The sequence below is a fragment of the Psychroflexus gondwanensis ACAM 44 genome (assembly GCF_000355905.1).
Lineage (GTDB): Bacteria > Bacteroidota > Bacteroidia > Flavobacteriales > Flavobacteriaceae > Psychroflexus > Psychroflexus gondwanensis.
Genome location: NZ_APLF01000005.1, coordinates 230,687 through 288,357, shown reverse-complemented (window position 1 = coordinate 288,357; position 57,671 = coordinate 230,687). Strand labels below are relative to the sequence as shown.

Genomic DNA, 57,671 nt, shown 5'->3' with positions numbered 1-57,671 from the left:
AAAAGTAATTGGAGCCTTGAGAAACAATGACATTTACTGCTATAGGTTCTGTTTTTTGACTTGAATTCTGTAGCAAATTCAAATACTCATTGAGGTGAGCCAACGTATACGCCAGCTGTTGGATAATAAGTCCACCAGCGTTTTGATACACTCTCGCATCTATGTGAATAGCATTAGAGAAACTCTTTAATTCCAACGTTTTTATCAGGACTTCAAAATCTTGTTTTTGATTTTTAAACCAATTTCCAGAGGAGGCCAATTGACCTATCGGATCATAACCGACCAAAACGGTCTGACCTTGATCTTGAAGTAAAGTATCTACAGACTGAAAGAAATCAAAATCAGAAAATAAAAATTCTACATAAAGAGGTATGTTATAATCTTTTAAGGCTTTAAAAAACTTCAGTTTTTTTTCATCGGCTTCAGGAATAATAATCCAAAGGCTTTCTGCGCCTCGATCTATCACATCCTTAGCATTTTCAATAGTAATCTCTATATTTTCTAAGTAGAGTTTTTCGGTCACCAACCAATCTTGAGCTGGGTTTATAACATAGGAATCTTCATGATCGTCTGCGTGGTAAAATGGCTTAACATCTATACCTTCTCCTGTTTTTTCGATGAGTGTTTCGTTATAATCTGCACCCTTAAGGTCAACTTGTATTTTTTGTTTCCAGGCTTTAGCCGAAACAGGATCAAAGTCATCAAATAATTTTTTACTCATTGCTTTTAGTTTTTAGGCTATCCTCGTATTCTATAATATAAATTTCTTCGTTAGGGCGTTTCATAAAATAAGTTTCCCGGGCAAAACGCTCAATTTCAATACTGTCGTCCAGTTTTTTTAAAATCTTTTTGTCCTGTTTTATTTCTTGAATATAATAATCTCTATTATCTTCAATCTCTTCAATTTCTGTATTGAGTTCACTATGAATTAACCATGAGTTGCTATCCAGAAATAGCATCCATACCATAAAAACGGTGAGCACCAACACATATTTGTTGCTCATAAATTTAAACCAAGGTTTCCGCTTAAGGTCTTTATACTTCATAGGCTAAATTTACTAAAATTACAGGAGTCTTTCTTTGATAATTGTTTGAACGATATCAATGGCTACCGTATTGAAGCGATTGTTTGGAATAATAATATCGGCATATTCTTTAGTTGGTTCGATAAATTGTTGATGCATTGGCTTTAAGGTCGTTTTATAACGATTCAAAACTTCATCTAAATCTCTACCTCGATCTTTAATATCCCTTTTAAGACGGCGCATTAGGCGTTCGTCGCTATCGGCATGTACAAAAATCTTAATGTCGAACATCTCCCTCACATCGGGATGGGTAAAGATGAGAATTCCTTCTACAATCATCACTTTCCTTGGTTTTGTAATAAGCGTCTCCTCCGTTCTGTTATGTTCTGTAAAAGAATAAACGGGCTGGTGAATAGAAGCGCCTGTCTTTAAAACTTTGAGGTGTTCTACCAAAAGATCAAAATCTATAGATTTGGGATGATCGAAGTTATTTCTCTTTCTCTCTTCCATGGATAGATGAGACAAGTCTTTGTAGTAGGAGTCTTGATAAATCACATCCACTTCATCGTGTTGTAACTCGTTGATGATTTGATTTACCACTGTGGTTTTTCCGCTTCCTGTCCCTCCGGCAATGCCAATTATGAGCATAATGAAATTTTAAATTTTTATTTAGTGTTGCGCTTTCAGCCAGTTTTTCAAACTCTGAAAGTTTTGAGGATTAATTCCGTGCCCTACAGGATATTCCTCATAAACCGTATCTATATTCAGCTTCTCCAATAATGGCTTGTTTTGTCTAGCCCACTCAACAGGAATCACCTGGTCTACACTTCCGTGAGAATTATAAACCTTCAAATGACTAAAATCTTTTGATTCATAGCCAGCTTCAATCATATTGGTGTCTACATAGCCGGATAGGCCTATAACATTTTTAATAACTTCTGGATAGGAAAGCGCTAGGGCAAAGCTCAAAATAGTACCTTGACTAAACCCTAAAAGGCTAACCTTGTTTTTATCGATAGGATAAGCTTCAATCGCTTCTTCCAAAAATGTTTTGACCAGCTCTCTAGATAGAATAGCTTGTTCGATATCGCTAAATTTTCCTTTTTGAGCATCAAAATTAATGGCATACCACGCGTTTCCCGAAGGTTGCATGGCATGAGGAGCCTTTAAAGATATAACGATGTATTCCTCTGGCAATTCGTTCGCAAAGGAAAACAAATCCTTCTCATCACTGCCATAACCGTGCAGCATTAGTATAAGGGGGGCATTTTCCGGTAAGCTAGAGGGTCTTACCAAATGCGTAAGAGATAAATCTTTTGTAGTCATTTAAGTTAGTTTTTTAAAAATACGTTGACATAAATTTCCAATAAGTGGGACCTTGTTTTCTTTTCCAGAAACTGCTCCTACAAAACCATAAATCCACAAAATAAAATAGGAAAGATAAAATGCAGAACCAACTATTATGTTCGATAAATCACTAAAACTATCGTAGAGTCCATTGACGACCACACCAAATAAGATGATCAAAAAATTGATACCCAAAGCTTGTCGTATGTGGAAACTGGCAAATTCTTGCTTATTCTCGTCGGAGTTAAGGAATAAAGCCAGTATACTTCCAAAAATGGTAAAGTAGGCAACTATGGCTGCGGTTTTTCCGCTTCTTTCAGGTTTATTTTTCATAAATAGAGTCGTTATAGATACTTCCGTAGACCTTACCCTTAAGGGTTTCTCCTAAGAACATGCTATTTTTTGATTTAGAATAAATATGTTGTAGGTTAAAAATGTATTCTGAATGGGGTTCGAATAAGCTTAAATCTGCACGTGCTCCAACTTCAATTTTTGATGTAGATAATTTAAACGTCCTTTTAGTTTTAGACAGCAATTCAGCAGCTTTTTCTACCCCAAATAATTTATTTAAGACTGAAAATGAGGATTCCAAACCAATACTCCCGTAACTAGCATTTTCGAATTCTAGGTCTTTATGTTCCACATCCATGGGTTCGTGGTCGCAAGTTACCATATCTATAATGCCATCTTTTACAGCCTGTAATAAGGCTTCTTGATCTTTTAGGGTTCTTAAAGGAGGTAAAACTTTATATTTACTATCAAAACCCTCAAGTTTTTCACTGCTGAAGTAAAGGTGAGCAATAGCTACGCTACAGGAGACGTTCGATCCTTTTGCTTTGGCAATTTCAATCAGTTTTACAGCACCTTGTGTTGAAACATTTGGGATATGGAGTCTACCTCCTGTATAGTCCAAAATATAAAGATCCCTAGCAATCTGCAATTCTTCAGCTAGATTGGGCATTCCTTTTAAACCTATATAAGTGGTGAACTCATCTTCATTCACTTGGGCATTGGCAGCTATAGATTTGTCTTGTGGATATGAAAAAATTAAACCATCAAAACTCTTTACGTATTGAAGAGCAATTTTGAATAAATTGGAATCTGCTACTGGCAATTTGAAATCATAAAAGCCTACAGCACCTCCCATTTGCATGTCGTATAACTCGGCTAGATGCTTTCCATCGAAACCTTTAGTTAATGCTCCTAAGGGTATTATATCTATAAGTTGAGTGTCGATTTGCTGTTGTAAAAATTTTACTGCAGAATGACTATCTGTAATAGGATTCAATTTTGGATTGAGTAAAAAGCTTGTAAATCCAGAATGTCTAGCTGTTTTAACTCCATTGGCCAAGGTTTCACGTTCTTCAAAGCCAGGCTCTCCAAAACTGACAGAGCTATCAAAAAAACCGTTGGATACATGCAAGTTGGGTAGATCAACACACCTACCTTCGTAATCTATTTTATCTTCAATTTGAGTGATAGTCCCCTCTTCAATAAGGATGTCTTTTGTTTGAAGATGAAATGGACTTTCAGAATCAATTATTTTTGCAGACTTAAGGAGAAAGGAAGACATAGGCATCAATTTAAAAATCTTAAGATTAATAGTTCTAAAAGAAAAAATCCAAGGGCAAAAATAAGCATCCATTTCCAAAGCTCAAGGATTTTCCTTGCTTCTGTGTAAGAATTAAACGCCTCTTGGATGGTATTGAATTTGACAAGGTTTTGAGTTCCAAAATCAAGGGGTTGTAAATTACTTTCCTCTCTATTATAATTGAAGCTTAAGTTAAGAAGCGTGGAGTCTTTCTGTTTCAATTCATAATGACCAGCGATTTCAGGTTGGTATTGGGTATTGATTTGTACAGTATTTCCAAGCTTAGTTTGTTTTGGAATTACCTGTTGTTCTGAACTGACTAACTGTAAAATCTCATCTTGACTCAGAGTCGTTTTTACGGTAACAGTTTCAGCATCGCCAACGGTAGAATAGAGGAGAGGGTTGGATTTACTTTGTAAAGCAATATTGTAAAACACAGGAACTACCAACGGAGAGTTTATAAAATTGGAAAATCTTGTATCCAGAGATGAAGCAAAAACATAAAGACGATCTCGTTCCGCAAGAAAAGAGGAACCATTGCTATATTTTAAAATAGGGGATAAAGAAGGATTGATTTCTAGGCTTTTAAATGTTGAAGGATAATCGAAATTTTGAATATTTTCTGAAAAGACACTAGCAAATAAAGGATGGTTATAACTGATAGTTGTAATATCACGCTTATTGGAATTTGAATTGACATAGATCGCCTGTCTCATCACAAAATTTGAATAAGTAGTTTTTGAAGCATTTTCACTAGGGATGATAACTAAAGTTCCCCCGTTTCTATAAAATTCCTCCAGATTAGTTTTAAGAATAGGGCTGAAATTTTCAATCTCATTTAAAATAATAAGATCTGTATTTGAGATTTTTGAATAGTCAAAATTAGTAATAGTGCTGACATTCAAGTCAAACCGATCCGACTTATAAATCGAGGAGAGAAAAGAACTTTTTTCTTTTTCTTTAGAACTAAGTGCGATAATTTGAATAGGATCATTTTGATTTAAGCTAAAAAACAAGGTATTATCATAAGACATTCCGTCGGTCTCAAGCACTAGCCGCCCTTTTTTAAAATCTGTATCGCCCAATTCAAAACTTACATTGGAAGTAAGTTTATCCTTAAAAGTAGCTCTTGCTTTGGCAATTAAGTTAAGTCCGTCGTACAGCGACACCGTAATGTCTTTATCTGTGCTTAGACTGGATTTGACTTCGACACGTAGTATAGAGTTAGAATTTCCTTCTTCTAACTTAGCCGAGGAGATATAAAAATTTTCGAGACTCTTAGGTTCTTTAAGTATAAAATTGAGGTCTATAGTTTCGGTGGTTTTAAGATTTGGAGTGTCTTCAAAATTAAGCGCATCGGTGATGATAAATAAACTTTTACTGGTCTCCTGGCTTTTATACATAGACTCTGCCTTAAGCAGAATGGCTTGAAACTCTAAGCTTCCGGGAGCATATTCAATGTTGAAAAAATCATTTTTTATGTCTCTTTTGGTGATGTGCTTCCAACTGTTGGTGTTCGTAAATAATGAGAATTGCTGTTGTTCGCCGAGTTGGTTCCATAAATTTTGCTTGATCTCTTCCAATAAACTGACTTGATTTCCAGGCAACTCCATGGAAAATGAGTTATCCACATAAATAGCGACCTCAGTGTCTTTTAAAGCAGATTCTGTGTTGGGTATATAGGGTTTTGAAAAGGCTAAAATTAAAAAAACCAGACCCATAAGTCTGGTCATTAAGACTAACCATTTCTTGATGGTTGAACTTTTCCTAGATTGTAACTTAATTTTTTCTAGGAGAGCAACATTGCTAAATTTGGTAGTTTTGTATTTTCTTAATTGAAATAAATGAATTAAAATTGGTATGATAAGTAAAAAGAGAAAGTAGAGGACATCTGGCTTTTCAAAAATCATTGGGTATTTTAATTATGGATACGTTCAATAGTAAATTCAAAAGTAGTTCCCTCACCTTCGGTAGATTCTACAGAAATCTTTCCACCTAGATTGTGTATCATTTTTTTAACGGTTGACAAACCAATGCCGTTTCCTTTATTTCCTTTTCTATCGTTATCTGCAACTGTTGAAAACAAATTGAAGATTTCTTTTTGTTTGTCTTTAGGAATACCGATGCCATTGTCTTTTACAAAAAATCTATAGGCGTCTGTTTCCTTTTTGAAATCGATATCAATTTCAATTCTAGGTTTATCATTGTACTTCAGGCTATTGCCAATCAAATTTAGCAGAATTTGCTCTAATGCAACCCTGTTGGTATAAACATCGATGCTTTCTTCTGGAAAACTAAGATCACAATCATCTCCAATATCTAGCATTTCCACAATATCTTCTATGAGGGAGTGAACATCAAATTCTTTTAATGATTCTTCATTATTGGTAATAGAATCACTTTCATAATGGGTTAAGATATTTGAGATATAGTCACTCAGCTGAAAAGAAGACTTCTTGAGGTTGTTAAGATACTCTAGGCCTGTATTGTCTAGAATATCTTTGTATTTTGCCTTGAGCACGTCTATAGTTACAATCATGCTGGCAAGTGGCATTTTCATATCGTGAGATACAACTCCTGCAAAGTTCTTGAGCTGATTATTTTTTTCTTTAAGTTGTTTCTGAGTTTCTTTTAAGCCATCGTTGATAGATTGAAGCTCGAACAACTTGGTCACTTGGTTAGCCAAAAACATGAGAGCTTCTTTTTGTCTAGCAGATAAGGTTCTTGGTTGGTGATCTACCACACATAACGTCCCCAGAGCAAACCCATTCTTGTCTTTTAACGGCACACCTGCATAGAAAATAACCTTTTTATCTCCATAAACCATCGGATTTTCTTTGAATCTAAGATCATCCCTAGCGTCAAAAATTTCCATGATTTCTTCATCAGATTGTATGGCTATATTACAGAAGGAATACTTTCTATCGGTCTCACAATAATCTGCTCCTACTTTAGATTTAAACCACTGTCTATCTTTATCTATTAAGGAAATCATAGCAATAGGGGTATCGCATATAGAAGCTACCAACTTAGTGATTTGGTCGTATTCTTGCTCCGGTAGAGTGTCTAAGATATTTAAAGACCTTAGAGCATGTAGCCGTTGAGATTCTGTTTTTGGATTGGTCTTCATTAAGAATGTTATATACAAATATTCAAAATAATCTGCAATATACAAAAAATAGATTTTGTTAACTGGATTTAAAAACTTTCAAAAGCACCAAGTCCAAAGAGCGCAAAATCATATTTTACGGGATCTTTAGGATCTAATATTCTTAAGTTTTGGTCAAGTTCAAGAACTGCTTTGGCATCGTTTTGAGTTCTTTTTAAAAGCCCTAATTCTCTTGCTATTCTACCAGAATGAACATCTAAAGGACAAGAGAGGTCTGAAGGTAAAATACTCTTCCAAATACCAAAGTCTACCCCAGTTTTATCCTGCCTCACCATCCATCGCAAATACATATTAATGCGTTTCGCAGCTGAATTTTTAAGAGGATCACTCACGTGCTTTTCAGTTCGTGGCTGATGCTCCAACTCAAAGAAAATACGTTTAAACTTATGAATAGAGGTCTGTAAAGTTCCTTCTTGTTTAGAAAAAACGCCCTCCAAACCACCATAATTGTTATAGATGTGTTTTAAAGCTGTCATAAAATACTTTAGGTCATTGGCGTTAAAGGTTCTGTGCACAAAGCCCAGACAAGCATCGAGATCCTTTGGAGAATGATTCATAATAAAATCATAGGGTGCAAACTCCAGTATTTGGCACAATTGCTCTCCATTTTTTAAAATGCTTTTGCGATTTCCCCACGCTATGGTAGCAATAAGAAAGCCTACAATTTCTATATCTTCCTTTTTTTGAAACTTGTGGGGAATGGAAATAGGATCTGTTGCAATAAACTTAAACTGATTGTATAACTCTACTTTCTCGTCTAAAAAAGGCTTAAGCTGAAGTAATTTTGATTTAGACAAATTGGCCATCTTTCATTTCTAGCTTCCGATCGGCCATATTGGCCAATTCTTTGTTGTGTGTTACAATTACAAAAGTTTGATCGAACTCATCTCTTAGTCTAAAAAACAAATGATGCAATTTTTCTGCAGAGGCCGTGTCTAAATTTCCAGAAGGTTCATCTGCAAAAATAACGGAAGGCTTGTTAATAAGTGCTCTTGCTACAGCTACTCTTTGTTGCTCACCTCCGCTCAACTCATTAGGCTTGTGTGAAGCTCTATGCTTTAGCTCTAAGAAGCCAAGGAGTTCCTTAGCTCGTTTTTCTGCTTCTGCTTTAGGGGTTTTGTGGATGAATGCAGGAATGCAAATGTTCTCAAGAGCTGTAAATTCTGGTAACAACTGATGGAATTGAAAGATAAAACCGATATTATCGTTTCGGAATCGGGCTAAACTCTTTTTATTGAGATCATTTATGTTTTTACCGTTAATTTCAATAGAAGAATCCGGTGATTTATCTGGATTTTCTAAAGTACCAAGAATTTGTAACAAAGTAGTTTTACCCACACCTGAAGGTCCAACTATAGATATGATCTCTTTTTTCTGAATGTGTAAATTGATATCGTTTAGGACTTTCAGCTCCCCGTAATGTTTGCTGATATGTTTGGCCTTTATCATGGAATTTATTTGAAATTCAAAAGTCAGAATAAAATCTGAATTAAAAAAGATTTCGTTAGCTACTAATTTTTCCTTAAATGAAAATATGTTGTTTAATATTGATGTAGTTTTGTTCAACAAAATTAAATTTATGTCAGATCAAAATTTACAAAAAGCCACTTTTGCGAATGGGTGCTTCTGGTGTACAGAAGCCGTTTTTCAAAGATTGGAAGGAGTGAAAGATGTAAAATCTGGATTCACTGGAGGTGTTATCAAAAATCCACCCTATCGCGAAGTCGTTATGGGAAGAACAGGTCATGCAGAAGCCATCCAAATTACTTACGATCCAAAAGTTGTTGATTATAAAACTTTGCTGTATGTCTTTTTCTCCACTCACGATCCAACAACGCTAAACAGGCAAGGCTACGATGTAGGTGAGCAGTATAGAAGCGAGATTTTTTTCCATTCTGAAGCACAAAGAGAAGATGCAAAGTTTATTATATCTGAATTAGATTCAGAAGAAATTTTCAAGGATAAGATTGTGACCAAAATTTCTAAGGCATCCGAATTTTATTCGGCTGAAGAAGAACATCAGAATTTCTATAACAACTATACAGAAAACCGATACTGCCAGCTTATCATCGAACCTAAATTGGCCACGTTGAGAAACAAATTCAGTCATCAACTTAAATCCTAATCCATGTCCTACAAAACCTACGAAGAGTATTCTCAACCTTACGTTGATGAAATCAAATCCAGTTATGAGTCTATTTTAAAAAATATTGGAGAGGATACAACTAGAAACGGTATTGTAAAAACACCAGAAAGAGCGGCTAAAGCTATGCAGTTTTTGACACAGGGATATAACATGGATCCAAAAGAAATACTTCTTGGGGCTATGTTTGAAGAACCTTATGACGATATGGTCTTAATCAAAGATATTGAGTTGTATTCCTTGTGTGAACATCATATGTTGCCTTTTTTTGGTAAAGTTCATGTGGGATATATTCCCAATGGGAAAATTGTAGGTTTAAGTAAAATTCCTAGAATTATAGACGTGTTTGCAAGACGGCTACAAGTACAGGAACGTTTAACTCATGATATTTTGGAGTGCATTAACGACACCTTGCAGCCTAAAGGAGTAGGAGTTGTTATCGAAGCTCAGCACATGTGTATGATGATGCGAGGAGTGCAAAAACAGAATTCAGCAACGACAACCTCAGGATTTAGGGGGGAATTTAAAAATCAAGAAACACGAAGTGAATTTTTGAAACTTATAGGATAATTATTTCAGTTTTAACCGCAAATAAAGCTGCCTTATGATTGAGGCAGTTTTTTGTTTAATACCATTTTCTGGTGAAGAGTTTAAAAAGTGTGGATAAATCTAAGGTAACAAGGAATCGAATGCGCTGATCGTAGTTTTCATCTCTAAATTCCCAACCATTGCTAGAATAGACGGGTAAATAAAGCTCGAAATAATCTTCAACAAAATTAAGTCGGATTCCAGAATCGTATACAAAGCGAGGATTGCTAAAACTATTCTTAAAAAAGCCAGCATCTCCGTAGACAAATATCCAGTTCCAAATAGTTGTACTCACATTGGTAGAGACTATCCAATCATCTGCAAAACGCTGATCGAATTGAGACTTGAAACCGCCTTCTGCCATAATAAATTGCTGGCTGAATAGCCCACTTTCTTCACTTCGTCCATAATAATTATAATCAAACAAATAATCTGAAGGTCTGTCTAAAGCAAAGCTAAAGTAGTTGGAGTTTCGTGTATCGTTATATAAAAACAAACCTCCATAAAATCTAAAATTAATTTGTCGGTTATTATTATATAATTTTCTAAAACTTAAGGTTGTAGAGACTTTACTGAATTTTTTAGCAATTTGGTAATCGATAGAAGAGGTCAAAAACCGATCTAAATTTTTGTTTGAAAAGTTATAACGAATATTAAATATGTTGTAGTTGGGTTCTTCGGTTTCTATAAATTCACTTTCATCCTGATCTACATTTACGGTTCTTACAGATAAACTATGTCTACTGTTATCTCTTAAATCCTGAGGTCTATAGGTCATGGTTATAAAACTCGAGTATCGGTTATAAAACAAGTCCTGATCGTAAGAAAATCTAGAACCATTGAGTCCATACCTAACCGCAAATAAATCCTCTCCCTTAAAAAATTGGGTGTAATCTATAGAAGCTCCTCCTACTAGAGCATTGCTGGTTAGGCCATATTTCGGAGTGACTTTGTAGCTCAATTGTTTGGGTAACAGCGATGTATTGTATAGCTTGGGACCAAAGGCTAAACCATCATACAAGTTGTAAGTGAATTCTGGAATCAGAAATAACTGGTTGTATTTTGGATCTTCAATGTCTTCCAATACCCTGAATTGGAATGGCTTATTTAATATTTTACCCCTACTTTTAAAATTATTTCTTTGATCAAATTCAGGAATTATTTCTTCATAATTTACCGCCAATTGGTCACTTCCAAGATCTTTTAAATAAATTATAGTATCGTTATAAAAAGCATTTACCCAATCTTTAGAAATCACCTCCTTATCCTTAAGTTGATAAACGGCCACAGGCATAGGATTTCTGGTCTTATTTAAAAGTCTTACTTTAATAGAATCCGATACTTTAGTAATCTTATCTATTTTAAAATCAATATCCTTATTGCTTCCTAAATAATTGGCAGAGAACCAAGTGATATCTTTATCAGTTAATGAAGAAAGTAAATCGAAGTAATCGTCTGGATCTGAATATTTTAATTTATGTTTTTCATAGTAAAGATTTAAGCTTTCATTTACTGTTTCTTTACCTAAATAATCTTCCAAGTATTTGAAACCTATACCACCTTTATAAGGGTTCGAAAGTTTTTGATTGAACTTGAGTAGACTGTCTTGCGGGAAATCGACGGCTTGACCAAAATTTTGTCTTATGGTAGTTTCATGAATAAATTGATATCGATCATTGAACATGAGGTCGGAAGCGTAAAACCACTTCACTCCAAAGAAATTTGAAAAACTTCCTAATAGTTTTACATCTGGATAATAGGTTTCTACATAATCCATCATGGTTTTTACTAAAATGGCGTCTAGAAACCATTGATTTTCTCTTACATTAATTAAAAAAGACCTTCTTAAGTATTGATCCGTTATAGCCTTCAAGAGCTTAATATCATACTGAAACCCATCCGGAAAAGGCCGGATAAAACTAGGAAGTTGGTTAAGACCATATACAGGAGAAAGATTGTATTCTTCTTCGGTAATGAGCATAGTCTCGAATCCAAATTCACCTAATTTTTCCTCTAAAAAGTACACAATTCTATCGGTTATAAGTGCTTCAATTTCTGGACGCAAGTCACTATCTTTTAAATTGGTGAAGATCTTTACATGGTCTGTTTGTATCACCTTAAAATTATCAATACGTTTTACAAAAAGAGGAGAACCTACCATTTGCTTGGCCTTGAGTTTTATTTTCTGAAAACCAGTTAGATCTCCAGTAGATTGGGTTTGATCAAAATTGGAGCGAATGGTGTATTGATTTGGAATTTGTATGGTAATGTTATAGTCCAGTTTTTGAGAAGGATAATCATTGAGGTCTTTATGACTATACAAGATCCAGTCTTTTTCATAAACAGCAGGAACAATTAGCCAATTTTTGAGTAATAATTCCCTTTGATTCCAGCCAAAGCCTGTAAATTTTTGATCTGGAATGGTCAAGGTATAAATGAAATTGACCTCTACAGAAGCTTTTGAGGCTAGAGCTTGGTCTAAATTTAACTCAATTAAATCGGCTTGCCCTTCAACATAGCTCCATTGGGATTCTCCGAGATTCGTAGATAACGAGTGAATTTGTGTACCACCTCTTTCAAGACTAGAGGCAAAGTGAAATCTACGAACATAATCTTGAGCGTAGCGCTTAGCAAGCGGGCTTTCCTTATCGGAAAACGCATTCAACCAATTGTAAAAGTAAATGGTCTCCATGGCTTTACCGCTTGTATTCTCATACGTGATCGTTTGCTGGATGGTGAAGGTTTTTAAATCCTCAGACGATTGAATATCAGAAACAATTTTATTTTGAGAAAAGCTCAAAAGAGAAGTAAGGCCTAGAAAGAGAAAGGTGTAAGTAGTTTTCAATTTGATATTATAAATTTTTCTGTATGAGGCATTTGTTCAATCTTTAAATAATACAAACTAATAGATAATATAGAAACATCTAATTTATTAAGTATGTCCAAAATCGCTAAAATTATTGACTTCTTGCCCTAAATTATCAAAAATGGATACCTTTTTAGATAGTAGGTGTAGGTAAATTTCAAATTTAAGGCTGATATAGCAAAATTAAATTAAGAATTGTCTAACAAATGGATTTTAACACCACCGTTTAGAAATTTGGACTCAAATCATATTCATTATAAAATTTATCCAAAATATCAACGACTTCATCCTCGGTATCGACAAGATTAATCAAGTCTAAATCCTCCTCACCAACCGTTTTAAATTTTTCAACCAAAGTCGATTTTATCCAGTCCATAAGTCCACTCCAGTAATCTTTACCAACTAATATGATAGGGAATTTATCAATTTTTCCTGTTTGTATCAATGTAATCGCTTCAAAAAGTTCATCAAGAGTTCCAAAGCCTCCAGGCATTACTACGAAGCCTTGAGAGTATTTTACAAACATGACTTTTCTAACGAAAAAATAATCAAAATCTAAACTTTTATTTGCATCGATGTAGGGATTGTCATGCTGTTCAAAAGGTAAATCAATATTTAGCCCTACCGATGTTCCTCCTCCTAGGTTAGCGCCTTTGTTTCCTGCTTCCATTATACCAGGTCCGCCGCCTGTAATAATCCCATAACCCTGCTCTACAATTTTACTTGCTACTTTCACAGTTAGTTCATAATATTTATCCTTAGGTTTTGTCCTTGCGGAACCAAATATAGAGACACATGGACCTATTTGACTCATTCGTTCATATCCATAAACGAATTCACTCATGATTTTAAATAAAGCCCAACTATCGTTAGTCTTTATTGCGTTCCAATTTTTATTTTGCTTATCTACCATTTTAAAGTATTAGTTGAGTTCTTTTCTTAAAAATTCTGCTGTATAGCTTTTTTTGTCTTTAGCAACTTGTTCAGGAGTTCCTTTTGCAACGAGTTGTCCTCCCTTTTTTCCTCCCTCATAACCGATATCAAACATATAATCTGCAAGTTTTATCACATCCATATTATGTTCAATAATCAATACCGAATTTCCTTTATCTACAAGTTTTTGTAAAACCTCCATAAGGACTTTAATATCTTCGAAGTGAAGTCCAGTAGTAGGTTCGTCCAAAATATAAAACGTATTTCCAGTGCTGATTTTGGAAAGTTCCGATGCTAGCTTTATACGTTGTGCCTCTCCTCCAGATAAGGTGGTGCTCTGTTGACCTAATGTGATATAGCCTAAACCGACGTCTTTTATTGTTTTCAGTTTGCGATATATTTTTGGGATAGGCTCAAAGAAATCTGTCGCTTCATCAATTGTCATTTGCAGAATATCACTTATGGATTTACCCTTAAATCGTATTTCCAAAGTTTCTCTGTTAAACCGTTTGCCCATACATGTTTCACATTCCACGTATACATCTGGCAAAAAGTTCATTTCTATAACTTTTAAGCCTGCGCCTCCACAAGTTTCACACCGTCCACCTTTAACATTGAAACTAAATCTCCCAGGCTTATAGCCTCGAATCAAGGCTTCTGGAGTTTTAGCAAATAGATTTCGTATTTCTCCAAAAACACCCGTATAGGTTGCAGGATTGGAGCGTGGTGTTCTTCCAATAGGGGATTGGTTAATATCAATAACTTTATCTAGATGTTTTAAGCCTCGCACTGTTTTATGCGGTAAAGCCTCCATCTTACCATTAAAAAAATGGTTATTCAACACTGGATATAAAGTATCATTGATAAGTGTAGATTTTCCACTTCCAGATACTCCTGTCACTACAATAAGCTTTCCTAAAGGAATTTTAATAGAGATATCCTTAAGATTATTGCCGGTCGCATTCATGAGGTGAAGATGCTTTCCATTGCCTTTTCTTCTCTTTTCCGGAACTTCAATTTTCTTTTTCCCAGAAAGGTAATCTGCTGTAAGTGTGTTGTGAGTGAGAATTGTTTTCGGAGTGCCTTCGCTTATAATCTGTCCGCCATTTTTGCCAGCATGAGGACCAATATCAATGACATGGTCTGCACGCTCTATCATATCTTTATCATGCTCTACGACAATTATAGAATTTCCTACATCTCGAAGCGAGACTAAAGAATTGATGAGTTTTTCGTTATCACGCTGGTGCAAGCCAATGCTAGGTTCGTCCAATATATAAAGAACGCCCACAAGTTGAGAGCCTATTTGCGTGGCAAGTCTTATCCTTTGGGCTTCTCCTCCAGAAAGGGTTTTGGAGCCTCTATTTAAGTTAAGGTAATTTAGTCCAACATCTTCCAAAAACGAAAGTCTAGTTTTTATTTCTTTAATGATCTCTTCAGCTATTTTTTGCTCGCTATTACCGAGTCTAGATAGTAAATCTTTAAAAAAGGCAACCAATTCGTCTATATCCATATTTACAATATCTGCGATATTTTTACCGTCGATTTTGTAGTATAAAGATTCTTTTTGAAGCCTGCTTCCTTCACAGGTTTCACATGGCTTTTTATCCATGTATTTTTTGGACCAACGCTTCAGCGATGCCGAAGATTCTTTTTGATTGAAGGTATCTTCAATAAACTTGGCAACACCTTCAAAATTATAACTGAATGATTTACTGACTTTAGAGGTTTCGCTATATTTTTCGAATCTTGCTTTTCCTCCGTGGAGGATAATATCCAAAGCTTCTTTAGGTATGTTTTCAATTGGATCTTTTAAATCAAAATTGAAGTGTTCTGCTATGGCTTTCAGCTGTTTGAAAACCCAGTTGTTTTTTTTCTCTTTGCCATGAGGCTCAAGACCACCATCTCTAATAGAGAGATTGGTATCTGGAATGATGCGGTCTAGATTAATTTCAAAAACCTCACCTAATCCATTGCATTTAGGACAAGCACCTTTTGGGGAGTTGAACGAAAAATTATTAGGTTCTGGATTGGGGTAAGAAATACCAGAAGTGGGACACATTAAATTACGGCTAAAGAATTTAGGCTTTTCCTTGTCGTGCTCTAGAATCATCATCACATTATTGCCTTGCTTCATCGCTGTCGAAATGCTATCGCTCAAACGTTTGTTGGAGTTAATCTCATCATCGATTTTTAATCGATCCACCACAACTTCAATATCGTGAATTTTATACCGATCCACTTTCATGCCTTTCTCGATGTCTTTTATCTCTCCATCGATTCTTACTTTTAGAAAACCTTGTTTAGCAATCTGCTCAAATAGTTCTCTGTAATGACCTTTACGAGACCGTATAACTGGAGCGAGAATATTTACTCGCTTATTCTTAAAGCCTTCAACTATATTGTTTTGAATTTGTTCATCGGTAAAACTTACCATCTTTTCACCAGTCTTGTAACTGTAGGCCGTACCAACACGTGCATATAAAAGTCTAAGAAAATCGTAAATTTCTGTGATGGTTCCTACGGTACTTCTAGGACTTTTGGACGTCGTTTTTTGTTCAATAGCAATAACAGGCGATAAGCCATCAATTTTATCAACATCTGGACGTTCCATTCCACCCAAGAATTGCCTAGCATAAGCCGAAAAGGTTTCTATATACCGGCGTTGACCTTCTGCATAGATGGTATCGAAAGCCAATGAAGATTTCCCAGAACCAGATAAGCCTGTGATGACCACAAGCTTATTTCTAGGTATTTTGACATCGATGTCTTTTAAATTATGAACTCTAGCCCCAAGGACTTCAATAAACTCTTCTTTTTTTTCCATAGCGATTTCAACGCGCGAATTTAAGTAAACAAAATGATATTTTTGGGTTTAATACCATTAGCTTAGGTATTGTTGAAACCTTAAGTGAATACACCTATTCGACATAAGACAGAACAGTCTAAATAGTGATGCCAGCAGGTAATAAATCTTTGTATTTTAATCTGTTTTTTCTGAAAAACCTCGCGATTTCTGGAGAGGTAGGCATCACCTTAAAGCGTGTATCTTCAAAGCTATCGAGGATTTTTGAAATGAAAAGATCTTGAACTTCGGAATCTTTATAAGTGTCTGGAACAGTTAATTTGGTAAGAAAAATTTTGCGCTCTTGTTCAGAAAATTCAGCTGTTAATATTTCACCTTCAATTTTAGCCTCATACTGCCTTTGGAAATCATTTTTGATAACCTCAAATTCTATTGTTTTCATGCTTGAATGATTTATGAAGGATCGTTAAATCCATAAAACTAAAATTACATAAATCCTGTAAAGATTTATCTAATAATTTATCGATTTACAAAGGTAAACAATAAATTTATAACTTATTTTTGTAATTAACTCTTACCCAAATTAAACAAGTGTGATCAATGTGTACATGATGCCAGGGATGGCTGCTAATCCAACAGTTTTTGAAAGAATTGAGTTGCCAGTTGAGGAGTTTAAAATGTTATGGCTGACTTGGAAAATCCCTAAGAAAGAGGAAAGTTTAAAAGCTTATGCTCATAGAATGGTTGAACCAATTGAAAAAGATAAGCCTGTGGTTTTGATAGGAGTTTCTTTTGGTGGAGTTTTAGTTCAGGAAATGAGCAGGTTTTTGATGGTGAAACGATTGATTATTATTTCTAGCGTAAAGACAAAACAAGAATTACCAGCACGAATGAAGCTCGCAAGATACAGTGGAGTTTATAAAATTTTACCTACTGGTTTATTAAATTACATAACCCAAATTGAAAAATTGCCTGTAGGTAGTACCATCAGAAAGCGTTTAAAACTTTATCAACAATATCTTTCTGTGAATGATAAAAATTATTTGGAATGGGCCATTAAAGAAATGTTATGTTGGGAGCAAGTTCAACCCATTGAAGACATAATTCATATCCATGGAGAGGAAGATTTAGTTTTTCCGATAAAGAATATCAGTGATTGCATTCGTATTCCAAGTGGAACACATATTATGATCTTAAATAAATATAGATGGTTTAATGCCAATCTACCTGGATTAATTTCAGAAGGAATTTTACAACATCAAAAAATAAACTAGAACATGAAATTAGATACCTTTTTTACAAAATCGATTTTTACAGTAGGGGTGGCCACCTTAACCCTTGGAGGTTATTTTGCCATAACCAGTTTTATAGCTAACTACGATGAAGACGTTAAAACTTCTCCAGAAAAAAGTTTTGAAAATGATTACAATGTTTTTGCGATAGACTTGCCGGAACAAATTGATTTTGCAGGAGAAAAAATTCCTTTAGATATTCCAGATATCAAAGAAAGGTTAGATCGTGAGTTGTTAGTCAATACTTACTGGCAGTCCAATGCTCTGCTTTTGATAAAGAGGGCACATAAGTACTTTCCTATTATTGAGCCTATTTTAAAGAAGAATGGAATTCCAGATGACTTTAAATATTTAGCGGTTGCGGAAAGCGGTTTAGAACACGTAGTTTCTCCTGCAGGCGCTACAGGATTTTGGCAAATCATGAAAGGGACTGCACAAGATTACGGTCTTGAAGTCAACAATAATGTTGATGAACGCTACCATATTGAAAAAGCTACTGAAGTAGCTTCTCAATACCTAAACAACTCTAAAGAGCGTTTTGGAACTTGGACATTGGCCGCAGCCTCCTACAATGCTGGTAATGCAGGAATATCTAGAGAATTAAAACGACAAGAGGTAGACGATTATTTCGATCTACTTCTCAATCCAGAAACATCCAGGTATGTTTTTAGAATCGTAGCTTTAAAGCATATTCTATCCAATGCTGAAGATTTTGGCTTTCATTATGAGGATAAGGATCTTTATGAAATGAAGCCTATAAAAAAGGTAGAAGTCGATACCGCTGTAAGTGATTTCGTAAATTTCGCTAAACAGTTTAATATGAATTATAAAACCTTAAAAATTCATAATCCTTGGCTTAGAGATAAACATTTGGATAATTATTCCAAGAAAGTTTACAAAATTGAAGTTCTAAAATAAAAACCTTTAGTATGAGTCTATTGATAATTTTAGCCTTGGTGGTTATTGGCCTAATTGCTGGCTTTTTAAGTGGCATTCTCGGTGTTGGTGGGGGAGTAGTGATGGTTCCACTTATGGTCCTACTTTTAGGATTTTCACAACACCAAGCTCAAGGAACGAGCCTTGCAGTTTTAGCAGTTCCGGTAACGCTAGCAGCAGCCTACAACTATTACCAAGATGGTAGTTTAAATTGGAGATATGCTTTGGTCATGGCACTTATGTTCGTGATTGGCGGATATTTGGGGTCAAAATTAGCCATAAGCTTAGATGAAAAGGTCTTAAAACGAATTTTTGGAGTCGTATTAGTAGTCCTTGGATTTAGAATGATTTTCGTTAAATAAACTATAGATTTTCATAGCTTTTTAAGTCTAAAATATCTTTTTCTATAGCCTCTAGACAAATTTTAGTAGCTATTCTTACGTCTACTGAAGGATGAACCTGTTTATTTTTTCTGATGTTTAAAATGGTCTTATCCCGACCTAAGGTTATAGAGATAGGAATTCCTAATTTGTGCTTCAGCATTTTAATAGTTTTGGTTTCAGTATTATATAATTCGTTGACATATAAGACTTTAATTTTAGGGTGAAACTGTTTAGAAAACTGAATAGCATCGCTTCGCGTATCCCACATTATTAGTACAAAATCCATCCAATCTCCATGGGTGCTTATGAGTTGATTTAAGGCATCAACTTCACCATTACTAGGCACACACCAAGACGAATAACTCATGAGATACGAAGGTTTTTTCAAATCATATAGATGGTTAATTTTATTGTTGATACTGTAAACTCTAAAGTTATCTAGAAGTGTCCCCTTAAGTTTAAGACTGACTAAAGAATCAAAATAATTATCGGTAGAATTGTGATTTCCGTGATTAAAATTAAACTCTGATTTTGTCTGAAACTCATCGTGATGTAATGCTAACATTTGGGAAAATAGAAGACTGTCATTTTCTTCTGTAGGTTGAGAAAAAATTGATAATGAAAATATAAAAAAGAAGGTAAAATTTATCAATATGCTTCATTATTTGTTAATTTTTAAATTTAAGCAAATTAATTACCAACTCCTCAATCAATCTTTCTGTCTATTTAGCAATTATTATTAATAAGTAATTTTTATTATCTTATATTTGTTACAACCAATACATTAAGTTATTCATTCTATGATAAATAACCTACAAGAGCATCCTGAAAAACTTAGAGAAGTTTTAGACAAAACACTTCATCGGTTTAAAAACAATCTCCAAACTCAATTGAGTTTGATGAACATACAGTCGGCTACAAACCGAAACTATTTTGACGATAGAAAAGTAATCGTAGATAGAATCTTTGCCCTTACTTATCTTTATGATTTATTTTATAAGTCCAATAAAGAAGAAGATTTACCAACTGATACTTTTATTTCTCTGCAATCTTATTTATTGCAATTCCTTCAATATTTAAAAAGCTCTACCTCCGAGATAGATTTCGAATTAATAGACACTTCGCTTTCAAAAGTAGAGGTAGATGACCTTTTAATTCTGGCTTATATTCTGGTGGAGATGAATGATTTTAGAATGAGTCTCAACGATCGTTTGTCTTTAGAATTTGGTCACAATACAAAAAACTTGAGCCTTAAGTTTTCCTATTCTAGTATTGAAAATCATGAAAAGTTTTATAACTTATTTGAAAAGGAGTTTAAGATATTTGATTTGTTGGTGAAACAACTTAAAGGAAAATTCGATTATAAAAGGAAATTTGTTAGACTATCATTCCCAATCCTATGAAAACAAAAATACTAATAGTAGAAGACGACAAACTGGTCTCTTTTGAAATCCAGTCTATTCTTAATGAAAACGGCTTTGATGCCAATATTTGTGAGAGCTACAATTGTTGTATTAAAAATTTAGACACTTTTAAACCTGAACTCATTTTGTTAGACATCGATTTGAGTAAAAAATACGAGGGTATACAAATAGGCTCGTATTTAAATTCGAAGTCAAAAATCCCATTTATTTATATCACAGGCTATACAGATTTGGAGACCATTAAACGCATTCAAACGACTAAGCCCGTAGGCTATCTTTCTAAACCCTTTAGGGATGTCGACATCATAAGTAATATTGAATTGGCTTTGTATAACAAAAAAGCCTCTCTTGATGATACTGGTAACCATGAAGTTGAAGAAGATAGTAAATACTCTAAACCTATTAAAAGAGCATTAGAATATATTGATACTAACATCAATCAAGAAATTAAAACGGATGAGCTTATCCGTGTTTCAGGCTGGAGTAAGTTTCATTTTATAAGAGAATTTGCTAAGGAAGTAGGGAAAACGCCTTACCAATACATATTTGATGAGAAAATGAAATTGGCTTCCTCAAAACTAAAGAACACCTATCAGTCTATAAAAGAAATAGCTTTTGATTTAGGTTATACATCCAATTCTAGCTTTACAAATGCCTTTGTAAAACACTCAGGAATTTCGCCATCCAGTTTTAGAAAAAAATATTGTAGGTAAATTAGAAGCGCTTCATTTGCTGCTTCATCATTTGTATTTGCTCATTAAGCATTCCATGCTTGTCGAGTGATTTTGCTTCCTTTAAAAGCAGTTGTGCTTCTCGCTTTCTGCGTTTAGTCATAGCAATACCGGCTAGATTTAATTTGGCCATAGCTAAATCCTGCTGCATGGACAAGCCTAACTTTATTGCTCTTTTGAAGTATTTCTCAGCTTTTGTCATATTAGTTTGAGAAAGTAGTAGACCATGAATATAATTGAAGTAACCTTGCTGTTTTTGAGTTAGAGCTGTCTCAGGATTTTTAATCCTATCCAACCATTTTCGAGTCCCCTCAAAATCCTGTTTCCTCAATCTTAAAAATGCCATCAAAATCATTTCGTTTTTGAAATAAAGAAAGATAAATATTCCTGAAAAAAGAATAAGAGCAATACCATTACCAATAAAACCCTCAACAATTTGGAATATGCCAAAAGCGATAAGAAGGCCTGCAATGATAAGCTTGAAATTTTTATGAAACATGGTTTTATTTTTGATTGCAAATCTAGCAAAAACAATTGAAAAAAACTTTATTATTAGGTTTGCAAAAATAAAAAGGAAACGTATATTTGCACTCAGTTTTCAAAAATAGATAATAGATTTAAAGAGATAAAAAATGAAAAGAACTTTTCAACCTTCCAATAAAAAAAGAAAGAATAAACACGGCTTTAGAGAGAGAATGTCCTCTGTAAACGGTCGTAAAGTCCTTAAAAGAAGAAGAGCAAAAGGAAGAAAAAAATTAAGCGTTTCTTCCGAAATGAGTCTTAGAAAACGATAAGAAATGAATCATTAAATTCACAATATAAGGTGTTGCTTTAAGCAACGCCTTTTTTTATACCCAATAGTCTCACTTTTTATAATCCTTACTATGCCAAAAAACAATTCCATCAAGACCATCTTACTCATAGGCTCAGGCCCTATTGTTATAGGTCAAGCCTGTGAGTTTGATTATGCAGGTTCTCAATCCTTAAGATCTCTTCGTGAAGAAGGTATAAAAACAATTTTAATCAATAGCAATCCTGCTACGATTATGACCGATCCTTCTATGGCAGATCATATCTATTTGAAGCCATTAACGACTAAGTCCATTATAGAGATCCTAAAAGTGCATCCAGATATTGATGCTGTTCTTCCAACTATGGGAGGACAAACGGCCTTAAACTTATGTATTGAAGCTGATGATAAAGGTATATGGGAAGATTTTGGTATTAAAATTATTGGAGTAGATATTGACGCGATCAATATCACAGAGGACAGAGAAAAATTCAGAAAATTAATGCAACATATTGGAATAGGAGTGGCTCCGTCCAAAACGGTTACGTCTTTCCTTCAAGGAAAAGAGGTAGCGCAAGAATTTGGATTTCCTCTTGTAATTCGTGCTTCCTTTACCCTTGGTGGTAGTGGAGCATCTATAGTCTATTCAGAAGATAGTTTTGAAGAGCTTCTTACTCGTGGGCTCGAAGCCTCTCCAATTCATGAAGTCATTATTGATAAGGCCTTGATAGGTTGGAAAGAATACGAGTTAGAACTCCTTAGAGATCGCAATGATAATGTAACTATAATCTGTAGTATTGAAAATATGGATCCCATGGGTATCCATACTGGCGACTCTATAACTGTTGCTCCAGCTATGACTCTTAGTGATAGGACCTATCAAAAAATGAGAGATATGGCCATCAAAATGATGCGGAGCATTGGTGATTTTGCTGGAGGGTGTAATGTACAATTTGCAGTAAGTCCAGATGAAAAAGAAAAGATTATTGCCATAGAGATAAACCCGAGAGTGTCTAGATCCTCAGCCTTAGCCTCTAAAGCAACTGGGTATCCTATTGCAAAGGTGGCTTCAAAACTTGCTATAGGCTACCATTTGAACGAACTTCAGAATCAAATCACTCAAACTACATCTGCATTTTTTGAACCTACATTAGATTATGTTATTGTAAAAATACCACGTTGGAATTTTGATAAATTTGAAGGATCAGATAGAACCCTAGGCTTGCAAATGAAGTCTGTAGGAGAAGTGATGGGGATTGGACGCTCTTTCCAAGAAGCTTTGCATAAAGCCACTCAATCTTTAGAAATAAAAAGAAACGGACTTGGTGCCGATGGGAAAAGCTATACGGATTACAATCAAATTTTAAGCAAACTAGAATATGCGAGTTGGGACAGGGTGTTTGTGATTTATGACGCTATTCAGTTGGGAATCCCACTAAGCCGCATTCATGAGATCACCAAAATTGATATGTGGTTCCTTAAGCAATACGAAGAGCTATATAGTTTAGAAAAAGAAATTTCAAAGTATGATATCAAAAGCATCACTAAGGAATTAATGCTTGAAGCTAAGCAAAAAGGCTTTGCAGACCGACAAATCGCTCACATGTTGAAGTGTTTAGAAAGCGAGGTGTATACCAAGCGGGAGGAGCTCAATGTGAATAGAATTTATAAGTTAGTCGATACTTGTGCAGCAGAGTTTGAAGCCCAAACCCCTTATTACTATTCCACTTTCGAAGCAGATGTTATTGATGCCAATGGAGAAAAAGTTCTAGCCAACGAAAGTGTGGTAACCGATAAAAAGAAAGTTATTGTCTTGGGGTCTGGACCTAATAGAATAGGGCAGGGAATCGAATTCGATTATTGCTGTGTTCATGGAGTAATGGCAGCAGCGGAATGTGGTTATGAAACGATTATGATTAATTGTAATCCTGAAACGGTATCCACTGACTTTGATACAGCAGATAAATTATACTTCGAACCTGTTTTTTGGGAGCACATTTACGACATCATCAAACACGAAAATCCTGAAGGGGTCATAGTTCAACTAGGAGGACAAACAGCTTTAAAACTGGCTGAAAAGTTGAGCAGATACGGTGTCAAGATTTTGGGAACAAGTTTTGAATCCCTAGATCTAGCCGAAGACAGAGGAAGTTTTTCTAAATTACTACAACAAAATAATATTCCATACCCAGAATTTGGGGTAGCAGAAACAGCAGACGAAGCCTTGGCTTTAGCGGAAGAACTCGATTTTCCTATTTTAGTAAGACCTTCCTATGTTCTAGGAGGCCAAGGGATGAAAATTGTGATTAATAAAAGAGAGCTAGAAACTCATGTGGTAGACTTATTAAGGAAAATCCCTAACAACAAACTATTATTAGATCATTATTTGGATGGAGCTATAGAGGCTGAAGCAGATGCGATATGCGACGGAGAAGACGTGTATATCATAGGAATTATGGAGCATATAGAACCTTGTGGAATCCACTCTGGAGATTCTAATGCATTATTACCACCTTTCAATCTTGGAGATCTGGTATTAGAACAAATAAAAGATCATACCAAGAAGATTGCGTTAGCTTTAAATACAGTGGGTCTACTCAACGTGCAGTTTGCAATAAAGGATGATAATGTATATATTATTGAAGCTAACCCGAGAGCATCAAGGACAGTTCCATTTATAGCAAAAGCTTATAAAGAGCCTTATGTGAATTATGCCACTAAAATCATGTTAGGAGAGAAAAAGGTGAAGGATTTTAGTTTTAATCCTCAGCTTGAAGGGTATGCAATCAAGCAGCCAGTTTTCTCGTTTGATAAGTTCCATAATGTCAATAAGCAATTAGGACCAGAGATGAAAAGTACCGGGGAAAGCATACTATTTATTGATAGCTTAAAAGATGATACTTTTTATGAACTATACGGAAGACGTAAAATGTACTTAAGCAAATAGAAATGGCACTTATTCAATCCGTTAAAGGAGTTTTACCAGTTATCCCAGAGTCTTGTTTTTTGGCAGAGAATGCTACTGTTTTAGGAGATGTTAAGATGGGAGCTGATTGTAGTATTTGGTACAATGCTGTTATTCGAGGAGATGTTAATTCTATTGAGATTGGAAACGAAGTTAATATACAAGATGGTGTGATCATTCACTGTACTTATCAAAAAGCAGCAACAAAAATCGGGAATAAAGTTTCTGTAGGGCATAAGGCTATTCTTCACGGTTGTACCATAGAAGATAAGGTATTGATAGGTATGGGCGCTATAGTGATGGACCATGTTGTTGTAGAAACGGGAAGTATCATAGCTGCAGGCGCCATTGTTGTCTCTGGAACTCGTGTTGAAAAAAACACAATTTATGCTGGTATTCCAGCTAAAAAGCTGAAAGATGTTTCCAAAGAAAATAAAGAAATGATAGAAAGAACAGCAGACAATTATAGGATGTATCAAACTTGGATAGATTGATTTTGACTACTCCTAATAAGCAAAAAGCCCGTTTGTAAAAACGGGCTTTTTGTTTGAGTTAGAATTTATTATTGGTTTCTAAAAATCAGCTTGTCATCAAATTGATCTAAAAGTATAATGCTATCGGTTTTAATTTTTTCAGCTAAAATCTCTTTAGATAGCATGTTAAGGACTTCTTTTTGGATCGTTCTCTTAACAGGTCTTGCTCCATATTGTGGATCAAAGCCAATCTTGGCTATATACTCGATAGCTTCTTCCGTGGCGTCTATAGTGATACCTTGTTTCATCAGCATTTTTTTAAGCCCCTTGAGCTGTAATCCAACAATTTCTTTGATGTTGTCTTTCGATAATGGAGTGAACATAACCACATCATCAATTCTATTTAGAAATTCTGGTCTTACACTTTGTTTCAATAAGCCTAAAACTTCCACTTTAGCACTTTCCATTGCACTTTCAACATCTTTAGTCGTATCATACTTTTCTTGGATAATATGACTTCCAATGTTAGAGGTCATGACTATAATACTATTTTTGAAATCAGCGAGTCGACCCTTGTTATCGGTTAATCGACCTTCGTCTAAAACTTGTAATAAAATATTAAACGTATCGGGGTGCGCTTTTTCAATTTCATCTAAAAGTATAACAGAATAAGGCTTTCTTCTTACCGCTTCTGTTAACTGCCCACCTTCTTCATAGCCGACATATCCTGGAGGTGCGCCAACCAATCTACTTACGGAGTGTCTTTCTTGATATTCACTCATATCTATTCGTGTCATCGAGCTTTCATTGTCAAACATGTATTCCGCAAGCGCTTTAGCTAATTCCGTTTTACCCACACCAGTAGTCCCTAGGAAGAGGAAAGAACCTATAGGTCTATTTTGGTCTTGAAGCCCGGCACGACTTCGCCTTACGGCATCAGAGACTGCTTGTATGGCTTCTTCCTGTCCAACAACCCTTTTGTGTAATTCATCTTCAAGTTTTAAGAGTTTTTCTCGATCAGATTGAAGCATTTTTGTCACTGGGATTCCTGTCCATTTAGCAACTACTTCTGCAATATCTTCATAATCAACCTCTTCTTTGATAAGAGTGTTTTTGGTTTTCTGGCTCTCGAGCTGTTCTTGTAATTTACCGAGTTTTTCTTGAGTTTCTTTTATTTTGCCGTACCTATATTCAGCTACTTTGCCATAATCACCTTCGCGTTCTGCTCGTTCTGCTTCAAGTTTAAAATCTTCAATATCAGTTTTTAATTTCTGGATATTATCAACTACATCTTTCTCATTTTTCCATCGGGCATGAAGCGTATTGCGTTCATCCTTAAGATCTGCTAAGTCAGCTCTAAGCGATTTCAGTTTAGTTTCATCCTTTTCCCGCTTAATAGCCTCAATTTCTATTTCCAACTGCATCACTTTCCTATCCAGTACATCCAATTCTTCGGGCTTCGAATTTATTTCCATCCTTAATTTTGAAGCTGCCTCATCCATTAAATCGATAGCTTTATCAGGAAGAAATCTATTGGTAATATAGCGTTGAGAAAGTTCCACAGCCCCTATGATGGCCTCATCTTTAATCCGGACTTTATGGTGAGCTTCATACTTCTCTTTAATCCCTCTTAGGATAGAAATAGCACTTTCGGTATCAGGTTCATTCACAATTACCTTTTGAAAACGTCTTTCTAAGGCTTTATCTTTTTCAAAGTATTTTTGAAATTCATCTAATGTTGTAGCGCCTATTGCTCTTAATTCGCCTCTAGCTAAGGCTGGTTTTAAAATATTAGCGGCATCCATTGCGCCTTGACCTCCTCCAGCGCCTACAAGAGTATGGATTTCGTCTATAAATAAGACAATATCTCCATCACTTCCTTGCACTTCTTTGATAACTGATTTTAATCGTTCTTCAAATTCTCCTTTATATTTTGCACCTGCAATTAGTGCTCCCATATCAAGACTATAAATCTTTTTAGATTTGAGATTTTCTGGGACATCTCCTGCAATAATCCTGTGGGCCAAACCTTCTGCAATAGCTGTTTTACCTGTACCAGGCTCACCAACAAGCATAGGGTTATTCTTAGTCCTTCGAGAAAGAATTTGGAGAATTCTTCGTATTTCTTCATCTCTACCTATAACTGGGTCCAACTTTCCTTCTTCAGCAAGTTGGTTTAAGTTTTTAGCATATTTTTCTAAAGAATTATAATTATCTTCTGCATTTTGAGAGGTTACTTGATTGCCTTGACGAAGTTCTTGTATAGCAGACTCTAGAGCTTTTTCTGTGACCCCTTGATCTTTTAAAACTTGAGCAACCTTACTTTTACTTTTAAATATGGCTAAAATTAAATGCTCAATAGAGACATATTCATCGTTCATTTTTTTTGCAATAATGCTAGCTTCATTAACAGTTTTACCCGCTTCTCTAGACAATACAATGTCACCACCAGTTACTTTTGGGAAACTCTCTAGATTTTTATCTAAAATTTGAAGAAATAATTGAGTATTGACATTGAGCTTCTTCAAAAGAAAAGGAGTTACATTTTCATCAACTTGAGTTATAGCTTTAAAAATATGTTCGTTCTCGATTTGCTGATGTCCAAGTTCTTGTGCAAGTAACTGAGCTTTTTGTATAGCATCTTGTGTTTTTATGGTGAAGTTTTTAAAATCCATGATGTTTATGTTTTAAAATACTAACTCAAAGCATATACCTTAAAAAAAATATTGCCATTATGGCAGTAATAAAAGCCTTTCAACTAACATTTTGTCATGTAATTAATTTCATCTGAAAAAAAATAAATTTACTTAACAATATTTTTGATATATTCGTATGAATTCAAAAAATATTTAACATGAAAAACAAATACATTGTTTTTTTTCTTCTTGTGTTATGCTTTTCTTTTAGTCAAGCTCAAGTTACCAATGAAGGTACACCAAAGAGTTGGGAATTTGAACTTGAATCAAATAAGACCTTAAGTCTTCCTAGTTTTGATTTAAAATCTTTGCAAGTAGAAGATGAGATTAATGACGAATTAGAAAATCAGCCTTACAGGTTTGGTTATGAACATCAAGTGAGTTTAGATTTTAAAGATGGGAAATGGACTGAACTCAAAAATGGAGATAGAGTTTGGCTACTAAACATTGTTTCCAAAGGCGCTAAAACATTGAATTTTTTATTTGATGAATATCACCTTCCTGAGGGAGCTAAACTTTATTTTTATAATGAAGATAAAACAGATCTTTTGGGAGCCTATACCTCTTCTCAAAATAGAGATGATATACAATTTGGCAGCTGGCTTATCGACGGAGATAATATTTGGATAGAATATTTTGAACCTGCAAACGCTAAGTTTAAAGGTCAACTTCATATTTCTAAAGTGGTTCACGGGTACAGAAGTGTAACGGATATTCCCCAACTAAATAAAGCATTAAATAGTTCTGGCCCCTGTAATCAAGACGTAGATTGTCCTGTAGGTCCAGACTTTGATGATTTGAAAGAAGAATTAAAGAAATCGGTGGCTATGGTTGTTGTTGGTGGCAGTGGTTTTTGTTCAGGCTCTTTAATAAATAATACAAATAATGATGGTGCACAGTATTTTTTAACAGCAAATCATTGTATTGGGAGTTCTGTCGCCAGTTGGGCTTTTCGTTTCGATTGGAGAAGCCCAGACCCTTCATGTTCTACGACTACAAACTCTACAAATGGTCCTTTTAATCAGACGGCCAGTGGAGGATCTATTTTAGCTAGAAATGTTAAATCTGATTTTGCTTTGGTGGAAATTAATGCTCCCCTACCATTTAACTGGGATTTAGTTTGGGCAGGCTGGGACCGAAGCGGTGATATTCCAAATTTCACAGTGGGTATTCACCATCCTAGAGGAGACATCATGAAAATTTCGAGAGATGACGATTCTCCTGCAAAAAATTCTAGACCCTTTGGAGGAATTAGCAATATGGATAATTGGTTTTTGGATGAGTGGGAATTGGGTGTAACCGAACCTGGTTCCTCAGGTTCACCTCTTTTTGATCAGAATGGTAGAATTGTTGGTCAACTTGCTGGGGGTCGTGCTGCTTGTAGTGGTACTGTGAATAATGGAGACTTTGATTATTATGGAAGATTTGATGTGTCTTGGGATTTTGGAAGTAATTCAACTTCAAGATTACAAGAGTGGTTAGATCCTACAGGTACTGGAGTTGTTGTTTTAGATCAATTTCCACCTTTACAAGTATTTGATAATGACGTGGCATTAGTAATAGATAATGTAAGTAGTGCTATCTGTGGAGATCAAGCTTTTCCTGTTTTTAGTATCCTTAATAAAGGAAATGAAGTTGTAACTAATGCTACATTAACCTATCAAATAGGTACCCAATCTGAAATAAGTGTAGACTGGTTAGGCTCATTAGCAATCGGTGAAAGTGAAGAAATTATTTCTCCTACTCTTACCCTTTTAGATGGAAACTTATTAATTTCTTCATTAGAAATTGATGGTATTCAAGATGAATTTCCTGATAATAACTCTATTACAAGAACAATAGACAATTTTCAAGACGCTACCTATAATGCAGAAACAGTAGTTTTAACATTATTAACTGATGAATATGCCTCTGAAACTTCTTGGGAGTTTTACGATCAAGATGGAAACTTATTAGCCCAAAGTCAAGGAGGATTTGTTGATGATACAACTTATACTGAAACTTTTGAAGTTGACCCTGATAGTTGCTACGAATTTGTAATATTAGATACAGCTAATGATGGTATTTGTTGCGGATTTGGTAATGGCTCTTACAGTTTGGAGACAAATTCTGGTGAACTCATAGTCGAAGGGGGTGATTTTGGAGGATCAGAATCTACTAGTTTTAGAATTATCGATAATTTATCATCAACTGGATTTGATTTTAGCTCTAGTTTGAGCATTTATCCAAATCCGGCTTCTGCTTTTGTTCAAATAGAAATAAATTCAAATGAAGAATTTAATGTGGAGCTATTTGATATGAGTGGTAGACAACTTTACCAAACTCAAATGAATGGAGATATATCCATTGATTTAAATGCTTACGCCACAGGAATTTATTTTGTGAAAATAGGCGATGGAGCAAATTCTATTACTAAGAAAATTATCAAAAAATAAATAAACTTTGTCCTTTAATTCAAAAGCCTTGATCAATTATGATCAAGGCTTTTTATTTCAATAAAAAAAATAATTTTTATAATCTAAATTCGAATCCTCCATAGATACCAAATGGATGACCTGGCCTAAGACCAGCAGGAACCCTAGAGACTTCGTATTCTGTATCTAACATATTGATGACATTAGTCGTCAAACTAAAGTTATTCGTTAAATGGTATTTAGCTGAAATATCTAAAATGAAATTACTTCCTACTTTTTCATTGGTTAGAATGTCTCCAGAACCAGCTTGAGTTCTAAATTCCCCTCTATATCTAGCATTAGCATGAGCTTCAAATTTTTCAGCTATGAAGCTTAAGCCTGCATTAAACTGATGTCTAGAAATGTAGGGGACTTCATCTCCTGAAGCCACCGCTCCCCAAATACCAACATTACTGTCAAAGGTATTTTGGAATTTTGCATCTGTAAATGTATAGGTCATCGTTAGGGGAAGGCTGAAGTTGACGTTATTGGTTAGAAAATCATAACCCCCTAGCACTTCAAGCCCTGATACATCCACTTCGCCTGCATTAAACAAATCTAAGGTACCAACACCGCCAGTTGCCGCTAAATCGCTCCCAAGGAGATTGCTATAGTCATTATAAAAACCGACGACTTCACCAGAGAAACCGTTGTGACTAAAGCGTGTTCCTAATTCATAATTCACACTCTGCTCGGAGCTTTCTCCTTCTGTGGTTCCAGCTGGAGAAAAACCTTTGTGAACTCCACCGAACAAGGAAAATTCTTGGTTAAACTTATAATTAACCCCAATTCCTGGTATAAATTCATTCATTTCATTAGATCTAGTACTTAAGTCAGTTCCAGTTCTAGTGACATCTTCGGTTCCAAAATCATTTCTTTCTAAAGTGATATTCTCATATCTCAACCCAGGAGTGAATGTCCAACGTTTGTACTTCAATTTATAAAGAACGTGAGCAGCGAAAGCATCGGCATCGGTTATTCTGTTAGAATCTGTTCCAGGAATCCCTTGTTCCACTAAGTTCATATTTCCACCGATCATGTTATAACCATCGACCCATTGAAAGCGGTCTTCTTCATCTTGGTGAAATCTTAAACCTACTTCAATGTCGTGAAAAACTGATCCAGTGGTAAAGTGATAATCCGCTTTAGTTTGAATGCCTTGTGAATAATATTCTCGATTGTTATTTTTTACATTAAGAGCAGAACCTTGGAAGTTCTGTGTTCCATTCACTAGTCCAAATAAAAACGGAAAGTCTTCTGGATTTTCAATTAAATTTGAAATGCTAGCTGAACTTCCGTTGGCGGATACATCATCTAATTTATACCAATTTCTTTTAAAATCATTTCTATAGGCAGTTGTTGTGATTCTAAAATAATCTGAGAATTTTGCAGTGTGAGTCAGCATAAATTGCGTGTGCTCTGTATCCATCAAATCTTTTTGTGAACCTGCATATCTTCTATAAGGAGTTGTCCCATAATCTTCATCGGTTAGCCCAAGATAAGTTTCATCAGATTGTTCATCGGAATACTGAAACTTAAAGTCTAAAGATTGCTGGACTCTAGCTTCGGGATTTGTATTAACTCTAAATTTTGCGACAAAATCATCAGTATCAAATCCTGTATTTCCTCCATTATCAAGATTTTTAAAGCCATCTGAACGCCGTTTATTATATTCAACCATATAGCCGAAGTTTTTGAAAGAATCGCCAACATTAGCATAACTATTTAAGGTATTGTATGTTCCATAGCTTGTTCTTAAATTAGCTCTGAAGTCATTTGGGATTTCTGTAGATATAAAATTGATGGCTCCACCAGTGGTATTTGGACCATATTGAATTTGGCTACTTCCTTTTAGGACCTCTACAGATTGCATCCTGTTAACATTAGGAAAATAATATGCAGAAGAAGCACTATAAGGAGCAGGAGCTATTAAAACTCCATCTTCCATGATGTTTATTTTAGAAGAACGCTCTGGGGATGTTCCTCTTAAGCTTATATTAGGGCGAAGTCCAAATCCATCTTCTTCATAAATAGAAACCCCTGGTATTTGAGCTAGAACTCGGTTGATATCGGTATAATTTTGTTGTTGAAGTTCTTTTTTGGATAGAAAATAGGCAGAACCTGTTCTATTCTTTACTTCAAACTTACTTCCCAATAATTTATTAGCAACGATAGTTACCTCCCTTAAATCTTGTATGGAATCCGAAGATTTTTGTTTATTTGATTTCGTTTGTGCCTCTACACCTATAATGCTAAAAAGTAAAACTAAAGAAAGCATTAGTTTTTTAATGGTACTCATCCTCATTCCTGTTTATTTGGATTAAATATTAATTGCGGGCGCAAAAATAATGGCAATCTTTAGTTTGCGCAAGCTTATTTAGATTTAATTCAAATAGAAGTTCTCATAGCATTGAAAACCAGTTCAGTATTTAGTTTTAACTTTTAGGTTGTTTATTTACATTTTAAACTGACAATTAAACCCACTTATGAAAACACTTGTATCCATTTTTGTAATTTTTCTAATTCTTTCCTGTAATTCGGTTAAAAAAACCAAGCAGGCTATAAATTCTGGTAATTATACGGAAGCAATTAACCGATCTGTAAAACAGCTACAGAAAAATAAATTCAATAAAAAAGGATATCAGTATGCCAACTTACTAAAGATTTCTTTCGAAAAGTTTAGGGAATCTAATTTAAAGCGCATAGATTTTTTAGAAAAAGAGACCCTAAAAAATAATGCGAAGCCTATTTATGAATCCTACCTAAGGCTTCAAGATATTCAGAATAGAATAAAACCTCTACTTCCTCTTGAGAATGAAGATGGGAGTAGAGTGGTGTTTGAGTTTTATGATTTTTCAGATGAAATTATAGCTGGAAAGGAGAATTATGCTGAATACTTGTATGTGAAAGCAAGTCGATTTTTAGATTCAGAAGTTAAAATTGATAGTCGATTAGCTTATAATAGTTTTGTGGAACTGGAAAAACTTGCTCCAGGATATAAGAATACATCTAGTTTGAAGCGTGATGCGTATATCAATGGAATTGATTTTGTATTAGTATCGCTTTATAACAATACTGAGCAAATCATTCCGGCTTTACTAGAAGATCGACTATTAAATTTTAATACTTATGATCTCGATGATTTATGGACGGAATACCATGTGAATCCAAGAGAGGATTTTACTTATGATTTCGCAATAGATATTAATTTCACCTCAATACAGTTTTCACCAGAACGATTACTTGAGCGTCAAGTCCCATTAGAACGTGCAGTGGTTGATGGGTGGAGATTTAAAAAGGATAGAGCGGGTAATTTTATTTTTGACCAAGGGGGGGATAAAATTAAAGAAGATATTGTTATTAATGTTAGTGGAACTTTATTTGAAACCGTTCAATCTAAAGAAGTTAAAGTTATAGCAGAAGTCAATTACTTTGATTTAATCTCAGATCAAAAAATAAATAATTACCCATTGGAAAGTCTTTTTATATTCGAAAATAGATTTGCAAATTTTGAAGGTGACAAAAAAGTTTTGAATAAAGATGAAAATTACCTTTTAACAAGAGGACCAGTTAACTATCCATCTCACGAACAAATGCTTTCTGATGCTTCCGAAGATATTAAAGCCAAGCTTAAATCAATTTTGAAACAACAAATCAGAAATTAATTGTCAATAAATCTTTTGTAATGCTCAAGCCTTTCAAAAATCTCTTTGACGTAGTTATAAGGTTCCTCACCTCGAACGTATCCATACTTTATAAACGATTTGTTGTAATGCTCAGGAAAACTGAGATCGAGCATTGCAAGCTCTACATTATCATCCCATATCAATGGATCTAGACCTTGGGTTTCAGCAAGTTTTTGGGCGTCTTTTACATGGTATAATCCACTATTGTAAGATCCTAAGGCAAACTTAATTTTTTGGATGCTGTCTTTGACATTACTATGACTTTCTAACATCTGTTTTAAATAAGTCGCTCCAGCTTTTAAGCTTTGATTTGGATTATATGGATCTGTAATACCTAGCTCCCTTGCCGTAGCAGGCATAATCTGCATTAGACCACTAGCTCCAGCCCAAGAATCTCTGTTTGGCTTAAATTGAGATTCTTGATAAGCCACAGAAGCCAAGAGCCTCCAATCCCATTCTATCCGTTCTGCATTTTCTTTTAGGATATCATCGTAAGGGCTTATTTTATTTTCATTGAGGCTGTAAAATTCACTAACGACTCTGGTTTTATAAAGTCTTTTATTTTTAAAATACTTATTATATATCACATGATAATCTGTTGTTTTCTTTGCCTTTTCAAGCCATTGATTAACCGCTGATAGTAAATTAGTATCTCTTTTGCGGACTGCCCAGCCAATACGCTGAGATAGGCTTAGTGATGTGCTGATGTCTAAGATAGGGTAATAGGAAGAGTTGATAAATGCAATGTTTTCATCTGCAATGGTGAACTTAATATCTCCGTCTACGACTTTCTTAATTATTTTATCTGTAGATAAAGTTCCTCTGAGTGTATCAATTATAATTGGACCTCCTAGCTCGCTAGATAAGTTCTTAATTCTGGAAGCATAAGAAGAATTACGCTTTACTGATATAGTATCATTAATTAATTCAATGGGGTTAGTTACCAATTGATTTTTAATTTCATGCAATTTCATTCTACGCCAATTTTCGGGTTTTTTCTGAATTAAAACTTGGTGAGAAAGATATAAGGGTGTTGTAAAATTTATTTTTCTTTTCCGGTCTTCAGTAATGGTGTATCCATAAGCTAAAAGATCGCCTTCTCCTTCTTGAAGTAGTTTTATTAAGTCATTTTCATCTTTGGCTATTACCATTTCTAGTTCAACATCCAAGTCTTTAGCCATTCTTTCTAAAAGTTCATATTCAAAACCCATCGGGCGACCTTTGTATAAGAAATAAGTAGTTCCTGAATAAATGGTTAAAGCTTTCAATTTTCCACTTTCTTTAATGTCTTGAAGGTCTCTGGAAAATTTTTCCGAATCTTCTTTTTCATTATTGCCTTCGGAATTGGATTGACACCCTATATTTATCAACAGTAAAAGGAGTAATATTTTTTTCATTTTAATTAGAATATGATTTCAATATAGGCATTTAGTTCCATGATATAGGGCATTTTCTTAATATTATGACAATAAAAAAGCCAGAAAATCTGGCTTAAATTGATCTAATATTCTGAAAATGAATTATTTAATCTTCATTCTCGTCATCTTCTCCTTTCTGAGGTAAATCTACAAAATTCATCTCCATTTCTTCATCTTCATAATCTTCCACATCAAATTTTGTCATGGTATCTTCCAATCTTGTGCTTATTTTCACCAAATATATGGTGTCTTCAGTTTTAACTTCAACAGCCTCTACAGTTTCCTTTTTAGAGTTTTTAAAGACTAGAACATCTCTGTCATCATATCCATCAGGATACTTTTGAACTAATAAAGAGAGTATTTCTGGTGTAAGTTTTTTGTAATCGATGATGATTCTTTTCATTCTAGATTCAGTTTATACTAACAAACATAGAATAAAACTTTACATAAAAAAACTAAATCACTTTAAAATAAAGACGTTTTTTAAAGTAGCTATAGAGTCGCAGTTTTCGAAAATTAAACCCAATCTTTCCTCATTAATTTCACCTTCAATTTGATAAATTTTGCAAGGTTTTGCTTCGATATTACTTTCTTTAAAGTTAACATCTCCAGACTTTAAAATATAGGAGATAGCAGATGTATCTATCTTTTTCTGATTAAAAAACTCTAAAGCTTCATCAGTAACGACGCGATCTTTAATCCGAATATTTTTTAAAACTCTGGAATCCAAGCCCCAGTCGCAGGATGTTTTTTTACCACCCAAGAAGAACATCAGCATGATAATACCAACAACAAAGCCTGATAAGTAATAGCCAAGTCTATGAATAAATTTCATAAAATAAATTTAGAAAATAAGTAAATTAGGATCTCTGTGATTCAGGTCGAACCAATCTGCTACAGATTTATTGGTAAGAATTCCATGATAAAAATACAACCCATTCCTAAGGCCTGCATCTGTTCTTAAAGCGTGTTCTAAGCCTCCTTCTTCACCAATATGAAGCAAGTAAGGAGTGAAAATATTGCTGATAGATAGCGAGGCTGTTCTAGAATATCTTGAAGGTATATTGGGAACACAATAATGTATCACTCCGTGTTTTTCCACAGTAGGTTGATCGTGAGTTGTAATTGATGAAGATTCTACACACCCTCCCATATCAATACTCACATCAATAATAACCGCTCCTTTCTTCATTTTTTTCACCATTTCTTCAGTCACAATTACAGGAGCTCTATTTTGTCCTCTTACGGCACCGATAACTACATCGGCTCTTTTTAGAGCTTTAAGTAAGATTTTAGGTTGAAGAGTGGAGGTAAATAAGGGTCTTCCAACATTACTTTGTAAACAGCGCAGTTTAGTAAGGGAACTGTCAAAAACTTTTATACCCGCACCCAATCCCATAGCGCTTCTTGCAGCATACTCTCCTACTGTTCCAGCCCCAAGAATAACAACTTCTATAGGCGGCACCCCACTTATGTTTCCAAACATAAGTCCGTTGCCTCCAGACATATTGGATAAATATTCTGCTGCAATTAAAATGGAAGATGTTCCTGCAATTTCGCTCAAAGCTCTTACCGCGGGATAACCTCCAAATTGATCTTTTATAAATTCAAACGCCAATGCTGTGATTCTTTTATTTGCTAAAGTTTCACAATATGATTTTTTTCTGGTTTTTAGTTGTAAGGCTGAAATAAGTATAGATTGAGGTTTCATCAACTCCAGCTCCTCTTCAGATGGAGGTGCAACCTTCAAAACTATTGGACAGGCAAAAACCTTCTGAGTGCTTTTAGTAATTTCTCCCCCAGCTTCACTATAATCCTTATCGTTAAAATTAGCTTGGTTTCCAGCTCCACTTTCAATTAGAACCCGGTGGCCATTTGCTGTAAGAGCGTTCACTGCATCTGGAGTAAGGCAAACTCGTTTTTCTTGATAAGACGTTTCTTTTGGTAAACCTATAAATAGCTCTCCTTTAGAGCGCTTTATTTCTAGCATTTCTTCCTGAGGAAGCAATTCTGAGGTTGTGAAAGGAGATTTTGAAGAGTGTTGATTCATTATGATGATTGCTAGGGCTAAAATAATTAAAATTAATCGGAAACTCTCGTTTAATCTTTAAAACTCAGTCAATACGATAGTTCTTGTTTGTTCATCTTTAGCTGTAAATTTTAGCAAGCTGTAGTGTTGTGGCCACAAATTTGGGATTTTCTCAGGCCATTCTATAAAAACTTGGTGAGAGGAGTCAAGATATTCTTCAAAACCCATATCATAAGCTTCTTGTTCGTCTTCAATTCTATAAAAATCAAAATGATAAACAGAATTGGTTATGCCTTCATATTCATTGACCAAAGAAAATGTGGGGCTCGAAACACGGTCTTTACTTCCCAATTGTTTTACAAGCTCTTTGATTAACGTTGTCTTTCCAGAGCCCATTTCTCCTGAAAAAAGAATATTCTTAGATTCTACATACTTCAGAATTTGAGAAGCAGTAGGTTCTATATCGCTTAATCGGTAAGTGAAAGTCATAATTTTATCTAGGTTCTAATACTGCAAAAGGAATGATCATTTCTTCTAATGAAATACCTCCGTGTTGATAGGAGTTTCTGTAATAATTCACGTAATAGTTGAAATTATTAGGATAGGCTAAAAAGTAATTCTCTTTTGCAAAAATAAAAGAACTAGACATATTGATACTGGGCAAATGTATTTTTTTAGGATCTTTTGCAACAACAACATCCTTTTCATTATAAGTTAGACTTTTTCCTGTTTTGTATCTTAAGTTTAAACTTGTGTTTTTGTCACCAACTACTTTAGAAGGATTTTTGACGTTAATCGTTCCATGATCTGTCGTCAAAATCAATTTGAAACCTAAGCTTTGAGCTTGTTGAATGATATCCAGTAAAGGAGAGTTTTTAAACCAACTTTGAGTTAGAGATCTATAAGACTTATCGTTAGAGGCCAATTCTTTTATGACTTCCAATTCTGTTTTAGAATGCGATAACATATCGACGAAATTATACACCAAAACGGTCAGGTCGTTGTCTTTTTGACTTCTAAAATTATCAGCTAACTTTCTCCCTTTAGCAACATTGGTGATTTTATGGTATTGAGTTTTATAATCTTTTCCAAGTCGTTTTAGTTGAGCTCTCAGAAATTCCTCTTCATATTGATTTTTTCCTCCTTCCTCTGTATCATTCAACCAATATTCTGGATAAATTTTTTCCATATCGGAAGGCATAAGACCCGAGAAAATAGCATTTCTCGCGTATTGTGTTGCAGTGGGGAGAATACTGTAAAAAGGTTCCTCTTTAATTTTCTTATAGTGATTTGCTATAATAGGCTCGAACGATTTCCATTGGTCGTACCTTAAGTTATCAACCACGACTAATAGTGTAGGCTGTTGCTTTGATATTTCAGGTAGTATTTTCGACTTGAAAAGAGTGTGAGATAGAGTAGGAGCTTCAACACCTTTTTCGAACCATGTTGGATAATTTTGATCTATAAATTTGCAAAATTCGATGTTAGCTTCATTTTTTTGAGATTCAAGAATTTCAAACATCCCTGTATCTTCGACATTTTCTAACTCTAATTCCCAATAAATCAATTTCAAATATAAGTCTACCCATTCTTGAAAGGAATCCACGTCAGTCAATTCCATAGATATTTTTCTAAACTCCTGTTGGTAATTGAGTGTTGTCTTTTCTGAAACTAGCCGAGTATGGTCTAGATTTTTCTTTAGACTTAGGAGAATCTGGTTTGGATTGACAGGTTTAATTAGGTAGTCTGCTATTTTAGAACCAATGGCTTCTTCCATGATATATTCTTCCTCACTTTTGGTAATCATAATCACAGGAAGATCTGTTCTGATGGCCTTTATTTCATTAAGTGTTTCCAGTCCAGTAAGCCCTGGCATATTTTCATCTAAGAACACAATATCAAATCTATTTTGCTTCACTTCATCTACAGCTTCAGACCCACTTTTACAAGTTGTCACTGCATAAGATTTTTTTTTAAGAAACAAAATGTGTGGCTTTAGCAAATCTATTTCATCATCTGCCCATAGTACTTTTATCTTTGACATATATAGCTTTATATTTGTGGTATAAAAAAAACTGATTTGAACCAAAGGAACAAACTTAAAATAATAAACGATCCAATTTATGGATTTATTACGATACCAAGCCCCTTAATTTTCGACCTCATTGAGCATCCATACTTTCAGAGGCTGAGGAGAATTACTCAAATGGGGTTATCTCACCTTGTTTATCCAGGAGCTAATCATACTAGATTTCATCATGCCTTAGGATGTCTTCACCTCATGAAGAAGGCTGTCGATATTTTAAAGTTTAAAGGTGTTGATATTTCAGAAGAAGAGGAGGAAGGCGTACTTATTACTATTTTACTCCATGATATAGGTCACGGACCTTTTTCTCATGCTTTAGAGCATTCTATAGTTAGTGATCTAAGTCATGAATACCTCTCCTTGGAATTTATGAATAGATTAAATATAGAGTTTCAAGGACAGCTCACTTTAGCTATTAATATTTTCAGAGGAAATCACGATAAGAAATTTTTATGTCAACTCATTTCAAGTCAGTTAGACATAGATCGTTTGGACTATTTAAAGCGAGATAGCTTTTACACAGGGGTGGCAGAGGGTAATATCAATAGTGAGCGCCTTATCAATATGCTTAATGTAGTGGATGATAAGTTGGTTGTAGAAGAAAAAGGAATTTATTCAATCGAAAAATTTTTGGTTGCTAGACGTTTAATGTACTGGCAAGTCTATTTGCATAAAACAAGTTTAAGTGCAGAACAACTTCTGATTAGGTTATTGAGAAGAGCCAAATATATTTTTGAAACAACAGATGAACAGATAGAAAATTCAACCCTAAATTACTTTTTAAGGCATGATATTAATTCTGAAAATTTTGATGATATCACTCTCCAACTTTTTTCAAAATTGGATGACTACGATATCATTTCAGCCTTAAAGAGCTGGCAAAATCACGATGACTTTGTTTTGAGTAGATTGAGTAAAATGATTTTGAATAGAGATTTGTTAAAGATTAAACTGAAAAATGAACCTATTGATCAAGAAAAACTAAAGTGTCATCTTTCTAAAGTTATTAAAAATTATAAGCTTTCTGAAGAAGAAGCAGAGTATTTTGTATTCGAAGGAACTACTTCCAATTTAGCTTATCAGCCTGATAAGGAACATATTAACATATGGTATAAAAACGGAAAGATTAAGGATGTGTCCTCGGCTTCAGACCAGCTCAACCTAAAAGCATTATCTAAAACTGTAGTAAAGCACTACTTATGTTATCCAAAAACCTATAATTAACGGTTTTTTTCTATTTTTGCCAGAATGAAATTTACAGCCCAACAAATTGCAGATATATTAGACGGAGACATTGTGGGAAATCCAGATGTAGAAGTTAATAAGCTTTCTAAGATAGAGGAAGGCAAAGAAGGATCGTTAACCTTTTTATCTAATCCAAAATATACTTCATACATATACAAAACTCAAGCTAGCATTTGTATCGTCAATAAAAGCTTTGAGAAGACTCAAGATATATCAACAACATTGATTAAAGTTGAAGATTCTTATGATGCATTTTCAAAATTACTTGAGGTCTATAATCAGATAAAATTAGATAAAAAGGGTATTGAAACGCCAAGCTCTATATCAGATACAGCCAAACTAGGAGAAAACATCTACGTTGGAGCTTTTACTTATATAGGTGAAGATGTTGTTGTGGGAGATAATGTGAAAATTTACCCCAATGTTTATATAGGTGATAATGTTACTATAGGAAATGGTGTCACCATATTTGCTGGTAGCAAAATTTATTCTGAAACTCAAATTGGTAACCATTGTACACTCCACAGCGGAGTTATAATAGGTGCCGATGGATTTGGATTTACGCCTTCAGAGAATGGAGAATATTCCAAAATACCACAAATAGGAAATGTCATAATAGAAGATTTTGTAGATATAGGTGCTGCCACTACAATAGATAGAGCTACATTAGGGTCTACCATTATTCGAAAAGGTGTAAAGCTAGATAATCAAATTCAAATTGCCCATAATGTTGAAATTGGAGAGCATACTGCAATTGCAGCCCAAACGGGTATTGCGGGATCTAGTAAAATTGGAAAGAACTGTTTAATAGGCGGACAAGTGGGTATCGCAGGGCATATAAAAATAGGTGACCGCGTAAAAATTCAAGCTCAAACAGGTGTTGGAAGGAATATAAAAGATGATGAAGCTATACAAGGTTCACCTGCTTTTGGATATAGCGACTTTAATAAATCCTACGTGCATTTTAGAAATTTTCAAAAAATAGTAAGCCGTTTAGATCATATAGAAAAACAATTTCCAAAGGATGAAAATTAATAACCAAACTACTATAAAAAAAGAAGTATCCTTACATGGGGTAGGGCTTCATACAGGTCAAAATGTAACTTTGACTTTTAAACCTGCTCCTATCAATCACGGATTTGCTTTCAAAAGAGTTGATCTGGAAGGAGAACCTATTATTCCTGCGGATGCAAGCTTAGTAACCAATACCGATCGAGGAACAAGCCTAGAAAAAAACGGGGTTGCTATTCAGACTTCAGAGCACGTTCTTGCAGCCTGCGTAGGGATGGGAGTTGACAATATTCTTTTAGAATTAAATGCCTCTGAGCCTCCAATAATGGATGGATCTTCAAAGTATTTTGTGGAAGCTCTAGAAGAAGCTGGTGTCGAAGAACAAGATGCTCCTAGAGATGAATTTATCGTGGAAGATGTGATTTCTTTTTCAGATGAAGAGACAGGTTCAGAAATCCTTGTGATGCCTTCCAATGAATACCAAGTGACTACCATGGTAGATTTTGGAACAAAGGTATTGGGGACGCAAAATGCTTATTTGAATAAGATGAGCGATTTCAAAAAAGAAATTGCAAACTCAAGAACTTTTAGTTTTCTACATGAGTTAGAAGCGATGTTGACCAGTGGATTAATAAAAGGCGGAGATCTCAACAATGCTATTGTTTACGTAGATAAAGAACTATCTCCAGATACGATGGAACGCTTAAAAGAAGCTTTTGGTAAAAATGAAATTTCAATAAAGCCCAATGGAATTTTAGACAATCTTACTCTCCATTATCCAAATGAGGCAGCAAGGCATAAACTGTTAGATGTAATTGGAGATTTGGCATTGGTAGGAACACACATACGAGGAAAGGTGATAGCCAATAAGCCAGGTCATACCATCAACACTCTATTTGCTAAAAAGTTAGCGAAAATAATAAAAGCTGAAAAGAGAAATAAAGTTCCAAAATTTGACCTTAATAAACCACCACTTTATGATGTAACTGAAATCATGAATAGGTTACCTCACAGGCCGCCTTTTTTACTGGTAGATAAAATTTTTGAACTAACGGATCGGTCGGTTATTGGAACTAAAAATGTGACTATGAACGAACCTTTCTTTGTAGGACATTTTCCAGGTAAACCAGTAATGCCAGGCGTTCTTCAGATAGAAGCTATGGCTCAAACTGGTGGTATTTTAGCCTTAAGTACGGTGGACGATCCCGAAAATTACTTGACCTATTTTATCAAAATAGATAATGTTAAATTTAAGCAACAGGTTGTACCTGGAGATACGCTTATTTTCAAACTAGAATTAATATCTCCAATTCGACGTGGTATTTGTCACATGCAAGGTTATGCTTATGCCAATGATAAATTAGCATGTGAGGCCGAACTCATGGCAAAAATCGTAAAATCTAAATAAAATGAATCAACCTTTAGCATACGTTCACCCAGGTGCAAAAATTGCCAAAAATGTGGTAATTGAACCTTTTACTACAATTCACAACAATGTAGAAATTGGTGAGGGAACTTGGATTGGTTCTAATGTTACCATTATGGAAGGTGCTCGAATCGGAAAGAATGTAAGTATTTTTCCTGGCGCTGTAATTTCAGCTGTTCCTCAAGATAAAAAATTTGAAGATGAAGACACTATTACTGAAATAGGGGATAATACCACGATTCGGGAATGTGTAACCATCAACAGAGGTACCAATGACAGAATGAAAACTAAGATTGGAAAAAATTGTTGGATTATGGCTTATTGCCATATTGCCCATGATTGCATTGTAGGTGATAATTGTGTGTTTTCCAATAATAGTACTTTAGCGGGTCATATTACCGTTGGAGACTATGCAGTTCTAGCAGGGATGGCCGCGGTTCAGCAATTTTGTAGCATTGGACGTCATGCGTTTATCACCGGAGGATCGATGGTAAGAAAAGATGTTCCTCCGTTTGTAAAAGCAGGAAGAGAGCCCTTATCCTACGTTGGGATTAATTCTGTAGGCCTAAGACGCAGAGGTTTTGATACCGATAAAATAAGAGAAATTCAAAATATTTATAGGATTCTTTATCAAAAGAATTACAATAATACACAAGCCGTTTCTATTATTGAAGCGGAAATGGAGGCTACTCCAGAACGAGACGAAATATTGCAATTTATAAAAGATTCCCAGAGAGGAATTATGAAAGGATATTTTTCAAACTAAACACCCATGGCAACAACAAGCGACATTAGAAATGGTTTATGCATAAAATATAACCACGATATATTCAAGGTGACGGAATTCTTACACGTTAAACCTGGAAAAGGTCCTGCTTTTGTGCGGACTAAATTAAAAAGTGTTACGACAGGAAAAGTTATTGATAATACGTTTTCTGCAGGACACAAAATTGAAGAAGTAAGAGTAGAAACTCACAAATACCAGTTTCTGTACCAGGAAGGTGAATTTTATCACTTTATGCATGTTGAAGATTTTACACAGATCAGACTTCTTCAAGCGGCATTAGATATGCCAAATTTACTTAAAGAGGGTGAAGTAGTGACTATACTTATCAACACAGAGGACAATCTTCCTTTATCCGTAGACATGCCTCCTCACGTTGTTTTAAGAGTGACTCAAACGGAGCCGGGAATTAAAGGAAATACCGCCACAAATGCTACTAAATCTGCAACTTTAGAAACAGGAGCTGAAGTAAACGTTCCTTTATTTATCAACGAAGGGGATAAGGTGAAAGTTGAAACTGAAAAGGGAACTTATAAAGAACGAATTAAAGAATAAAAAGCTAAGCTGAATGAAGTTTCCACAACCACAGACTCTTTTAGAAATTTCTAGACTCATCAATTCTGAATTTATTGGTGATCAACATTTTGAAATTCAAGGTATAAATGAAATTCATGTTGTAGAAGAAGGAGATATTGTATTTGTAGACCACCCTAAATATTACGATAAGGCTTTAGAGTCTAAAGCAAGCGTGATACTTATCAATAAAACAGTAGATTGCCCTGAAGGAAAGGCGCTATTGATATCTGAAGATCCGTTTTCAGATTTCAATAAAATTACCCGTCACTTTTCACCGTTTACAGCGGCAGATGCACAAATTTCAAAAACAGCTTCCATTGGTCATAATACTGTTATCCAACCAAATGTATTTATCGGTAACCATGTTAAGATTGGCAACAATTGTATCATTCATAGTAATGTTTCAATATACGATGGGGTAGAGGTTGGCAATAACGTTCAGATTCATTCAGGTACTGTTTTAGGTGCAGACGCTTTTTATTATAAAAACCGTCCTTCACATCACGATAAATTACTATCTGGAGGTAGTGTTAAAATTGAAGATGAAGTAGAGATTGGAGCACTATGTACTATCGATAAAGGGGTGTCTGGAATCACACTCATAGGAAAAGGCACAAAAATAGATAACCAAGTCCAAATTGGACATGATACAATAATAGGGAAGAAATGTCTTATTGCCTCACTAACAGGAGTAGCAGGTTGTGTGGTTGTAGAAGATGAAGTCACCATGTGGGGGCAAGTTGGTGTAGCCAGTGGATTAACTATAGGGACTAAAGCCATTATTTTAGCCCAGTCTGGAATTAGTAAAAGCCTAAAACCAAATAAAACTTACTTTGGAACGCCTGCTGAGGATGTAAAAAAGAAATACAGAGAATTAGCTTACATTAGTAGGATACCAGAAATCATTCAAAAACTTAAAAATTTATGAGTTCAGATCACAAAAAATTGGTCACAAACTTTTTTACTTCCAAATACTACAAAGATCAATCTGAATTTGAGAAGTTTATACATCCAAAACTAAAAATAGACTGGAATAGCAGCAGGGGTTTTTTTCAGTTCAATTATAAAAAGTTTTATAAGATGTCCCTAGAAATGGGGAAATCTTTCGAAAATATGTCTCCAGAATTTTCTCATGTAGTCCAAGAAGATAACCAAGTGTTTGTAAGGTTTACTTACAATGTAGAAACGGTTGAATCTCAAGATTTGATTGGATTGGCAGACTTTTTTAGCGTTTGGGAAATAAAAGACAATAAGCTTTACAGAGGTTATATCATGTCTCAACCTTGCGACGAGGGTTTAGAAGGTATGCTCTCTTTCATAAATGAAGTATAATTAAGCAATTAAATAACTATATAATTTTTAAGGCTCGTCTTAAAAATTTACTTTTGTTCAACAAAAATTAAACATACATATGAGCGTTTTAGTCAATAAAAATTCAAAAATTATTGTTCAGGGGTTTACTGGAAGTGAAGGATCATTTCACGCCGAACAAATGATAGACTATGGAACCAACATAGTTGGTGGTGTGACTCCAGGCAAAGGAGGAACTACCCATTTGGGAAAACCAGTTTTCAATACAGTTTCTGATGCTGTTGAAAAAGCTGGAGCAGATACCACTATTATCTTTGTTCCACCAGCTTTCGCAGCAGATGCTATTATGGAAGCTGCAGATGCTGGTATTAAAGTCATTATAACTATTACAGAAGGTATTCCTGTTTCAGACATGATTAAGGCTTCAGATTACATTAAAGATAAAGACTGTAGACTTATTGGTCCCAACTGTCCTGGTGTAATTACACCCGGAGAGGCTAAAGTGGGCATTATGCCAGGCTTTGTTTTCAAAAAAGGAATAGTTGGTATTGTTTCTAAGTCCGGAACCTTAACTTACGAAGCCGCAGACCAAGTGGTTAAAGAAGGTTATGGTATTACCACGGCTATTGGTATTGGGGGAGATCCTATTATTGGAACTACCACAAAAGATGCTGTAGAGATGTTGGTAAACGACCCAGAAACTGAATGTGTGGTCATGATTGGTGAAATTGGTGGACAATTGGAAGCAGAAGCTGCTAAATGGTATAAAGAAAGTGGAAGCAAAAAACCTGTTATAGGATTTATTGCTGGAGAAACTGCCCCTGCTGGAAGAACTATGGGACATGCTGGCGCTATTGTAGGTGGAAGCGAAGACACAGCTCAGGCGAAAAAAGCCATACTGAAGGATTCTGGTATCCACGTTGTGGATTCACCAGCAGAAATTGGTAAAAAAGTAGCTGAAGTACTTTCTAAATAAATTATTTAAAATTCGAAAAGCCTTTACTGCACAAGTAAAGGCTTTTTATGTCAAAATCTATACAAGCTATGAAACTACTTGACAAAAAAAATGTAATTATTACAGGTGGAAACCGAGGAATAGGAAAAGGGATTGCTGAAATTTTTGCTCAACATGGAGCCAATGTTGCCTTTACCTATATTTCATCTTCAAGTTCTGCTAAAGAGTTGGAAGATCACCTCAAAACCTTTGGAGTGAACGCAAAAGCATATAAATCTGACGCTTCAGATTTTGATCAATCTCAAAAGTTAGCAGACGAAGTCATCAAAGATTTTGGCAGTATCCATGTTCTTATTAACAATGCAGGAATTACAAAAGACAATCTCTTGATGCGGATGAGTGAAGACGATTTTGATAAAGTTATTAAGGTAAATTTGAATTCTGTTTTTAACTTGACCAAAGCCGTTTTACGACCTATGTTGAAGCAAAGAAGTGGTAGCATTATCAATATAAGTTCTGTTGTTGGTTTAAAGGGGAACCCTGGACAGGCCAATTATTCAGCTTCAAAAGCAGGAATCATCGGTTTTTCTAAATCCGTAGCTCTAGAATTAGGGTCTAGAAATATACGATCAAATGTGGTAGCTCCAGGATTCATAGAAACTGAAATGACAGAAAAATTAGATGAAAAAACAGTGGAGGGCTGGAGACAAGCTATTCCTCTTAAAAGAGGTGGAAAGCCAGAAGATATAGCCAATGCGTGTGTATTTTTAGCTAGCGATATGAGCACCTACATCACTGGGCAGACTTTAAGTGTAGATGGAGGAATGTATACTTAAAACTTAATTATGACAAGTCAATTTTTGCTATTGCTTCTTTTGAATTTTGCATGTGCATTGGGATTGACATTTTTATTATATCATAAATTATTTCAAGACAAAACTCAAAGAGTGCTCGCACTTTTTAGATTTTTGTCTTTTTTTTTGATAGGACTATTACTTATAAATCCTGAAATTGACTCTACAGAACTCAGTATTGAAAAGCCTAAACTCACATTTGCTATTGATAATTCTGAATCTATCCAAAAGCTTTCTGATAGTAAGGGAATTAACGATTTTGTAAAAAAAATCAGGACAGATGATGAACTAAATTCAAAATACGATTTGAGTTTTTTTTCCTTTGGTAATCAATACAACGTATTAACTGATTCGCTTGAGTTTTCAGAAACTTCAACAAACATCTCGAAAGTAATAGATTATGCTTACGAAATTAATAAAGAGGAGACGTCTTTATTTGTTATGTTGACAGATGGGAATCAAACTTTTGGTGAGGATTACTATTACAAATCGTTCCCTGAACCTATATCCTCTTCAATTATAGTTTTAGGAGATACCACTACATATAAAGATTCTAAAATTGATTTTATCAACCTCAATGAGTTTGCTTATTTCAACAATGAATTTCCTCTGGAATTATTTGTTAGTCAGAATACGTCTACAAACACGACTCAGACCTTAAGCATAGTCGAGAACGATGTAAAACTCGCTTCTAGATCGATTACAATTCCAGCTAAGGGTTCCACTAAAGTTGAGTTCCAACTTAAAGCAACACCAGTAGGGATGAAAGTGCTTGAAGCTGAGCTAGAGCCTCTTCAAAATGAAAAGAACTTAACGAATAATAAGAAAAGTATATCCCTAGAGGTCATAGATTCTCGCTCCAAAATTTTGCTAATCTCGGATATTATACATCCGGACTTGGGATTTTTTAAAAGGATTCTGGAAACCAATAAAGAGTTGGAACTTTTTACAAAAACCACCTCAGATTTTATTGAATATTCTGAATATGACTTGCTGATTTTATACCAACCTCAATCTGCATTTCGAAAAGTTTTTAGTGAAATAAAAGCTAACCAATTGAATTATTTTCTCATCGGGGGTTCACAAACCGACTATGGATTTTTAAATCGGTTGGATTTAGGATTTGAAAAAGAATTGATACCTACTACTGAAGAGTATACTGCCACCTTAAATGCTGATTTTAGTTTGTTTCAAATTGAGGGTTTAAATTTTAAATCCTATCCACCTGTCTTAGATAAGTTTGGAGATATCAATTTGACAACTAATTTTTCAATGTTTTTGAATAAAAAAGTAAATGGAGTAGAATTGGATTCTCCATTGTGGGTGTTTGATGCAGATTCTAATATAAAACGCTCTTTTTTATTTGGTGAAAATTTCTGGAAGTGGAGAGCTAGCTATTATGTTAAGCATTCGGATTTTGAAAAATTCGACCAGACTTTTCAAAAGATCCTTCAGTATTTATCTCAAGCGAAGTCTAAGAATAACTTATCGGTAGAGGTGAATCCAGTGATTAATTCTGGAGAATCCAATGAAATAAGAGCTAAGTATTATGATGCTAATTTTGAAGTAAATCCTGACTTTAATTTCAGTATTCGTTTTGAAAATCTTGAGACTACAAAAGCAACACAATCAAGACTACTTTCAGATGGAGATAGCTATATCTATAATCTATCAGACTTGGAGCCGGGAACCTATACTTATGAAATAAAAGGGGTGGATGTTGATATTTCTAAAGTTGGACAATTTGAAATTTTAAACTATTCTAGCGAACTTCAATTTGAAAATGCAAATTATAAAGGGTTAAGACGACTTGTAGAAGAAAAAGATTTGTATCTATTTTCAAACAGAGAGGAACTGATTTCTAGTTTAAGGTCAGAAGACGTTAAATCAATCCAAAAATCCACCAAAAAAACACAGAGTTTAGTCGATTTTGAATGGCTTATCCTATTATTAGCATTAACTTTGAGTTTCGAATGGTTTTATAGAAAATATAAAGGCTTAATTTAAATTAAAATAATATGGAAAGATTACCTAAGGCGATTGTACCTATCATTATAGTAGTGGTGATTGCAATCATTTTTATAGCAAATTCAACAGTGAACGTCAATTCTGGTGAAGCTGGAGTTTTATTTAAACGTTTTGATGGTGGAGTAGTTACGGATGGCGAACCTCTAAAAGAGGGTTTTCATATTGTAGCTCCTTGGAACACTGTTTTTATTTATGAGGTGAGACAACAAACTATAGATGAATCTATGCAAGTTTTATCTTCAAACGGTCTAGACATTAAACTTGATGCTACAATTTGGTTTGAACCAACTTATGATCAACTTGGTTTATTGCACAAAGAACGAGGACAGAAATATATTTCTAGATTGATACAACCTGCTGTAAGATCTGCGACAAGAGCAGTTGTTGGTCGGTACAAGCCTGATGAATTGTATGCTCAAAAAAGAGAATCAATTCAAAATGAAATATATGATGAAACCAATCAATTACTGAAAAATCAATATGTTCAAGTCAATAGAATTTTGGTAAGAGATGTCTCATTACCACCAACTATTAAACAAGCGATTGAGAGAAAATTGAAGCAAGAACAAGAGTCATTGGAATATGAGTTTCGTTTAGAAAAAGCGACTAAAGAAAAACAACGTCAAGAAATTGAAGCTCAAGGTAAAGCTCGTGCCAATGAGATTTTAAATGCTTCTCTGTCTGAAAATATCTTGAAGGAAAAAGGAATCCAAGCTACAATTGAACTTTCTAAATCTGAAAATTCTAAAATTATTGTAATAGGTTCTGGAGAAAATGGTATGCCTATCATATTAGGAAATAACTAATTTTGTCATAAAAAAAGCGAACTCTTTTAGGATTACATATTTTATTCTAAATTTGCACTGCGATGAAAAATTACAACCTACATCATTATTTATCTAATACGCTCAACGCGGTTGGAATGTAATATGTAGATAGTTAATCATATACAAAACCCGTTTGAGCACTATGCTCTAACGGGTTTTTTAATTTAAAAAACGAGAATCAATACTATGGAAAAACTTAAAATAGCGATACAGAAATCAGGAAGGTTACACGATGAATCCCTTAAAATTCTAAAAAATTGTGGGATTTCCATCGATAATGGAAGAGACCAGCTTAAGGTAGAGGCCTCTAATTTTCCTTTAGAGATCTTTTACCTTAGAAATGGAGATATTCCACAGTACTTGAGAGATGGCATTGCAGACTTAGCCATAGTGGGGGAAAACCTTCTTTATGAAAAGGGAGATGACCTTATTATCCAAAGACGTTTGGGATTTTCTAAATGTAAAGTGTCTTTGGCAATTCCAAAGCAGTCTACTATGAAAGGCGTTAAAGATCTAGAAGGCATGCAGATTGCTACATCTTACCCAAATACACTTCAGAAATACCTGGATAAACAAGGGGTAAATGCTAATATTCACTTGATAACAGGTTCTGTTGAAATTGCTCCTAACATCGGTCTTGCAGATGCTATTTGCGATATAGTATCTAGCGGTAGTACTTTGTTCAAAAATAATCTAAAGGAATCTGATGTTATTTTAAACAGTGAAGCTGTTTTAGCAAGTTCTCCTACTTTATCCAAAGAGAAGCAAGAATTACTGGATAAGTTGATGTTTAGAATTGATTCTGTTTTGAGAGCTGAAAATTCTAAATATGTATTGTTGAATGCTCCAAACGATAAACTTGAAGATATTATTAAGATTCTACCTGGTATGAAGAGTCCTACAATTATGCCTCTTGCAGAATCTAACTGGAGTTCCGTACACACTGTTATTACCCAAGAGAAGTTTTGGGAAATTATAGACGAATTAAAATCTGCAGGAGCAGAAAGCATCCTTGTAAGTCCAATTGAAAAAATGATTTTATAATGAAAACGATTCAATTTCCAAAGAGAGAAGACTGGTCCGAACTCTTAAAACGGCCAACGCGTACTTTTAAAGATATCGAAACCACAGTGGATGATATCTTTAAGAATATTGAACAGAGTGGGGACGAAGCTATATTAAAGTATACCAGCATGTTCGATGGAGTGGATTTAAAAGATTTTAAGGTGACATCCGCTGAAATTGAAAATGCTCAACACCAAGTTTCAAATCCATTAAAATCTGCAATTCAATTAGCGAAAGCTAATATCACTAAGTTTCACGAAGCTCAAAAAACAGAACCTGTTAAGGTAGAAACCCAACCTGGGGTGACCTGTTGGCAAGCAAAAAAGCCCATACAAAAAGTAGGTTTATATATACCAGGGGGGACTGCTCCATTATTTTCTTCTGTTTTGATGTTGGCAGTGCCTGCCAAGATCGCTGGATGTAGTGAGATAGTGTTGTGCACGCCACCAAACAAGGAAGGGGAAATAAATCCTGTTACTTTATATACGGCTGAACTTTGTGGAATAGATAAAATCTTCAAAGTAGGAGGAATCCAAGCTATTGGAGCGATGACTTTTGGGACAGAAAGTATCCCTAAAGTTTATAAGATCTTCGGACCAGGAAACCAATATGTAACTGTCGCCAAACAAGTGGCCACCACTTTCGATGTGGCTATTGATATGCCAGCAGGTCCTTCAGAATTGCTAGTTGTTGCAGATGAAACAGCAAATCCTGAATTTGTAGCTTCAGATTTGTTAAGCCAAGCAGAGCACGGTTTCGATTCTCAAGTGGTTTTAGTATCGACAGATGAAGACATGATTACCGCTGTGCAAAAAGCAATCAAGGAGCAGCTAGAAGTGTTACCGAGAAAAGAAATGGCTTCTAAAGCTATTGAAAATTCAAAATTCGTCCTGGTAAAAGACCAAGATTCAGCTCTAGAACTAATCGATTTCTATGGTCCAGAGCACTTTATTATCTCTACCAAAGACGATGATTTTTATGTTGACAATATCAATAATGCAGGTTCCGTTTTCATAGGAAAATATACGCCAGAAAGTGCAGGAGATTATGCTTCTGGAACTAACCATACTTTACCTACCAATGGGTATGCTAAACAGTACAGTGGTGTGAATCTAGATAGTTTCAACAAAGCGATTACCTACCAAAAAATTACCGAAGAAGGGATTAAAGGAATTGGTGAAGCTGTAGAACTTATGGCAGAGGCCGAAGGCCTTCAAGCTCATAAAAATGCGATGACCTTAAGACGAAAAGCGGTTGAAAATAACTAATACGTTAGCGAATGATTTTAGATAACCTAATAAGAAAAAACGTAAAAAACATGTCTGCATATTCGTCTGCCAGAGACGAATTTAATGCTGATGAAAAAAACTATCTGTTTTTGGATGCTAATGAGAATCCATTTAATTCTGACTATAATAGATATCCAGATCCCTATCAAAATGCTTTAAAGGATGCTATTTCTAAAGTTAAACAAATTCCAAAACAAAATATTGTTTTAGGGAATGGAAGCGATGAAGTTCTTGATCTCATTTTCAGAGCTTTTTGCGAGCCCAAAGAAGATGAGATTATTACGATGCCTCCTACCTATGGTATGTATGAAGTATTAGCGAATCTTAATGATGTAAAAACAGTTCAAGTCCTTTTAAAGGAAGGATTTCAAATTGATGTTCAGGGAGTGTTGTCGGCCATTTCAGATAAAACCAAATTGATTTTCATTTGTTCTCCTAACAATCCTTCGGGCAACTTATTACAGATTAATGATATAAAAACCATCTTAGATCAATTTGAAGGATTAGTAGTTATTGACGAGGCTTATATTGATTTTGCAACGAGTAGTTCATTTATTTCTGAATTGAATGATTTCCCAAATTTGATTATCACTCAAACTTTTTCAAAGGCTCTTGCTCATGCAGGAATCCGAGTGGGAATGTGTTTTGCCAGCGAACGTATTATTGCAGTTCTCAATAAAATAAAGCCTCCGTACAATATCAATCAACTCAGCCAGACTAAAGCTCTAGAGGTGATTCAAAACTTTGATACTTATATTTTTCAAGTTCAAATCATTAAATCTGAAAGGGAATTAGTGGCAAACGAGTTGAAAAAAGTCAGTTGGATACAACACGTTTTTTCTTCAGAATCTAATTTTTTACTCTGCAGAGTAGATAATGCGAATCTGAGGTATGGCCAATTGTTAGAGAAAAAAATTGTCGTTAGAAATAGGACGAATCAACCATTATGCGAGAACTGCTTAAGGTTTACGGTGGGTACACCAGAACAAAACCAAACTTTACTCAATGCCCTAAAAGAATTTAATTCATGAAAAAAGTCTTATTTATAGATAGAGATGGTACGCTCATTAAAGAGCCTGCCGACCATCAAATTGATAGTTTTGAGAAACTAGAATTTTATCCTGAAGTATTTACTTATATGAATAAAATTGCATCAGAACTAGATTATGAATTGGTAATGATCACCAATCAAGATGGTTTAGGGACTGATATTTACCCCGAGGATACCTTTTGGCCCGTGCAAGATTTTATCATTCACGCCTTTAAAAATGAAGGTGTTGAGTTTGAAGATATCTACATAGATAAAACCTTTCCAAAAGATAATGCACCCACTAGAAAGCCGAAAACAGGCTTATTGACGAAGTATTTTGAATCTGAGTACGATATGGAAAATTCTTTTGTCATTGGAGATCGACTTACTGATGTTGAGTTGGCGAAGAATTTGGGCGCTAAGGGTGTTTTTATCGATAATAAAACAGAGTTAGGTCTAGGAGAAACAGAATCTTCTAATACTGAATTGGAATCTTATATTGGACTTAGAACCAATACTTGGAAAGCCATTTACGAGTATCTAAAGTTAGAACGAAGAACCGCTAGTTTAAAGCGAACCACTAAAGAAACCAATATTGAAATTAGCATAAATCTAGATGGTACAGGAAAGAGTGATATTTCTACGGGACTTCATTTTTTTGACCACATGCTAGACCAAGTGGCTCGACATGGCCAAATAGATATGGAATTGAAAGCAGAAGGTGATTTGGAAGTTGATGAGCACCATACTATTGAAGATGTGGCGATCGTGCTAGGCGAAGTTTTCGCTAAAGCTTTAGGATCCAAATTAGGCATAGAACGATATGGATTTTGCTTACCAATGGACGATAGTTTAGCCCAAGTTGCCATAGACTTTGGTGGCCGTAATTGGTTAGTTTGGGATGCTGATTTCCAAAGAGAGAAAATAGGAGAAATGCCAACAGAAATGTTTATGCACTTTTTTAAATCCTTTACGGATGGCGCAAAATGCAACTTGAACATAAAAGCCGAAGGGGATAATGAGCATCATAAAATTGAAGCTATCTTTAAAGCTTTTGCAAAATCTATAAAAATGGCTGTAAAGCGAGATGCGGAAAAAATGATTTTACCAAGCACAAAAGGACAACTTTAGATGAAGATTGCAATAATAGATTATGGAGCTGGCAATGTTAAAAGTATTGAGTTTGCTTTACAAAGACTAGGTTACTCCTCAGAACTAACAAGTAATGCAGATACTGTAAAAGCAGCAGATCGTGTTATTTTTCCAGGTGTTGGAGAAGCTAGTAGTGCTATGAAAATGCTAAAAAGTACAGGGCTAGATCGCCTTATTCCAGCTTTAGAACAGCCAGTTTTAGGGATATGTTTAGGAATGCAATTGATGTGCAACTATTGTGAAGAGGGCGATACCAAAGGCTTAAACATATTCGATGTGAAGGTTGTGAAGTTTAACAATCAACTCAAAGTACCGCAGGTAGGTTGGAATACAATTTTCGACCTGAAAACAGACCTTTTTAATGGTATAGAAGAAAACGCCTACATGTACTTAGTTCATAGCTTCTATGTTCCAGCGTATCGAGATAGTATTGCTAATTCCAGTTACGGAGTGAACTATAGTGTAGCACTTCATAAAAATAATTTTTATGGAGTACAATTCCATCCTGAGAAAAGCGGTGAAATAGGTGAACAAATTTTGAAGAATTTTATTGAAATACGATGAGAATAATTCCTGCAATAGATATAATAGAAGGCCAATGTGTGAGACTCTCCAAAGGCGATTATAATACTAAAAAAGTGTATAATGAAAATCCGCTTGAAGTTGCCAAAGCTTTCGAAGATAGTGGAATTGAATATTTGCATTTAGTCGATCTGGATGGTGCTAAGTCCAAGCATATTGTAAATCATAAAATATTAGAAGATATAGCAACACATACCCGTCTTAAAATTGATTTCGGTGGGGGATTAAAGACCGATAAAGATCTGAAAATCGCTTTCGATTCTGGAGCACAACAAATTACGGGGGGGAGTGTCGCTGTTACCAATACATCGCTATTTTTAGAGTGGCTAACTCAATTTGGTTCTCAAAAAATTATCTTAGGGGCAGATGCTAAAGATGGAAAGATCGCTACGGGTGGATGGAAAGAGGCTTCAGACTTAGAAATTGAAAAGTTTATCAAAGATTTTGTAGCTCATGGGGTTGACTATGTTATTTCTACAGATATTTCTAAAGATGGCATGTTACAAGGTCCCTCAACAGACTTGTATAGGTCTATTTTAATGAATAATCCAGATTTGAAATTAATAGCGTCAGGGGGGATTTCAAATTTAAAAGATCTTGAAGATGTTTTTGAAATAGGCTGTGAAGGTGTAATTATTGGAAAAGCTATTTATGAAAACAAAATCAGTTTGAAAGAACTGGAAAAATTTGTTTTAGAACACTAAAAAACGAAAAGACATTGCTTACAAAACGTATTATACCTTGTTTAGATATCAAGAATGGCCGAACGGTTAAAGGCATCAATTTTGTTGAATTACGAGATGCTGGTGACCCCATAGAATTAGCCAAAATTTATGCTGAAAACTATGCTGATGAGTTGGTTTTCCTAGATATTTCAGCAACCGAAGAACGCCGTAAAACCCTAGCCCAATTGGTTGAAGACATCGCAAAACATATCAATATTCCCTTTACGGTTGGCGGAGGTATTGCTTCGGTGGAGGATGTAGCTTTGTTATTAAAATCTGGCGCAGATAAAGTTTCTATCAATTCTGCAGCGGTTAAGAATCCTCAATTAATTTCAGAAATAGCAAAGCGGTTTGGTTCCCAATGTGTTGTGGTTGCTATTGATGCCAAACAAATAAATGGGCTTTGGAAAGTTCATTTGGTTGGGGGAAAACAACCTACCGAACTCGATTTGTTCGAGTGGGCCAAAAAAGTCCAAGAGCTTGGCGCTGGAGAAATTTTGTTCACTTCAATGGATAATGATGGGACCAAAAAAGGTTTTGCTAATGAAGCTTTAGCCCGACTCTCTCATGAGCTTCACATTCCTATTATCGCTTCAGGAGGCGCAGGAACAATTCAACATTTCGAGGATACCTTTAAACTAGGAAAAGCAGATGCAGCACTAGCGGCTAGTGTTTTTCATTTCAAAGAAATAGAAATTCCAGACCTAAAGCAAGAGCTCAAGTCTAAAGGAATTGCCATAAGAATTTAAAAAACAAACTATGACTATAGATTTTAAGAAAGAGAGTAGTGGTCTGGTGCCAGCCATTGTCCAAGATGCTAATACCAAAACTGTTTTGATGCTAGGCTACATGAATGAAGAAGCTTACAAAAAAACCATTGAAACCAAATTGGTAACTTTTTATAGCAGAAGTAAAGAAAGACTTTGGACCAAAGGCGAAGAGAGTGGTCATTCTTTGGATTTAGTGGATATTAAGGTAGAT

Annotated in this window: 55 protein-coding genes (2 of these 55 running past the window's edge); 31 read left to right on the top strand and 24 right to left on the bottom strand. The window is 34.9% G+C overall.

What is annotated here, in order from left to right; translation table 11 throughout:
* The 10 genes from PGOND44_RS06995 to PGOND44_RS06950 all read right to left on the bottom strand — a co-directional run.
* Positions 1 to 721: the 5' portion of a methylmalonyl-CoA mutase subunit beta gene (locus tag PGOND44_RS06995; RefSeq protein WP_003438937.1), read on the bottom strand. Its footprint begins 686 nt before the window's first position; only the first 721 of its 1,407 coding nucleotides appear in the window; its start codon is at positions 719 to 721; its stop codon lies beyond the left edge, outside the window.
* Complete coding sequence (locus tag PGOND44_RS06990) at positions 714 to 1,046, bottom strand: FtsB family cell division protein (protein ID WP_003438935.1); 333 nt, start codon at positions 1,044 to 1,046, stop codon at positions 714 to 716. The genes PGOND44_RS06995 and PGOND44_RS06990 overlap by 8 nt, the downstream gene beginning before the upstream one ends.
* Before the next feature lie 18 nt (positions 1,047 to 1,064).
* A complete protein-coding gene (gene udk, locus PGOND44_RS06985; protein ID WP_003438933.1) occupies positions 1,065 to 1,673 on the bottom strand; it encodes a uridine kinase in 609 nt (202 codons plus the stop codon).
* Between the two features lie 21 nt (positions 1,674 to 1,694).
* Positions 1,695 to 2,351, bottom strand: coding sequence for an alpha/beta hydrolase (locus tag PGOND44_RS06980; RefSeq protein WP_003438930.1), 657 nt, complete (start codon positions 2,349 to 2,351; stop codon positions 1,695 to 1,697).
* Positions 2,352 to 2,705, bottom strand: a complete 354-nt coding sequence (locus PGOND44_RS06975; protein WP_003438927.1) for a DUF4870 domain-containing protein — start codon at positions 2,703 to 2,705, stop codon at positions 2,352 to 2,354. It abuts the gene before it with no gap.
* Positions 2,695 to 3,945: a dihydroorotase gene (locus PGOND44_RS06970; RefSeq protein ID WP_155943810.1), complete on the bottom strand. Its 1,251-nt coding sequence runs from the start codon at positions 3,943 to 3,945 to the stop codon at positions 2,695 to 2,697. The genes PGOND44_RS06975 and PGOND44_RS06970 overlap by 11 nt, the downstream gene beginning before the upstream one ends.
* 5 nt (positions 3,946 to 3,950) lie before the next feature.
* Positions 3,951 to 5,873, bottom strand: a complete 1,923-nt coding sequence (locus tag PGOND44_RS06965; protein ID WP_003438923.1) for a BatA domain-containing protein — start codon at positions 5,871 to 5,873, stop codon at positions 3,951 to 3,953.
* A gap of 8 nt (positions 5,874 to 5,881) precedes the next feature.
* Positions 5,882 to 7,093 carry a sensor histidine kinase gene (locus PGOND44_RS06960; protein ID WP_003438918.1) on the bottom strand — a complete coding sequence of 404 codons (1,212 nt, stop codon included), beginning with the start codon at positions 7,091 to 7,093 and terminating at the stop codon, positions 5,882 to 5,884.
* 68 nt (positions 7,094 to 7,161) lie between these two features.
* Complete coding sequence (locus tag PGOND44_RS06955) at positions 7,162 to 7,938, bottom strand: TIGR02757 family protein (RefSeq protein WP_003438915.1); 777 nt, start codon at positions 7,936 to 7,938, stop codon at positions 7,162 to 7,164.
* A complete protein-coding gene (locus tag PGOND44_RS06950) occupies positions 7,922 to 8,581 on the bottom strand; it encodes an ABC transporter ATP-binding protein (RefSeq protein ID WP_003438912.1) in 660 nt (219 codons plus the stop codon). Before PGOND44_RS06950 ends, PGOND44_RS06955 begins: the two co-directional genes overlap by 17 nt.
* A 130-nt stretch (positions 8,582 to 8,711) precedes the next feature.
* Here PGOND44_RS06950 and msrA point away from each other — a divergent pair, with 130 nt between their 5' ends.
* Positions 8,712 to 9,257: a peptide-methionine (S)-S-oxide reductase MsrA gene (gene msrA, locus PGOND44_RS06945; protein WP_003438910.1), complete on the top strand. Its 546-nt coding sequence runs from the start codon at positions 8,712 to 8,714 to the stop codon at positions 9,255 to 9,257.
* A 3-nt stretch (positions 9,258 to 9,260) separates the two neighbouring features.
* Positions 9,261 to 9,845, top strand: coding sequence for a GTP cyclohydrolase I FolE (folE, locus tag PGOND44_RS06940; protein WP_003438908.1), 585 nt, complete (start codon positions 9,261 to 9,263; stop codon positions 9,843 to 9,845).
* Positions 9,846 to 9,900: 55 nt separating this feature from the next.
* Here the strand turns inward: folE and PGOND44_RS06935 are convergent, their stop codons facing one another.
* The 4 genes from PGOND44_RS06935 to PGOND44_RS06920 form a co-directional block, all read right to left on the bottom strand.
* On the bottom strand, positions 9,901 to 12,708 hold the full coding sequence (locus tag PGOND44_RS06935; RefSeq protein WP_003438905.1) for a gluzincin family metallopeptidase: 2,808 nt from the start codon (positions 12,706 to 12,708) through the stop codon (positions 9,901 to 9,903).
* A 247-nt stretch (positions 12,709 to 12,955) separates the two neighbouring features.
* Complete coding sequence (locus tag PGOND44_RS06930) at positions 12,956 to 13,642, bottom strand: LOG family protein (RefSeq protein ID WP_003438903.1); 687 nt, start codon at positions 13,640 to 13,642, stop codon at positions 12,956 to 12,958.
* A gap of 9 nt (positions 13,643 to 13,651) precedes the next feature.
* A complete protein-coding gene (gene uvrA, locus PGOND44_RS06925) occupies positions 13,652 to 16,489 on the bottom strand; it encodes an excinuclease ABC subunit UvrA (RefSeq protein ID WP_003438901.1) in 2,838 nt (945 codons plus the stop codon).
* Positions 16,490 to 16,607: 118 nt separating this feature from the next.
* Positions 16,608 to 16,910 carry an N-acetyltransferase gene (locus tag PGOND44_RS06920; protein ID WP_003438899.1) on the bottom strand — a complete coding sequence of 101 codons (303 nt, stop codon included), beginning with the start codon at positions 16,908 to 16,910 and terminating at the stop codon, positions 16,608 to 16,610.
* A gap of 166 nt (positions 16,911 to 17,076) precedes the next feature.
* On the opposite strand from PGOND44_RS06920, the gene PGOND44_RS06915 reads away from it, so the two are divergent.
* Genes PGOND44_RS06915 through PGOND44_RS06905 form a run of 3 tightly spaced genes read left to right on the top strand, consistent with a single transcriptional unit; the run spans position 17,077 to position 19,058 of the window.
* Positions 17,077 to 17,742: an alpha/beta hydrolase gene (locus PGOND44_RS06915; RefSeq protein ID WP_003438898.1), complete on the top strand. Its 666-nt coding sequence runs from the start codon at positions 17,077 to 17,079 to the stop codon at positions 17,740 to 17,742.
* A 3-nt stretch (positions 17,743 to 17,745) separates the two neighbouring features.
* Positions 17,746 to 18,678: a lytic transglycosylase domain-containing protein gene (locus tag PGOND44_RS06910; protein ID WP_003438896.1), complete on the top strand. Its 933-nt coding sequence runs from the start codon at positions 17,746 to 17,748 to the stop codon at positions 18,676 to 18,678.
* An 11-nt stretch (positions 18,679 to 18,689) separates the two neighbouring features.
* The gene (locus PGOND44_RS06905; protein ID WP_003438894.1) at positions 18,690 to 19,058 is read left to right on the top strand and encodes a sulfite exporter TauE/SafE family protein; all 369 of its coding nucleotides are present in this window, start codon (positions 18,690 to 18,692) and stop codon (positions 19,056 to 19,058) included.
* A 1-nt stretch (position 19,059) separates the two neighbouring features.
* Here the strand turns inward: PGOND44_RS06905 and PGOND44_RS06900 are convergent, their stop codons facing one another.
* Positions 19,060 to 19,644: a thioredoxin gene (locus PGOND44_RS06900; protein WP_236611970.1), complete on the bottom strand. Its 585-nt coding sequence runs from the start codon at positions 19,642 to 19,644 to the stop codon at positions 19,060 to 19,062.
* A 235-nt stretch (positions 19,645 to 19,879) separates the two neighbouring features.
* Here PGOND44_RS06900 and PGOND44_RS06895 point away from each other — a divergent pair, with 235 nt between their 5' ends.
* Both PGOND44_RS06895 and PGOND44_RS06890 read left to right on the top strand, forming a co-directional pair.
* Positions 19,880 to 20,482 carry a histidine kinase dimerization/phosphoacceptor domain -containing protein gene (locus PGOND44_RS06895; RefSeq protein ID WP_003438890.1) on the top strand — a complete coding sequence of 201 codons (603 nt, stop codon included), beginning with the start codon at positions 19,880 to 19,882 and terminating at the stop codon, positions 20,480 to 20,482.
* On the top strand, positions 20,479 to 21,216 hold the full coding sequence (locus PGOND44_RS06890; RefSeq protein ID WP_003438888.1) for a response regulator transcription factor: 738 nt from the start codon (positions 20,479 to 20,481) through the stop codon (positions 21,214 to 21,216). The genes PGOND44_RS06895 and PGOND44_RS06890 overlap by 4 nt, the downstream gene beginning before the upstream one ends.
* A 1-nt stretch (position 21,217) precedes the next feature.
* On the opposite strand, the gene PGOND44_RS06885 is transcribed toward PGOND44_RS06890, so the two are convergent.
* Complete coding sequence (locus PGOND44_RS06885) at positions 21,218 to 21,733, bottom strand: hypothetical protein (protein WP_003438886.1); 516 nt, start codon at positions 21,731 to 21,733, stop codon at positions 21,218 to 21,220.
* Between the two features lie 133 nt (positions 21,734 to 21,866).
* Between PGOND44_RS06885 and rpmH the strand changes: the two genes are divergently transcribed.
* From rpmH to PGOND44_RS06870, 3 genes are all read left to right on the top strand, one after another.
* Positions 21,867 to 22,028: a 50S ribosomal protein L34 gene (rpmH, locus tag PGOND44_RS06880; protein WP_003438882.1), complete on the top strand. Its 162-nt coding sequence runs from the start codon at positions 21,867 to 21,869 to the stop codon at positions 22,026 to 22,028.
* Positions 22,029 to 22,118: 90 nt separating this feature from the next.
* Entirely contained in the window at positions 22,119 to 24,971 is a 2,853-nt protein-coding gene (carB, locus tag PGOND44_RS06875; RefSeq protein ID WP_003438868.1) for a carbamoyl-phosphate synthase large subunit, read from the top strand.
* Between the two features lie 2 nt (positions 24,972 to 24,973).
* The gene (locus PGOND44_RS06870; protein WP_003438865.1) at positions 24,974 to 25,483 is read left to right on the top strand and encodes a gamma carbonic anhydrase family protein; all 510 of its coding nucleotides are present in this window, start codon (positions 24,974 to 24,976) and stop codon (positions 25,481 to 25,483) included.
* 68 nt (positions 25,484 to 25,551) lie between these two features.
* Here the strand turns inward: PGOND44_RS06870 and clpB are convergent, their stop codons facing one another.
* Positions 25,552 to 28,137: an ATP-dependent chaperone ClpB gene (gene clpB, locus PGOND44_RS06865; RefSeq protein ID WP_003438862.1), complete on the bottom strand. Its 2,586-nt coding sequence runs from the start codon at positions 28,135 to 28,137 to the stop codon at positions 25,552 to 25,554.
* Positions 28,138 to 28,316: 179 nt separating this feature from the next.
* Between clpB and PGOND44_RS06860 the strand changes: the two genes are divergently transcribed.
* Positions 28,317 to 30,593: a T9SS type A sorting domain-containing protein gene (locus tag PGOND44_RS06860; protein WP_003438859.1), complete on the top strand. Its 2,277-nt coding sequence runs from the start codon at positions 28,317 to 28,319 to the stop codon at positions 30,591 to 30,593.
* Between the two features lie 76 nt (positions 30,594 to 30,669).
* Here PGOND44_RS06860 and PGOND44_RS06855 read toward each other — a convergent pair whose 3' ends face one another.
* Positions 30,670 to 32,910, bottom strand: a complete 2,241-nt coding sequence (locus PGOND44_RS06855; RefSeq protein WP_003438856.1) for a TonB-dependent receptor family protein — start codon at positions 32,908 to 32,910, stop codon at positions 30,670 to 30,672.
* 187 nt (positions 32,911 to 33,097) lie between these two features.
* Between PGOND44_RS06855 and PGOND44_RS06850 the strand changes: the two genes are divergently transcribed.
* Positions 33,098 to 34,276: a hypothetical protein gene (locus PGOND44_RS06850; protein ID WP_003438854.1), complete on the top strand. Its 1,179-nt coding sequence runs from the start codon at positions 33,098 to 33,100 to the stop codon at positions 34,274 to 34,276.
* Here PGOND44_RS06850 and PGOND44_RS06845 read toward each other — a convergent pair.
* The 6 genes from PGOND44_RS06845 to porX form a co-directional block, all read right to left on the bottom strand.
* Complete coding sequence (locus PGOND44_RS06845; RefSeq protein WP_003438852.1) at positions 34,273 to 35,694, bottom strand: MltF family protein; 1,422 nt, start codon at positions 35,692 to 35,694, stop codon at positions 34,273 to 34,275. The two genes, PGOND44_RS06850 and PGOND44_RS06845, sit on opposite strands and share 4 nt — an antisense overlap.
* A 127-nt stretch (positions 35,695 to 35,821) precedes the next feature.
* Positions 35,822 to 36,118 carry a hypothetical protein gene (locus PGOND44_RS06840; RefSeq protein ID WP_003438850.1) on the bottom strand — a complete coding sequence of 99 codons (297 nt, stop codon included), beginning with the start codon at positions 36,116 to 36,118 and terminating at the stop codon, positions 35,822 to 35,824.
* 57 nt (positions 36,119 to 36,175) lie between these two features.
* Entirely contained in the window at positions 36,176 to 36,550 is a 375-nt protein-coding gene (locus PGOND44_RS06835) for a DUF4258 domain-containing protein (protein ID WP_003438848.1), read from the bottom strand.
* A 9-nt stretch (positions 36,551 to 36,559) separates the two neighbouring features.
* Complete coding sequence (locus PGOND44_RS06830) at positions 36,560 to 37,765, bottom strand: alanine dehydrogenase (protein WP_003438846.1); 1,206 nt, start codon at positions 37,763 to 37,765, stop codon at positions 36,560 to 36,562.
* Positions 37,766 to 37,822: 57 nt separating this feature from the next.
* Positions 37,823 to 38,233, bottom strand: coding sequence for a tRNA (adenosine(37)-N6)-threonylcarbamoyltransferase complex ATPase subunit type 1 TsaE (gene tsaE / locus PGOND44_RS06825; protein ID WP_003438844.1), 411 nt, complete (start codon positions 38,231 to 38,233; stop codon positions 37,823 to 37,825).
* Positions 38,234 to 38,237: 4 nt separating this feature from the next.
* Positions 38,238 to 39,788 (bottom strand): T9SS response regulator signal transducer PorX, encoded by a 1,551-nt coding sequence (gene porX, locus PGOND44_RS06820; protein WP_003438842.1) that lies wholly within the window; start codon positions 39,786 to 39,788, stop codon positions 38,238 to 38,240.
* A gap of 36 nt (positions 39,789 to 39,824) precedes the next feature.
* On the opposite strand from porX, the gene PGOND44_RS06815 reads away from it, so the two are divergent.
* The 19 genes from PGOND44_RS06815 to hisIE form a co-directional block, all read left to right on the top strand.
* A complete protein-coding gene (locus PGOND44_RS06815) occupies positions 39,825 to 41,054 on the top strand; it encodes an HD domain-containing protein (RefSeq protein WP_003438839.1) in 1,230 nt (409 codons plus the stop codon).
* Between the two features lie 24 nt (positions 41,055 to 41,078).
* On the top strand, positions 41,079 to 42,110 hold the full coding sequence (gene lpxD / locus PGOND44_RS06810) for a UDP-3-O-(3-hydroxymyristoyl)glucosamine N-acyltransferase (protein ID WP_003438835.1): 1,032 nt from the start codon (positions 41,079 to 41,081) through the stop codon (positions 42,108 to 42,110).
* Entirely contained in the window at positions 42,100 to 43,494 is a 1,395-nt protein-coding gene (locus PGOND44_RS06805) for a bifunctional UDP-3-O-[3-hydroxymyristoyl] N-acetylglucosamine deacetylase/3-hydroxyacyl-ACP dehydratase (protein ID WP_003438834.1), read from the top strand. Before lpxD (PGOND44_RS06810) ends, PGOND44_RS06805 begins: the two co-directional genes overlap by 11 nt.
* A 1-nt stretch (position 43,495) precedes the next feature.
* A complete protein-coding gene (gene lpxA, locus PGOND44_RS06800; RefSeq protein WP_003438832.1) occupies positions 43,496 to 44,278 on the top strand; it encodes an acyl-ACP--UDP-N-acetylglucosamine O-acyltransferase in 783 nt (260 codons plus the stop codon).
* Positions 44,279 to 44,284: 6 nt separating this feature from the next.
* A complete protein-coding gene (efp, locus tag PGOND44_RS06795) occupies positions 44,285 to 44,851 on the top strand; it encodes an elongation factor P (protein ID WP_003438830.1) in 567 nt (188 codons plus the stop codon).
* A 13-nt stretch (positions 44,852 to 44,864) separates the two neighbouring features.
* Positions 44,865 to 45,800: a UDP-3-O-(3-hydroxymyristoyl)glucosamine N-acyltransferase gene (lpxD, locus tag PGOND44_RS06790; protein ID WP_003438828.1), complete on the top strand. Its 936-nt coding sequence runs from the start codon at positions 44,865 to 44,867 to the stop codon at positions 45,798 to 45,800.
* The gene (locus PGOND44_RS06785; RefSeq protein WP_003438825.1) at positions 45,797 to 46,204 is read left to right on the top strand and encodes a hypothetical protein; all 408 of its coding nucleotides are present in this window, start codon (positions 45,797 to 45,799) and stop codon (positions 46,202 to 46,204) included. The genes lpxD (PGOND44_RS06790) and PGOND44_RS06785 overlap by 4 nt, the downstream gene beginning before the upstream one ends.
* A gap of 79 nt (positions 46,205 to 46,283) precedes the next feature.
* Entirely contained in the window at positions 46,284 to 47,159 is an 876-nt protein-coding gene (sucD, locus tag PGOND44_RS06780) for a succinate--CoA ligase subunit alpha (RefSeq protein ID WP_003438823.1), read from the top strand.
* Between the two features lie 68 nt (positions 47,160 to 47,227).
* On the top strand, positions 47,228 to 47,974 hold the full coding sequence (gene fabG, locus PGOND44_RS06775) for a 3-oxoacyl-[acyl-carrier-protein] reductase (protein WP_003438821.1): 747 nt from the start codon (positions 47,228 to 47,230) through the stop codon (positions 47,972 to 47,974).
* A 9-nt stretch (positions 47,975 to 47,983) separates the two neighbouring features.
* Positions 47,984 to 49,999, top strand: a complete 2,016-nt coding sequence (locus tag PGOND44_RS06770; protein WP_003438819.1) for a hypothetical protein — start codon at positions 47,984 to 47,986, stop codon at positions 49,997 to 49,999.
* Positions 50,000 to 50,010: 11 nt separating this feature from the next.
* Complete coding sequence (locus PGOND44_RS06765; RefSeq protein WP_003438816.1) at positions 50,011 to 50,826, top strand: prohibitin family protein; 816 nt, start codon at positions 50,011 to 50,013, stop codon at positions 50,824 to 50,826.
* A 207-nt stretch (positions 50,827 to 51,033) separates the two neighbouring features.
* The gene (gene hisG / locus PGOND44_RS06760; RefSeq protein WP_003438813.1) at positions 51,034 to 51,891 is read left to right on the top strand and encodes an ATP phosphoribosyltransferase; all 858 of its coding nucleotides are present in this window, start codon (positions 51,034 to 51,036) and stop codon (positions 51,889 to 51,891) included.
* Positions 51,891 to 53,180, top strand: a complete 1,290-nt coding sequence (gene hisD / locus PGOND44_RS06755; RefSeq protein ID WP_003438809.1) for a histidinol dehydrogenase — start codon at positions 51,891 to 51,893, stop codon at positions 53,178 to 53,180. The genes hisG and hisD overlap by 1 nt, the downstream gene beginning before the upstream one ends.
* Before the next feature lie 11 nt (positions 53,181 to 53,191).
* Positions 53,192 to 54,232: a histidinol-phosphate transaminase gene (hisC, locus tag PGOND44_RS06750; RefSeq protein ID WP_040555854.1), complete on the top strand. Its 1,041-nt coding sequence runs from the start codon at positions 53,192 to 53,194 to the stop codon at positions 54,230 to 54,232.
* Positions 54,229 to 55,362, top strand: a complete 1,134-nt coding sequence (hisB, locus tag PGOND44_RS06745; protein ID WP_003438803.1) for a bifunctional histidinol-phosphatase/imidazoleglycerol-phosphate dehydratase HisB — start codon at positions 54,229 to 54,231, stop codon at positions 55,360 to 55,362. Before hisC ends, hisB begins: the two co-directional genes overlap by 4 nt.
* Entirely contained in the window at positions 55,363 to 55,947 is a 585-nt protein-coding gene (gene hisH / locus PGOND44_RS06740) for an imidazole glycerol phosphate synthase subunit HisH (protein ID WP_003438801.1), read from the top strand.
* Entirely contained in the window at positions 55,944 to 56,669 is a 726-nt protein-coding gene (gene hisA / locus PGOND44_RS06735) for a 1-(5-phosphoribosyl)-5-[(5-phosphoribosylamino)methylideneamino]imidazole-4-carboxamide isomerase (RefSeq protein WP_003438798.1), read from the top strand. The genes hisH and hisA overlap by 4 nt, the downstream gene beginning before the upstream one ends.
* A 14-nt stretch (positions 56,670 to 56,683) precedes the next feature.
* Positions 56,684 to 57,439 (top strand): imidazole glycerol phosphate synthase subunit HisF, encoded by a 756-nt coding sequence (gene hisF / locus PGOND44_RS06730; protein WP_003438797.1) that lies wholly within the window; start codon positions 56,684 to 56,686, stop codon positions 57,437 to 57,439.
* 10 nt (positions 57,440 to 57,449) lie between these two features.
* Positions 57,450 to 57,671, top strand: the 5' end (the start) of a protein-coding gene (gene hisIE, locus PGOND44_RS06725; RefSeq protein WP_003438793.1) for a bifunctional phosphoribosyl-AMP cyclohydrolase/phosphoribosyl-ATP diphosphatase HisIE. Its footprint extends 381 nt past the window's final position; the window shows 222 of its 603 coding nt (coding positions 1–222); the start codon lies at positions 57,450 to 57,452; its stop codon lies off the right edge, out of view.

Excerpts from the sequence above, each read along its gene's own strand:
- msrA (WP_003438910.1), top strand. The coding sequence starts at position 8,712 with ATGTCAGATCAAAATTTACAAAAAGCCACTTTTGCGAATGGGTGCTTC.
- PGOND44_RS06855 (WP_003438856.1), bottom strand. The coding sequence starts at position 32,910 with ATGAGTACCATTAAAAAACTAATGCTTTCTTTAGTTTTACTTTTTAGC.
- PGOND44_RS06960 (WP_003438918.1), bottom strand. The coding sequence starts at position 7,093 with ATGAAGACCAATCCAAAAACAGAATCTCAACGGCTACATGCTCTAAGG.
- hisA (WP_003438798.1), top strand. The coding sequence starts at position 55,944 with ATGAGAATAATTCCTGCAATAGATATAATAGAAGGCCAATGTGTGAGA.
- sucD (WP_003438823.1), top strand. The coding sequence starts at position 46,284 with ATGAGCGTTTTAGTCAATAAAAATTCAAAAATTATTGTTCAGGGGTTT.
- PGOND44_RS06920 (WP_003438899.1), bottom strand. The coding sequence starts at position 16,910 with ATGAAAACAATAGAATTTGAGGTTATCAAAAATGATTTCCAAAGGCAG.
- PGOND44_RS06860 (WP_003438859.1), top strand. The coding sequence starts at position 28,317 with ATGAAAAACAAATACATTGTTTTTTTTCTTCTTGTGTTATGCTTTTCT.
- lpxD (WP_003438828.1), top strand. The coding sequence starts at position 44,865 with ATGAAGTTTCCACAACCACAGACTCTTTTAGAAATTTCTAGACTCATC.
- hisC (WP_040555854.1), top strand. The coding sequence starts at position 53,192 with ATGATTTTAGATAACCTAATAAGAAAAAACGTAAAAAACATGTCTGCA.
- PGOND44_RS06890 (WP_003438888.1), top strand. The coding sequence starts at position 20,479 with ATGAAAACAAAAATACTAATAGTAGAAGACGACAAACTGGTCTCTTTT.
- PGOND44_RS06870 (WP_003438865.1), top strand. The coding sequence starts at position 24,974 with ATGGCACTTATTCAATCCGTTAAAGGAGTTTTACCAGTTATCCCAGAG.
- PGOND44_RS06955 (WP_003438915.1), bottom strand. The coding sequence starts at position 7,938 with ATGGCCAATTTGTCTAAATCAAAATTACTTCAGCTTAAGCCTTTTTTA.
- hisB (WP_003438803.1), top strand. The coding sequence starts at position 54,229 with ATGAAAAAAGTCTTATTTATAGATAGAGATGGTACGCTCATTAAAGAG.
- tsaE (WP_003438844.1), bottom strand. The coding sequence starts at position 38,233 with ATGACTTTCACTTACCGATTAAGCGATATAGAACCTACTGCTTCTCAA.
- PGOND44_RS06980 (WP_003438930.1), bottom strand. The coding sequence starts at position 2,351 with ATGACTACAAAAGATTTATCTCTTACGCATTTGGTAAGACCCTCTAGC.
- hisG (WP_003438813.1), top strand. The coding sequence starts at position 51,034 with ATGGAAAAACTTAAAATAGCGATACAGAAATCAGGAAGGTTACACGAT.
- rpmH (WP_003438882.1), top strand. The coding sequence starts at position 21,867 with ATGAAAAGAACTTTTCAACCTTCCAATAAAAAAAGAAAGAATAAACAC.
- PGOND44_RS06895 (WP_003438890.1), top strand. The coding sequence starts at position 19,880 with ATGATAAATAACCTACAAGAGCATCCTGAAAAACTTAGAGAAGTTTTA.
- PGOND44_RS06770 (WP_003438819.1), top strand. The coding sequence starts at position 47,984 with ATGACAAGTCAATTTTTGCTATTGCTTCTTTTGAATTTTGCATGTGCA.
- PGOND44_RS06950 (WP_003438912.1), bottom strand. The coding sequence starts at position 8,581 with ATGATAAAGGCCAAACATATCAGCAAACATTACGGGGAGCTGAAAGTC.
- clpB (WP_003438862.1), bottom strand. The coding sequence starts at position 28,137 with ATGGATTTTAAAAACTTCACCATAAAAACACAAGATGCTATACAAAAA.
- lpxA (WP_003438832.1), top strand. The coding sequence starts at position 43,496 with ATGAATCAACCTTTAGCATACGTTCACCCAGGTGCAAAAATTGCCAAA.
- udk (WP_003438933.1), bottom strand. The coding sequence starts at position 1,673 with ATGCTCATAATTGGCATTGCCGGAGGGACAGGAAGCGGAAAAACCACA.
- PGOND44_RS06910 (WP_003438896.1), top strand. The coding sequence starts at position 17,746 with ATGAAATTAGATACCTTTTTTACAAAATCGATTTTTACAGTAGGGGTG.
- PGOND44_RS06835 (WP_003438848.1), bottom strand. The coding sequence starts at position 36,550 with ATGAAATTTATTCATAGACTTGGCTATTACTTATCAGGCTTTGTTGTT.
- hisH (WP_003438801.1), top strand. The coding sequence starts at position 55,363 with ATGAAGATTGCAATAATAGATTATGGAGCTGGCAATGTTAAAAGTATT.
- carB (WP_003438868.1), top strand. The coding sequence starts at position 22,119 with ATGCCAAAAAACAATTCCATCAAGACCATCTTACTCATAGGCTCAGGC.
- PGOND44_RS06965 (WP_003438923.1), bottom strand. The coding sequence starts at position 5,873 with ATGATTTTTGAAAAGCCAGATGTCCTCTACTTTCTCTTTTTACTTATC.
- uvrA (WP_003438901.1), bottom strand. The coding sequence starts at position 16,489 with ATGGAAAAAAAAGAAGAGTTTATTGAAGTCCTTGGGGCTAGAGTTCAT.
- PGOND44_RS06905 (WP_003438894.1), top strand. The coding sequence starts at position 18,690 with ATGAGTCTATTGATAATTTTAGCCTTGGTGGTTATTGGCCTAATTGCT.
- PGOND44_RS06845 (WP_003438852.1), bottom strand. The coding sequence starts at position 35,694 with ATGAAAAAAATATTACTCCTTTTACTGTTGATAAATATAGGGTGTCAA.
- PGOND44_RS06915 (WP_003438898.1), top strand. The coding sequence starts at position 17,077 with ATGATGCCAGGGATGGCTGCTAATCCAACAGTTTTTGAAAGAATTGAG.
- fabG (WP_003438821.1), top strand. The coding sequence starts at position 47,228 with ATGAAACTACTTGACAAAAAAAATGTAATTATTACAGGTGGAAACCGA.
- PGOND44_RS06785 (WP_003438825.1), top strand. The coding sequence starts at position 45,797 with ATGAGTTCAGATCACAAAAAATTGGTCACAAACTTTTTTACTTCCAAA.
- PGOND44_RS06805 (WP_003438834.1), top strand. The coding sequence starts at position 42,100 with ATGAAAATTAATAACCAAACTACTATAAAAAAAGAAGTATCCTTACAT.
- folE (WP_003438908.1), top strand. The coding sequence starts at position 9,261 with ATGTCCTACAAAACCTACGAAGAGTATTCTCAACCTTACGTTGATGAA.
- porX (WP_003438842.1), bottom strand. The coding sequence starts at position 39,788 with ATGTCAAAGATAAAAGTACTATGGGCAGATGATGAAATAGATTTGCTA.
- PGOND44_RS06850 (WP_003438854.1), top strand. The coding sequence starts at position 33,098 with ATGAAAACACTTGTATCCATTTTTGTAATTTTTCTAATTCTTTCCTGT.
- PGOND44_RS06765 (WP_003438816.1), top strand. The coding sequence starts at position 50,011 with ATGGAAAGATTACCTAAGGCGATTGTACCTATCATTATAGTAGTGGTG.
- PGOND44_RS06885 (WP_003438886.1), bottom strand. The coding sequence starts at position 21,733 with ATGTTTCATAAAAATTTCAAGCTTATCATTGCAGGCCTTCTTATCGCT.
- PGOND44_RS06930 (WP_003438903.1), bottom strand. The coding sequence starts at position 13,642 with ATGGTAGATAAGCAAAATAAAAATTGGAACGCAATAAAGACTAACGAT.
- PGOND44_RS06990 (WP_003438935.1), bottom strand. The coding sequence starts at position 1,046 with ATGAAGTATAAAGACCTTAAGCGGAAACCTTGGTTTAAATTTATGAGC.
- PGOND44_RS06900 (WP_236611970.1), bottom strand. The coding sequence starts at position 19,644 with ATGTTAGCATTACATCACGATGAGTTTCAGACAAAATCAGAGTTTAAT.
- PGOND44_RS06830 (WP_003438846.1), bottom strand. The coding sequence starts at position 37,765 with ATGAATCAACACTCTTCAAAATCTCCTTTCACAACCTCAGAATTGCTT.
- PGOND44_RS06970 (WP_155943810.1), bottom strand. The coding sequence starts at position 3,945 with ATGTCTTCCTTTCTCCTTAAGTCTGCAAAAATAATTGATTCTGAAAGT.
- hisD (WP_003438809.1), top strand. The coding sequence starts at position 51,891 with ATGAAAACGATTCAATTTCCAAAGAGAGAAGACTGGTCCGAACTCTTA.
- efp (WP_003438830.1), top strand. The coding sequence starts at position 44,285 with ATGGCAACAACAAGCGACATTAGAAATGGTTTATGCATAAAATATAAC.
- PGOND44_RS06975 (WP_003438927.1), bottom strand. The coding sequence starts at position 2,705 with ATGAAAAATAAACCTGAAAGAAGCGGAAAAACCGCAGCCATAGTTGCC.
- PGOND44_RS06840 (WP_003438850.1), bottom strand. The coding sequence starts at position 36,118 with ATGAAAAGAATCATCATCGATTACAAAAAACTTACACCAGAAATACTC.
- lpxD (WP_003438835.1), top strand. The coding sequence starts at position 41,079 with ATGAAATTTACAGCCCAACAAATTGCAGATATATTAGACGGAGACATT.